The organism is Labrys okinawensis, from assembly GCF_047345005.1.
GTDB classification, from domain to species: domain Bacteria; phylum Pseudomonadota; class Alphaproteobacteria; order Rhizobiales; family Labraceae; genus Labrys; species Labrys okinawensis.
On record NZ_CP178864.1, the window covers coordinates 3176321 to 3232292 of the forward strand.

Consider the following 55972-nt stretch of genomic DNA (forward strand, 5'->3'; position numbering starts at 1 on the left):
GGAATGGACATGGCCTACACGGACCAGGACGATGGTTTCACTCTTCGCCGGCGTAATCTCGCTGGTGGTACCAAGCCTCTGAAAAACTGGGGTTTTCGCAACGAGACAGACAGGCTGACCGATGTGCTGCTGGGCTCGCCCGCCTACCTCAGGCACCTTTCCACGAGTTCCCTGTCGCGCAAGCACCTGCGCGAAGCGCCCGCAAACATCCAGGCGGCGCAGGCCCAGCACAAGGAGCTGGTCTCCGCCTATGAGCATTTCAATGTGAAGGTGCATTGGCTGGAGCCCGAGGTCGAGCTGCCGATGCAGGTCTACTCGCGCGATTCAAGCGTGATGACACCCTATGGCGCCGTCATCACCGCGATGGCGAACTGGTGGCGGCGCGGGGAGAACTACGCTGCCATCCGTGCCTATGAGAAGATGGGCATTCCGATCTACGACATGGTGACGGCTGGCACCTTCGAGGGCGGTGACTTCAACGTCATCGAAGAGGGCTGTGTCCTCATCGGCTGCGGTGGCGCCCGTACGCAGGAAGAGGGCGCACGGCAGGTCGCCGGCTGGTTCGAGAAGGAGGGTTGGGAGACCCGCATTGCCTTCATTGATGAATATTATGTCCATATCGACCTGATGGTGGTGCCGATCGCCCCCAAGCTGACCGCGGTGTGCCTGGCGTGCACCGAGCCTGGCATCGTCGACTGGCTGAAGGGCAAGGGCCATGAGATCATCGACGTGCCCTTCCAGGACACGATGGCGCTCGGTTGCAACTTCATGTCCGTGGGCAATGACCGCGTCATCGCGCCGACCGCGAGCAAGAGCCTGATCGGTCAGCTGCGGGCCCGAGGCTTCGAGGTCGCCGCCGTCGACATGAACGAGATATCGAAAACCGGCGGCGGCATCCACTGCATGGCGCAATCCCTGCGCCGCGCGGCCTGACGCCGCTCCAACCCCTGCAGGAAACCGATGGCAGAACAGGATCGCTCCCTCCCGACCGGCTTCCCCGAGGCTCTCGCCGCGATCGTCGGCGAAGCCCATCTCCGGTTGGGCGAGAGGATCCGTGAACTCGACGTCGGCGAAGATCCGGACAATCTTGGCGCCTCCGCCGTCGTGTCGCCGGCCAGCACGGCGGAGGTGGCGGCGGTAGTGGCACTGTGCGGCCGGCATGGCGTGCCGGTCGTGACGCATGGCGGGCGCACCGGCCTTGTGGGCGGTGGCATTTCCGTGCCGGGTCAGGTCGTGCTCTCGACCCGCCGGATGAACCGCATCGAGCGGCTCGATCCGGATGAGCGCGTGGCCGTGGTCGAAGCCGGCTGCGGGCTGCAGGCCTTGCAGGATGCCGCCCTCCCGCATCGCCTCGACCCCGGCATCGATCTCGCCGCCCGCGGCACGGCGACCATCGGCGGCATGGTTTCCACCAATGCCGGAGGCACCATGGCGTTCCGAAACGGCGTGATGCGCCACCGTGTGCTCGGCCTCGAGGCAGTGCTGCCGGATGGCTCCATCTATTCCGATCTCACCCGGGTGGTGAAGAATGCCGCCGGCTATGATCTCAAGCATCTGCTCATCGGGGCCGAGGGCACGCTCGGCATCGTCACCAAGGCAGCGCTGAAGCTGGAACCGCTGCCGGCGGCGCATGCCGTCGCTCTGTTCAGCTTTCCATCCGTCGCAGCAGCGCTGGCCACCCTGAGCCGGGCGCTCGCCGCCGGGGTGGGGCGGCTGCGTGCTGCCGAGGCGATGTGGGCGAGCTATTTCCACTATGTCGCCCGGCAGTTCAACTGGTCCGCGCCCGGCTTCGATATGTCCCAGGCCGCCTACGTGATTTTCTCCTTGGACGGGGCAGATGAGGAAGGCCTGCAGGGAGAGCTTGCCGAAATCCTCGAGGATCTACAGGGCGATTATCCGCAGATCACGGCGGTGCTTGCCGGTTCGCTTGCACAGGAGCAGGCAATATGGCGGCTGCGCGAAGAATCCGGCGTGATCTATCGCGACTATCCGGATTCGCCGAGCTTCGATGTCTCCGTGCCCCTCTCCGAGCTCGATGCCTATGTGAATCGCATTACGATGGAGCTTGCTGGGATCGAGGAGGGGCTGGCGCCCTTCGTGTTCGGCCATCTCGCCGACGGTAATCTTCACATCATGCTGAATCGAAGTGCCGAGGCGACGTCCGCACCGGTGCTGGCGGCAGTCGAGGGCGTGCTCTACGACAATATAAGGGCCCTCGGCGGATCCTTCTCGGCAGAGCATGGTGTCGGCTCAAAGCGCATCCATGCGCTCTATGCCACGTCCGATCCGGTCAAGCTCAAGCTGATGCAGTCGATCAAGCAGACGCTCGATCCTGCCGGCATCCTGAATCCCGGCAAGGTCGTCGATAGTGCGCGGCTGCGCGGTTGAAGGCATCCCGGCCGGCCTTGTGGCACGCCAGGAAGAGGGCGTGTTCTCGCGGCCCTGATGTTCAATCCGAGCCGGTTTCAACAGAAGTGGGCGAGTAGCGCAAACAGCCAGGTCATTCTGCCGTGTCTCTTGTGGCGAGCTGTGGTAAACGATTACGAAGGCTATAATTGCTCGGCACGGCTTCCGTTGCGTCCGTTATCTTACGCTAGGACATTATCTCCAAAGGGGAGGGGAGCGCTGTCTCGTTAGTCGAAGAGCAAGAATCCTTCGGCGATGTTTCCATTAAATCTGGCTACCTATTCCGATTAGTGCTTGCTACCTACAAAGAAAGATAGTTCACTCAATGCGGAGCTGGCGGTCGGTCTTGGCAGCCCGAGTCTCTGCGTGAGCAGAAATGCCTGCGGAGCGGGGTTACACTACGGATTTCTGGTTAAACTGCGACGATGAGAGAGAAGTATTGGCCTGCTGCTTGCGGGCTTCGTCGAAAGTAATGCGTGCGGAGCACAGAACAAACATATCTTGGAGAGGAAAATGTTCGTGATCTGGCCTGTCGTTATATCGATGACGCTAGGTGTTCTTTGTGGATCCTGGATACCACTGTTTCATTTCGTTATAGTTGCTCTCGTCGAAACGTTTGGGAGTGCGGTCGTAGTTTGGCTTTCCGGCCATGATATGCTGACTGCTATTCTCGGTCTGATCGCGGTTGGGGTGGCTCTGCAGTTTGGTTACGTGTTCGGCATACTCGGTGCATTTGCTGTCTCCCGGCTCTGGCCGAAGACCGAGATGTCCATGGTCAAGTACGCGCCGAAACATGATACGAGCCTGTCGTGACGGTGGACGTCTGTTAACGAAGGCCTAACGGTCCACAGCTTTTCACCAGATTTTTGCGGAACCGCTCCTGTGGATTATGATTAAGTTCGTCCGGCTGAAGCCGATGGCAGGCAATCTGTCCAGCCAGCCGGATCTGTCGAGCCAAGCGGTGTGGTATCGTCCACACGCACTCGATTTCCCCAAAGTCAGGCATCGCTAGACTTCCGCAGGTCGGCGGTAACATGATGCTGGTATCGTCGGACAGTTCGATCCCCGCAGCCGGCCAAACGCCTGGCTGCATTCTGGTGCTGTCCTTCAGCTCTGGGATTGCCCTCGCGCGTGACGCTTGGCGGTCTTCTCGCCAATATCGAAATGAACTTCGAGGCTCTCGCCTTCCCCGCCATAGTGGGCGCCTCGTACCGGTGCGGCGCTGAGGTAGTCGAGCCCGGCGGCGACGCGGATATGATGCACGGTGGGGCAGATTTGCAGAGAGGGATCGAAGCCGACCCAGCCCAGCCCTTCGGCATAGGTCTCCGCCCAGGTATGGCTGGCGCTGCCCGCTTCGCCGTCAGGCTGGTAGAGCAGGCCGCTGATATAGCGCGCCGGGATCTTCAATTCGCGGGCGCAGGCGATGAACAGGTGGGTGAGGTCCTGGCAGATGCCGCTGCGCCCGGCGAAGACTTCGGCGATCGGCGCCGCGGCCTGCCTGGCGTCGCGGTTCCATTCGACACGGTCGTGGATCGCCTCCATCAGCGCGTGACTGGCGACTAGCGGCCCCTCTCCTGTGGGCACGACCTGCCGGGCGAAGCCGCGGATCTGCTCGCTGGCCGTGGTCAGGTCGGTATCGCGCAAATAGAGCGAGACAGGGAAGCGCTCGATCACGCCATGCAGCACGCCGGCATGATCATGCGTCTCCACCTCGCCCTCGACGCGCACATGCAAGGTGTCGATGCTGCCGCTCGCCGTGAAGGCATGTGTGATGTTGCCGAAGGCGTCCTCTGCCACGGTGAGGCGCACATCCTGGTCGATATCGATGCGCCAGCGTGCGACATGCTGTCCATCATGGGAACGCGGCGTCAGGCGCAGCGTCTGGATGATGGACTTCGCCGGGCGTTCGTAGCGATAGGTTGTCTCGTGGGCGACGCGGATACGCATGCAAGTCTCAAAAGGTCAGGTCAGATACTGCTCGGCGATGGCCGTGCTCAGATTATTGTTATCTGTAATGAAGTCCGTGACAAAATCATGCAGGCCGGACTGGAAAACTTCGTCGATGCTCAGATTCTGCAGCCGCGACTGGGTCACGCGCACCAGGCGCTGAGCCGGTCCCTGGCGGCCATAGACCTGGGCGAGCTGGTCGAGATTGCCGCTGAGGTTCTCGTAGCAGGAGGCAAGCGAGCGCGGCATCTGTGTGTTGAGCGTCAGGAGGTCGGCCACCAGCCAGGGCTTGAGGCTCTCCTTGTAGACCCAGTGATAGGCCGTCAGGGCGGAAACTGCGCGCAGGATCGCCGTCCACTGGAAATAGTCGAGGCTGCCGCCGACGCTTTCCGACGGCGGCAAAAGCACGTGATATTTCACGTCGAGGATGCGGGCGGTATTGTCGGCGCGCTCGAGGAAAAGGCCGAGGCGCGCGAAGGCATAGGCATCGTTGCGCAGCATGGTGCGGTAGGCCGAGCCGTCGAACACCAAGGACACACCCTTCACCCATTCCAGGAAGCGCGCCACTTCCTCGCGGCTCATATGGGCGGAGTTGTAGTTCTTGAGCTGCAGCCAGGCGTCATTGATGGTCGACCACATCTCGGCTGTCAGCGCGGTGCGCACGCCGCGAGCGTTGGACCGCGCCATTTCGAAGCAATTGCGGATCGAGGACGGGTTGTCGGCCGAGAAGGCCAGAAACTCCGTCACCGTGCGCTCATTGGCTTCCTCGTGCTCGGCGAAGAAGGCGGGACCGCAGCCGGCGGTCTCCACCGCGCTCTCCCATTCGGTGGTTACGCCGCCATAAGAGGCAGGGAGGGAGGACAGGCGATAGGCCGCATCGAGGATGCGCGCCAGATATTCCGCCCGCTCCACATAGCGGGCCAGCCAGAAGAGGTTATCGGCGGTACGCGATAGCATGTCTATTCGTCCGTGGAGCGTTGAAGGCAGGAGGGCGATGCGAAGCGGACAGACATCATCGGTCGAGAATCCAAATCTTCATCTATCAAGTATCCACGTGTCCTTGGTGCCGCCGCCCTGGCTGGAATTCACCACGAGCGAACCTTCTTTCAGAGCCACGCGCGTCAGGCCGCCAGGTACGATGCGGATCTTGTCGGAGCCGGTAAGCACGAAGGGACGCAGGTCGACATGACGCGGAGCGACGCCTTCCGCCACATAGCAGGGACAGGTCGAGAGGGCCAAGGTCGGCTGGGCGATATAGCCGAAGGGATGGGCTTCGAGCTTGGTACGGAAATCGGCGAGCTGTTCCTTCGTGGCATGCGGGCCGATCAGCATGCCATAGCCCCCCGAACCCGAGACTTCCTTGACCACGAGGTCCTTCAGGTTGTCGAGCACATAGGCGAGCGACTCAGGCTCCCGGCAACGGAAAGTCGGCACATTCTGCAGAATGGGATCCTCGCCCAGAAAGAACCGCACGACGTCGGGCATATAGGAATAAACGGCCTTGTCGTCGGCAACGCCGGTGCCGACGGCGTTGGTGAGCGTGATATTGCCGGCGCGATAAGCCGTCATCAGGCCTGGCACGCCGAGCGCCGAGTCCGGGCGGAAGGCGAGGGGGTCGAGGAACTCGTCGTCGATGCGCCGGTAGATGACGTCGACGCGGCGCGGGCCCTCGGTGGTGCGCATATAGACCACTTCGTCCCGAACGAAGAGGTCGCGCCCCTCGACGATCTCGATACCGAGACGGTCGGCCAGGAAGGAATGCTCGTAATAGGCCGAGTTGTACATGCCGGGGGTCAGCAGCACCACCACCGGATCCTGCGAGGCCGACCGCGGGGCAATGGAGCGCAAGGTGGCGAGAAGCTCGTCCGTGTAATTCTCTACCGGTGCGATGCGATGGCGTGCCACCACCTCGGGGAAGAGGCGCATGGTGACTTCGCGGTTCTCCAGCATATAGGAGACGCCTGAGGGCGTGCGGGCATTATCTTCCAGCACGTAGAAGGTATCGGCATCGACCCGCACGATGTCGATACCGGCGATATGCACATAGACGTCGTGTGGCACGCTTTGGCCGGACATCTCTGGGCGGAAAGCGGGGTTATTGAAGATCAGGTCCTCAGGCACCACGCCGGCGCGCACCACTTCGCGTTTGCCGTAGACATCCTTGATGTACATGTTGAGAGCGCGCACGCGCTGTTCGAGCCCGCGTTTGAGCGTGCTCCATTCCTGAGCCGCCAGGATGCGTGGAATGATGTCGAAGGGGATCAGGCGTTCGGCGCCGTCCTTGTCGCCATAGACGGCAAAGGTAATGCCCATGCGGCGGAAGAGGAGTTCAGCCTCATTGCGCCGGTGGGTCAGAAGTTCCTTTGGGGCAGTGGAAAGCCAGTGCGCGAGATCGGCGTAGGCAGGGCGTATCGTGCCGTCGCTCAGGGTCATCTCGTCAAACGCCACCATCCACTCCTCCACAATTCCAGCCCGCAACTAGTTTTAGCGAGATCAACCGGCGCGGCAAGCGGTCAATATACGCCATACAGACTGAAAGGGAGGAGAGATCGTCTTTGCCTACCAACAGTGCAGCCTGCCTCTGCCCATAGGTTATAATGGCCTAATAAATGTTCTATGGGGACGACGGTTCCTGACGGAATCGCCCTAATTGTCGTTGCCGTCCCAGATGGGGGCACCGGTGCACCTTGCTCAGGCCGCCAGGCCGATCTCGTTGCCCATGACGCGCGAAAGGTTCGCCGCCAGGGCATCGATGGCGGCCCGCACCCTGAGGGGCAGATGGGGCGAGCGTGGCCATAGGGCGTGGACATCGAAGAGCAGCCCGGGAACGTCGGTAAGCACGCGCACGAGTTCGCCACGGCGCACCGGCCCGGCTACCAGCCAGCACGGCAGCCAGGCGATACCCATTCCGGCGACCGTTGCGTCGGCGATGACGTCGAGCGCATCGAACTGGAAGCGGCTCCTGGGCATGATTTCCAAAGGAGCACCCTCCGGGACCGGGAAGAGCCATGCACGCGGCTGGCCTGCCCTCATATACATCACGGCATCATGCTCATGCAGGGCGGCAATGGTCTGGGGTACGCCATGCTCGCGCAGATAGGCGGGCGAGGCGCATAGGGTCATGCGTTGCTGGGCAATCCGGCGGGTCGTGAGGCCGGCGTCGGATTCCAGCGCGCCGTTGCGGATGGCGAGGTCGAACCCGTCCTCGATGAGATCCACACGGCGATCGGAAAGATTGAGATTGAGTTCAAGGCGCGGATGCTGCGCGGCGAGCTTGACCAGCAGAGGCGCGACGCAATGGCGTCCGAAGAGGGCGGGCATGCTGACGCGAAGGCGCCCGGAAACCTCGCGGCGGCCGCTGTCGAGCATCGCCTCGCCGTCGCGGATCTCGGCGAGGGCGCGCAGGCAGCGCTCGTAGAAGATCTGGCCATCCTCCGTCAGGCTCTGGCTGCGCGTGGTGCGGTGGAAGAGGCGCGCGCCCAACCTTTCCTCGAGCTTGGCGACGGTCTTGCCCACGGCGGAACGAGAAAGGTTCAGCCGTTGCGCCGCCGCCGCGAAGCCACCCGCCTCGACGGCTTCGACGAACACGGCGACACCGGTCAAACGGTCAGTCATGGCTGCCTCATTGGAGAATTTTGAGAACCGATGGAGAGAAATCTTATCGCCATCGGTTCCACAAGAACAACAGTACATTTCAGCTCCTTTTGCCGACAGGCAGTCGATGGAGTTGAACATGAGTGAAACTATGAGGCGTTGGTCGATGGATGCGGTGGGACGGGACCGCCTGAAGCTGGAAACCGTCGAGAGGCCGAGGCCCGGGCCGGGCGAGGTGCTGGTGCGTGTCGCCGTGGTGTCCCTGAACTATCGCGACAAGCTGGTGATCGAGACGGGCTTCGGTCTGCCACTCACTTTTCCCTTCACGCCGGCCTCCGACTTGGCGGGCGTGGTCGAGGTCGCGGGTGATGGAGCAACACGCTTCAAGCCAGGAGATCGGGTGATTTCGGCCTTCATTCCCAATTGGATCAGTGGATTGAACAATGGCAATGCGCGCGTGCCGCCCTATCGCACGCTGGGCGGTGTCTTCCCGGGTGTGCTTTCGGAATATGTCGTCTTCCCTGAAGACTGGTTTACCGCCACGCCGGCGAGCCTTGACGATGCGCAGGCCAGCACCCTGCCGGTGGCGGGGCTGACGGCCTGGTTCGCCCTGGTGGAAAGGGGCGGGCCGCTTCCAGGCCGGACGGTGGTGATCCAGGGCACGGGCGGCGTCTCCCTGTTCGGCCTGCAACTGGCCAAGGCAGGCGGCGCGCAAGCGATCGTCACCTCCAGCAGTGCCGACAAGCTGGCGCGCGCCAGGGCGCTGGGTGCCGATCATGGCATTGACCGCAGCCGGGAGGACTGGGTCGAGGCGGTCCTCAGGCTGACCGGAGACCGCGGCGCCGATCATATCATTGAGATCGCGGGCGGCGCTGGTCTCGGCCGCTCGATCCAGGCCGCCGCCATGGGCGGGCGCATCTCTGTCGTCGGCGTGATGGAGGGCTTCGAGGTCTCCGGTCCCGTGGGGCCGATCATGCTCAAGGGCCTTACGATCCAAGGCATCGGCGTCGGCCACCGCACTGCGCAGGAAGCATTCGGCCGCGCCGTGGATGACCTGGGACTTAAGCCGGTGATCGACCGGCGCTATGCCTTCGAGGACGTGCAGGCGGCGCTCGATCACCTCGATCGCGGCGCTTTCGGCAAGATTGTCGTCGATGTGGGTGAGACGCCCGGGGGAGCGACAGCAGCTCCATAGGCACCCCTCATTCCTGAACGATCCCCGGTTGCCCGGTCGGACCACCTGCCAACGACCGGGTCAATCGACAACGCACTGTCTGGCATCCTCCTCCGCCGAAGACACGGGCGTTGGATTTCGTTGAACAAAAAAAGAACTAATCTTGATTTTTTCTCGTTCCCATGTTCTCATCCTTTCCGGAATGAAGCGTCAGCAGCTGGCGAAGGTACACCCCGGCTCCGAACCTTCCATCCACCCCGAGAGCCTATCCAGGCGATAGGCACGCGGCTGTCCTGCTTCTTTCGAAGCCGGCTTCCAGGGGGTGACCAGCGGGACAGACGGGATCGGCACCCCATGGAAGTGCCTCGCGATGGAAGAACCACGCGATCAAGATCTCTGGACGGAGCATCACGGGCAGCCGCCCGGCAATGCCTTCGTCCCTCCTCCCGCCGATGCGGTGAAGACGGCCGATGCCACCGTCCGGCCAGGACGGACGTCGCTCAGCCCCTTTGCCGGGCCGGCTGGGCCGGGTTCGGATGGTCCGTGCCATCGGCTCCCGGCTCGCCTCTGCCTTAGCAAGGCAGAAAAACAGGTGGCCTTGCGCGCCTTGTCAGCGTGTGGGGCGACCGGAACGGGGCGATGGCGTCTGGCACCGACAAGGCGGCCTGCCATCTTCCATGAATCCTGCTTTCACGGCTGCTCCGCAGCCGCCATCGCCCGGTCTCTCTTCATCAACCCAGCCGGAAAGGGCGTGGGAACGAGAGCGCTTGCGCGTGGCGTATACATATCTCGGCCCGTCGAGCCAAAGGCGCGGGAGGCCGAGATGTGGGAATTCGACAGCCCTTCGGAACAGGCGTTTCGCACCTCCCCAAACAGATGCAGCGCGGCGTATTGCAGGAGCATGATGGTCTTGCCGTCGCGGATCTCGCCGCGCGCGATCATCGCCAGCGCTTCGTCGATGGTGACCTCGAACATGTCGATATCCTCGCCCTCCGCCTCATGGCCGCCGCCCTCGCCGATGCGGTCGCCGGGCCGGTAGGTCGCAACGAAGAAGAATAGCTTCTCGGTCACCGAGCCCGGGCTCATATAAGCCTCGAACACCCGCCGCACATGCTGGATGCGAAAGCCGGTCTCCTCCTCGGTCTCGGCCTTGATGCGTTCCTCGGGACTGGCATTGTCGAGCAGGCCCGCCGGCGTCTCGATCAGGAGATCGTCGCAGCCATTGACGAAGGCAGGGTAGCGGAACTGCCGCGTGAGGATCACGGTGCGGCGGTCGGGATCGTAGAGCAGGATGGTGGCGCCGTTGCCCCTGTCATAGGTCTCGCGGCTCTGGCGCTGCCAGCTGCCGTCCCGCCGCTGATAGCTGAAGGTCGTCTTCTTCAGCAAATACCAGTCATCCGACAGCACCTTCACGGCCTCGACCCGCACGCGATCCGCCACGCTCATCCTATCCTCCTGCACGAAATGTAATGAAACTTACCGTTTGTGTTGCTAGGTGCTAAATTTCGTGTAATTTCGTGCAGAGTCAATAAATTTCGTGAAAGCGATCTGGCATGCTCACCAGTGAGCGGAAGGCGCTCATCCTCGATGTGCTGCGGCGAGACGGCCGGGTTATTGCCAAGGCGGTCAGCCGGGAACTCGATCTCTCCGAGGACACGATACGGCGGGATCTGCGCGAGCTCGCCGGCGAGGGGCTCCTGCAGCGGGTTCATGGCGGGGCACTGCCGGCTTCACCGGCAATGGCGGATCTCGCAGCGCGCCGGGAGGTCTCGCCGGAGGGCAAGATCGCCATCGGACGCGCCGCGGCCGGGCTCGTTCGGCCGGGCCAGGTCGTGCTGCTGGATGGTGGCACGACGGCGCTCCAGCTTGCGCGGCATTTGCCGCGTAGTCTGGAGGCGACGATCGTGACCCATAGCCCGACCATCGCGGTGGAACTCGCCAACCACCCAGCCATTGCAGTGGAGCTGATCGGCGGGCGGTTGTTCCGCCATTCGATGGTCGCGGTGGGTGCCGCCGCCGCGGAGGCCATCGCCCGCATCCGCGCCGATCTCTTTTTTCTGGGCGTCACCGGTATCCATCCCGAACTCGGCCTTACCACAGGCGACGCCGAGGAGGCCGCGATCAAGCGCGCGCTGAGCCGACAGGCTGCGGAAACCATTGTGCTCGCTTCGCGCGAGAAGCTTGGCGCTGCCTCGCCCTTCCAGATCGCGCCGCTGGCGGAGGTCAGCACTTTGGTGGTCGAAGCGGATGTTCCGGACGAAACAGTCGAGCCCTATCGCAGGGCCGGTGTGACGCTCATTCGGTCCTGAGCCAACGAACTGTCATACACTTGTCACATATGCCCCCGAGTTAGGTTATGCTGAAGCTTGAGGGAATCCAATGTCTGACATTTCCGCAACGTCAAGCCAGGCCGTGGTCGAGGTCGATCCGAATTCGGTGGCTCAGATCAGGAGCACGATCGATCTGGCCGACCGAGCCCAGGTCTCCAGCTTCGGTGACAAGGCGCAACGCGACGTCGTCGCCTTCGCCGACCGCGTGCTGGCGCAGACGCGCAACAAGGACATGGGCGATACCGGCAAGCTGTTGCTCGATGTGATCGAGAAGGCGCGCGGCCTCGATCCGGCCGAACTCCAGAAGACCGGTTTCTTCGAACGCCTGATCGGCTCGGCGGAAAGCCGCCTGCGGCGCTTTATCGGCAAGTTCGACGATGTCGCCGGCCAGATCGAGCGTATCACCATCGATCTCGACCGTCACAAGGATGTCCTGCGCCGCGACATCTCGCTGCTCGACGAACTCTATGACGAGACCAGGCGCTCGATCCAGTTCCTCGAAGCCCATGTCCAGGCAGGCAAGGCTTTCGTGGAGGATTTTCGGCAGGGCCACCTCACCGAACTCAAGAACAGTGCCGATCAGGCTACCGCCAGCGGCGACGGGCTGATGGCCGCGCAGAACTACAACGATGCCGTGCAGGCGCTGGACCGGCTGGAAAAGCGTGTGTTCTATCTCCAGCAGGCTCGCCAGATCGGCATTCAGCAACTGCCGCAGATTCGCATCGTGCAGGCGGGCGACGAGACGTTGATCGAGAATTTGCAGGCAACGACGCAGCTCACCATCCCCGTGTGGAAGCAGAAGATGGTGCTGCTGCTCGGCCTCACCAACCAGTCCAAGGCGCTGGAACTGCAGAAGACGGTGACCGATGCCACCAATGAGATGATGCGCCAGGCCTCCGACATGATGAAGAAGCAGGCCATCGAGATCGAGAAACAGGCCCAGCGCGGTATCATCGACATGGCGACGCTGGAAAAGACCAATCGCGACCTGATCGACACCGTCAACGGCGTTATCGACGTGCAGCGCCAGGGCCGCGCCAAGCGCTCCCAGGCCGAGGCCCGCATGGACCAGCTGACAGGCGAGCTCAAGACCGCCCTCACGCGGGCGCCCGCGTGATGGGTGTGGGCATGCGCGTGTTGGGGATCGGGGGGCGGGTCTTCAGACCCGCCAGTTCCACGCTCTTTCCTCAACGGCTGAGCAAACAAGCGGGTCTGAAGATCCGCCCGCCGGTCGCAGCGCTTCTGCTGTTGCTGTTCCTGCCTTTGCTGGCGCTCGCCGCCTGCAGCAAATCGGGCCCCGAGATCAACATCGTGGCCGGATCCGAAAACCAGCCCTTCGAACCGCTGGTGCAGGAATTCTGCAAGTCCGAGGGCGCCAAATGTACCTTCAAGTATGAAGGTTCGCTCGATATCGGCTTCGGCCTGAAATCGACGTCGGACCCCTTGCAGGCCGATGTCGTCTGGCCGGCTGCATCGATCTGGATCGACGTGTTCGACGAGAGCCGCAAGGTCAAGCACCTGCAGTCGATTTCGCAAAGCCCGGTGTTGCTCGGCGTGCGCAAGGCCAAGGCCGAGGCCCTGGGCTGGACCAAGCGCGACGTTACCACCGCCGACATCCTGCAGGCGGTAAAGGACGGCAAGCTGAAATTCCTGATGTCCTCTGCCACGCAGTCGAATTCCGGTGCGGGGGTCTATCTTGCCATGCTGAACGCCGCCGTCGGGCGGGGCGACGTGCTGACCGAGGCCGATCTCGCCGATCCCACGGTGCGCGACAAGGCCCGCACCCTGCTCAGCGGCGTCCAACGCTCCTCCGGTTCGAGCGGGTGGCTCTCCAACCTCTTCCTCGACATGGACGCGCGCGGAGAGCAGGCCGACGCCATGTGGAACTACGAGGTGACGCTGAAGGAGACCAATGAGGCGCTGGTCAAGCGCGGCAGCGATCCGCTCTGGCTGATCTATCCCAAGGACGGCGTTGCCATCTCCGACGGGCCGATGGGCTATCTGGACCGAGGCCGTGGCGCGGATGTCGAAACCTTCGTGACCGGTCTCGAAAAGTTCCTGCTCTCGGCCGATGCCCAGAAGCGCATCGCCGCCATAGGCCGCCGCGTCGGTCCGGGGAGCGGGGCTGTCGCCACGCCGGTGCCCGAATGGAACCTCGATACTTCGCGCGCCGTCACCGCTTTGCGCCCGCCGGATCCGAAGGTGATCTTCAACGCGCTCAATCTCTACCAGGAAGCCCTGCGCCGGCCCTCGCTCACCGCGCTCTGCCTCGACATATCCGGCAGCATGCAAGGTCCGGGCATCAGCCAGTTGCATGACGCAATGAGCTTCCTGTTCACGCCCGAGCAGACGCGCAATCTTCTGGTGCAGTGGACGCCTGACGATCACATCGTCGCCATTCCCTTCTCGAGCGGAGCCGGCGATCCCCAGACTGGCACGGGCGCGCCCGCAGATCAGAAGCGGCTGAAGCAGTGGGGCAACAGCCTGGAAGCCGATGGCGGCACGGATATGTATGCCTGCGTGGAGGCGGCCCTTCAGACCATGACGCCGGACCTCGACTCGGGCAAATATCTGCCGGCGATTCTCATCATGACCGATGGCAGGAGCGAGGGCGATCTGGAAGGTTTCATTGCGCAATGGAAGAGCCGGGGCCGGGGCATACCGATCTTCGGGGTGACCTTCGGCGACGCTGACACGGCGCAACTCGACAGGCTCGCAACCGCCACTGGTGGGCGCGTCTTCGACGGCCGCTCCAGTCTGGCGGAAGCTTTCCGGGCCGCGCGAGGGTATAACTGATCGATGCGCGGCGGCGGCAATCATCTGATCGCGGGTCTGGCGGCAGCCTTGGCGCTGCCAGCAGGCGTCTTCGTGCTCAACCTGCCCTTTCTCGTCGTCATCGCCATCGCGGTTGTGCTCTATGCCGGCGTTGCGCTCGTCCTGGCGCCGCGCAGTACCGCCGAACGGGTCAATCTCGGTGAAGTCGGTCGCGCGCAGGCCGAACTGGTGGGGAGCCTGGTCGAGGAGGGGGAGGCGACGGTTGCGCGCCTGACGGAAGCGGCCCGCGCGCTACGGGCGGGTTCCAGCGGCAAGACCGTTGCGCATCTCGCCGAGACCGCACAGGGCATTCTCGATCGCCTCGTCGCCGAGCCTGACAAGCTCTCCGCCGTCAGGCGTTTCCTCACCTATTATCTGCCTCGCTCAGCCGAGATCGCCGAGGGGCTCGGCGTGGTCGAAAAGCAGCGAAGCGCAGATCCTGTGCGGCAGGCGGAGATCGAGACGATCCTCGGCAAGCTCGATCAGGCCTTCAGCTTCTATGCCGACAACCTGTCCCAGGTTCAGCTCGATACGCTAGACGTCGAGCTCAAGCTGATGAGCCGAGCCCTCGCCGAAGATCTCGGCGGGGCAGCACCCCAGCCAGTCAGCATTGAGAGAAAGGGATCGTAATGGCCATCAACCGCCGTGCTTTCGGCCTTGGCCTGCTCGGTCTCAGCGTAGCCGGCACCGGGGCCATCGTCTACGGGCGCAACAGCCCGTTGCTGCGCGGCTATTTCGGCGAGGCGACCAAGCTGTTCGGCTTCATCGGCGGAGAGAAGGAGGGCTTTCTAGCCGACCCTGACGTTGTCAGCGCGCTCCGCCGCCAGGGCCTGGAGCTCGATGCCCGGCGCGCCGGTAGTGTGGAGATGTCGCGTGAGCGCGCCATTCTCGACCAGAACCCGCAATTCCTCTGGCCGTCCTCCAATGGCTTCGTGGATCTGGCCCGCCAGAACGGCGTAAGGATCCAGCGTGACCAGGTCATCCTGAACTCGCCCATCGTGGTTTATTCCTGGGACGTCATCGCCAAGGGCCTGGTATCCTCCGGCCTTGCCCAGCCGGATGGCGATGTCCGCTTCAGGCTAGACCTCGCCAAGCTCCTCACCGCCATCCTTGCCAACAAGAGCTGGGCCGATCTCGGCGTGCCCGGCCTGTTTGGCCAGGCCCGGCTGCTCTCGACCGACCCCAACCGCTCCAATTCCGGCTTCATGTTCGCTGGCCTTGCCGCGAATCTGCTGGGGGGCGAGGTCGCCACCGAACAGAGCCTCGCCAGGACCGGCGGCCAGGTTCGCGCCATTTTTGATCGCATGGGCTACAAGCCGAGCTCCTCCGGCAAGATGTTCGAGGATTATCTCGCCGGCGGACCGGGAGCCCAGCCTCTCGTGATCGGCTATGAGAACCAATTGATCGAATGGGTGCTGGCGGACGAGGAGCGCTGGAAGCGCCTGGAGGCAGCCGCGCCCGCCAAGCCGGTGATCCTCTACCCGCAGCCAACCGTCTTCTCCGCCCATCCGCTGATCGTGATCAGCGAAGCGGCCGCCCCGCTGGTGGACGCCCTGATGAGCCCGGATATCCAGCAGATCGCCTGGACCAAGCACGGCTTCCGCGGCCCGCTTGGCCTATCGGGGGAAACCGAGAACCAGTTGGTCTCGAGCCGCATCATGCCCCGGGTCGACGCCGTGCTGCCGATGCCCGACATCAGGACCATGCTGGCGCTGATCGGACAATTGGCGGTCTGACGACGACGGTTGCCGTCGACGGTCCACGAACGTTTGCTTCGCTTCGACCGTCAAAAAAGTATCAGCCGGAGGGGTGAATCGTAGTGGCGCCGACTTTCTCGGGCGCGTACCGTTCCTGCCCATGTCGAAGCCGATGCAATTCGGCGGACGGGAGCAGGGGCCGCTGAGAGGAAAAATCCGCCTCCGGCCCGGAGGGAGCGGCCATGGCACCGGACCTGGAAGTGGTTCAGATACGGCGAGGCGAATCCTTCGTGGCCTATTCGCACGGCTACCCCTTCCACACCGTGCGCTGGCATTTCCATCCCGAATATGAGCTTCATCAGGTTGTCGCCACCAATGGCCGCTACTTCGTCGGCGACTTCATCGGCGAGTTCGAGCCGGGCAACCTGGTGCTCACCGGCCCTAATCTGCCGCACAATTGGGTGAGCGACATTCCCAAAGACACCAGCGTTCCCTTGCGCTGCCGCATCATTCAGTTCGGGGAGAGCTTTGTCGACGACGCCACCAAGGTGTTTTTCGAGCTTTCCGCTCTCGGCCCCATGCTGGAATCCTCGAGGCGGGGCGTGCGGTTCAGTCGCGAGACCAGCGAGCAGGTCTGGCCGCTGATGGAGGAGATGATGGAGGCGCAGGGGCTGCGCCGCATCGAGCTCTTCATGTTGATCGCCGGCGTGCTGAGCCGGGCTCAGGGCTCGCAGATGCTCGCCAGCGCCAGCTATCTGCCCGATCCATCCGGCTACATGTCTATCGGCATCAACAAGGCGCTGGCCTATATCCGCGAGAACCTGACGCAACCTTTCAACGAGGCGGACCTGGCGGCGATCGCAGGCCAGTCGACCGGTGCGTTCTCGCGGGCCTTCCGCCGCCATACCGGCATGTCGCTGGTGCAATATGTCAAGCGCCTGCGCATCAATCTCGCCTGCCAGCTCCTGATGAGCGACGAGGAGGCTTCGGTGACCGACATCTGCTTCGAGGTCGGTTTCAACAATATCTCGAATTTCAACCGGCAGTTCCTGGCCGAGAAGGGCATGTCGCCCTCCCGCTTCCGGCGGCTGCTCGCCGACAACATCAACGCGGCGAGGGCCGCATAGAGGAGGGATAAGGACAGGCAAATCGCTGATCAGGCCAGCAACGCGGCACGCCCAAGGCGTTCCGTGACAGGAGATGTATTGCCTGAAACCAGACCAGACAGGGGGCCGGGACGCACCGGACCATCAAGCCAAGCAGCCATCGATCGTCACGCCAGGTGCGACGGTGATTGTTCAATAATCATATCGCCAAAGGGAGAAGACAAAATGACGCGTTCCTCGTTGAAATCGACCAGCCTCGCCATACTCGCTGTGTCTCTGCTCGGCAGCGCCGCTGCCCATGCGCAGAGCGCCACCGACGCCACCGTGGCCTTCCTGATGCCCGACCAGGGCTCGACCCGTTATGAGGAGCATGATCATCCCGGCTTCGTGGCCGAGATGAAGAAGCTCTGCGCGGGATGCAAGGTGGTCTACCAAAACGCCGATACCGACGCCACCAAGCAGCAGCAGCAGTTCAACTCCGTGATCTCGCAGGGCGCCAAGGTCATCGTGCTGGATCCGGTGGATTCGGCGGCGGCTGCCTCGCTTGTCAAGCAGGCTCAGGCCCAGGGCGTCAAGGTGATCGCCTATGACCGGCCTATCCCGAATGGCCAGGCCGATTTCTACGTCTCCTTCGACAACAAGGCGATCGGCAAGTCGATCGCGGAGTCGCTGGTGCAGCATTTGAAGGCGACGAATGTCTCGCCCGATGACGTTGGCGTGCTGCAGATCAACGGTTCGCCCACCGATGCGGCTGCCGGCCTGATCCGCGACGGCGTGCATGAAGGGCTGGCGAACAGCGGCTACAAGACGCTGTCCGAGTTCGACACGCCGAACTGGCTGCCCACCAATGCCCAGCAATGGGCGAGTGGCCAGATCTCGCGCTTCGGCAAGAAGATCGTCGGGGTGGTTGCCGCCAACGATGGCACGGGTGGCGGCGCCATCGCGGCCTTCAAGGCGGCTGGTGTCGATCCCGTTCCGCCGGTGACCGGCAATGACGCGACCACCGCCGCGCTGCAGCTCATCATAGCGGGCGACCAGTACAACACGATCTCCAAGCCCAGTGAGATCGTCGCTGCCGCAGCTGCGGATGTCGCCGTGCAACTGCTCTCCGGCCAGACGCCCAAGGCCGAGGTGACGCTCTATAACACGCCCTCGAAGCTGTTCGTGCCAGCCGTGGTGACCGCGGAGAACATCAAGGCGGAGATCTTCGACAAGGGCATTGCCAAGGCCTCCGATATCTGCGTCGATCGCTATGCCGACGGCTGCAAGAAGCTCGGCATTCAGTAATCGGCCGATCCCTGTCCCGGCCGTATCCTCCCGCGGCCGGGACATTTCTTTGTTCCGCATTCGTAAGGATGCCCCCATGATCGATACATCGCCCAGCCCCGACACGCGTGACGTGGTGCTCAGTCTGCGCGGCATCTCCAAGAATTTCGGCGCCGTTTCCGCCCTGACCGACATCGATCTCGACGTGCATGCGGGCGAAGTCGTGGCGCTGGTCGGCGACAATGGCGCCGGCAAGTCGACACTCGTGAAGATCCTGGCGGGCGTGCATCAGCCGAGCTCAGGTGCGATCACCTTCGCCGGCAAGCCGGTGACGATGTCCGATCCCAGTGCCGCGCTGGGCCTTGGCATCGCCACCGTATTTCAGGATCTGGCCCTGTGCGAAAATCTCGATGTCGTGGCCAATATCTTTCTTGGCCGCGAACTCAATGCGCTCCGGCTCGACGAGGTCTCGATGGAGATCAAGGCCTGGAAGCTCCTGAACGAATTGTCGGCCCGCATCCCGAGCGTGCGCGAGCCAGTCGCCTCCCTATCGGGTGGGCAGCGCCAGACCGTGGCGATCGCCCGCTCGCTGCTGCTTGAACCCAAGCTCATCCTGCTCGATGAACCCACCGCCGCTCTCGGCGTGGCGCAGACTGCCGAGGTGCTCGACCTGATCGAGCGGGTGCGCGACCGTGGCCTCGGCGTGGTGATGATCAGCCACAATATGGAGGATGTCCGCGCCGTGGCCGATCGCATCGTGGTGCTGCGGCTTGGGCGCAACAACGGTATCTTTTATCCCGACGCTTCCAACCAGGAACTGGTGAGCGCCATCACGGGTGCGGCCAACAATGCCGTCTCCCGCCGCGCCAGCCGGCGTCAGGGCGGACAAAGCCAGTCGCAGAGCCAGGAGACCCAACCATGAGCAAGGACATCGATCCCGGCGCGCCCTTGCTCGACCGGGCCGATGAGCGTCTCAAGCATGAGGCCGGTGTTGGCGGCGCCATCCGTGCCTTTCTCGACCGGGTCCGCTCCGGCGATCTCGGTTCGCTGCCGGTGGTTGTCGGCCTCATCATCATTTGTGTGGTGTTCCAGACCCTCAATCCGATTTTCCTGTCGCCCAACAACCTCGTCAATCTGCTCTTCGACTGCTCTACGGTGGGCGTGATCGCGCTTGGCATCGTCTGCATCCTGATGGTTGGCGAGATCGACTTGTCCGTCGGCTCCGTCAGTGGCCTCGCTTCGGCGCTGCTCGGCGTGTTCTGGGTGAATATGGGCTGGCCGGCGGTGCTGGCAATCCTTGCCGCGCTGGCCGTCGGGGCGCTGATCGGCTCTCTCTATGCTGCTCTGTTCAACCGTTTTGGCATGCCCAGCTTCGTCGCCACCCTGGCCGGCCTTCTCGCCGTTCTCGGTTTGCAGCTCTATCTCCTCGGCTCCACGGGCTCTATCAACCTGCCCTACGGCTCGCCTGTGGTGAGTTTTGGCCAGACGATGGTGATGCCGCACGTCGTTGCCTATGTCCTGGCCGCGCTCGCCGGGTTGGCGATGTTCGCAACCGAGTATCGAACCGCCGCGCGCCGCCGTGAGGCTGGACTGTCCTCTTCCTCGCTCGGCGGTCTGCTGCTGCGCGCCATCGTCGTCACGGTCGTGCTTGAATTCGTCGCCTTCTACCTCAATCAGGATCGCGGCGTTCCCTGGATGTTCGGCCTCTTCGTCGGCCTGGTCGTGGTGATGAATTATGCCCTGACACGCACCAAATGGGGCCGGTCCATGACGGCCGTCGGCGGCAACCGTGAAGCAGCGCGCCGGGCGGGCATCAATGTGCGACTTACCTATGCCTCGGCCTTCGTGCTGTGCTCAGTCCTCGCTTCGGCTGGCGGCATCCTGTCGGCGGCGCGGCTTGCGACCTCCAGTCAGCAGGCCGGCACCGGTGACGTCAACCTGAACGCCATCGCCTCTGCCGTGATCGGCGGTACCAGCCTGTTTGGCGGGCGGGGCAGCGCCTTTTCGGCCTTGCTCGGCATTATCGTCATCCAGTCTATCGCCAGCGGGCTGACCCTGCTCGATCTGTCTTCTTCGCTCCGCTACATGATCACCGGCGCCGTGCTGGCCATAGCCGTCATTGTCGACTCCCTGGCGCGCAGGTCCCGAGTTTCCCATGGCAGGGCGTGAACCAACCTTTCGGAAACAGGAATTTTTTAAAATGAATCAGGAGCTTACCGGCAAGGTCGCCGCCATCACCGGCGCCGCGTCCGGCATCGGCCTCGAATGCGCAAAATATCTTCTTAACGCGGATGCTCAGGTGGTGTTGATCGACCGGGCGGAAGACACGCTGAAAAACCTCTGCGCGGAACTCGGGCCGAGGGCCATTCCTCTCATGATCGATCTCACCGATCCCAAAAGCGTGGCCGCCATGATGCCGTCCATCCTGGCCAGAACCGGTCACCTCGACATCTTCCACGCCAATGCCGGCGCCTATATTGGCGGCGAGGTGCTGGGCGGAGATCCCGATGCCTGGGACCGCATGCTCGATCTCAACATCAACGCCGTGTTCCGCACGGTGCATGCGGTGTTGCCCCATATGGCGGACCGCAAGACCGGTGACATCATCATCACCAGTTCGGTTGCCGGCATGATCCCCGTCCTGTGGGAGCCGATCTATACGGCCTCCAAACATGCCATCCAGGCGTTCGTCCACACCGTACGGCGGCAGGTCGCCAAGTATGGAATCCGTGTTGGCGCGGTTCAGCCCGGCCCGGTGGTCACGGCGCTGCTCAAGGACTGGCCCCAGGCCAAGCTCGATGAAGCCTTGGCCGCCGGCAGTCTGATGGAGCCCAGGGAAGTCGCCGACGCCGTGCTCTATATGCTGACGCGCCCCCGCAACGTCACCATCCGCGATATGGTGATCCTGCCGCAAAGCCTCGACATCTGAGCGGGGGCGGCTCAAGGCTCGACCTTCGAGCAGGCCTTTGCCAACACCCCGGATCCCTCACATCAGTCCCATCGTCTTCAAGCTCACATGGCCGTTGCGGCCGATGATGAGATGGTCGTGCAACACGATGCCCAGCGGGCGGGCGATGTCGGCGATGGTGCGAGTCATGCTCACATCGGCGCTGGAGGGGGAGGGATCGCCGGAGGGGTGGTTGTGGACCATGCTTCGTGAATTTCTAAGATATTGATTTTTATAACATAAATAGACATCCATTTAGCGCTGGTGCCGTGCGTTGGGATATGTTGACAGCGCCCAATCGGGATCATCCCGCTTGATCATTATCTGTTTCGATGAGTCGTTTTGCCGCACGGCAAGTCACGATATTCTTCTGATCCCAGACATCAAGCTCGCTGGCAGGATAGAGAACAGACTTGCCGATCTTTACAAAGGCGGGGCCTATTCTCATGGATCGCCAATTTCGAAGCGTACCGAGTGAAATCGTGCCACGGTAGCGCTCGGTAACTTCCTCTGGCGTGAAATATTTCTGATCGCTCATGTTGAATAGCCTCTGATAACGGAGTGACCCGCTAACGAAAGCCCTAGTCACGATCATCAAGGAAGGCACTACGTTCCGTAGTAGGTAGAAGGGTTAGCCCCGGATATACATGGGCGGCTTTGCTGGCCAATAACATGGCTCAGTTATAGCGCATTATCGCTTTCGAGCCAGTGAAGCTTCCAGCCACGCAGCTGCTGCCAGTAGTCGTGCGTCGTCCTTTCGTCGACCAATCAGCTGCACCCCAACGGGAAGACCTCCCGGTCCCATGCCGGCTGGTATGGTTACGCAAGGCAAGTGCAGGAAGGACCAGATTTGGTTGAAGCTTGCATTTCCGGTTGCGTTCAAACCTTCGGGTGCCTCACCGGTCGCAGGAGGGGTGAGTAGCACGTCGTATTCGCCGAAAAGGTCATCGATTCGAGCACGAATTTTAAAAGCCTCGGCCTCTGCCACGTCGAAAATTGCCGCAGAAGCTCTTGCCGCAATGGCTTCAAAGTCGGCGCGGGAACGTGGAGAGATGCGATCGGGGATGGTCACACGCTCATATGCAAGCGCGGTTGTCATTTCCCATTCCTTCATCCGCCTGTACAAGTCTAGCAATCCGTCAAATCCCTTGGCTTGCCGTACTTCTCCGATGTCACCGCCGAGCGCCTCAATCGCGCGATCAAGCGCAATCTGTGCTTCAGGAAGTGCATTTGGCCACGCTTCCGATCGATACAACCCTATGCGCGACATCGACGGGGCGTTACCTGGCTCCAGTTCAGGCCGAAGTGTTACATGGGCAGTGTAGAAAGCAGCGTCCCGGACATCGCAAGCGATTACCCCAACCGTGTCGAAGCTTACGGCGAGAGGCTTCACGCCAGTTTTGTCGATCAGATCATAGGTGGGCTTATATCCGACCACGCCGCAGTACGCGGCCGGCCGTATGATTGAGCCGCCGGTTTGCGTTCCGAGCGCAATCGGTACCATTCCTGCTGCCACGGCAGCAGCAGAGCCGCTCGATGAACCGCCGGGTGTATGTGCCGGGTTGTGCGGATTCCGCGTCTTACCAGGTGTACCGTAAGCGAACTCAGTGGTCACGGTCTTGCCTACCACAAGCGCCCCTGCCTGTCGCGCGAGTGCTACGCAAGCGGCATCATATGCAGGCCGATAGCCATCGTAAGCGGCCGAACCGAACGTAGTAGGCATATCAGCAGTACACATAAGGTCCTTCACGCCTAGCAACGCGCCTTTCATCGCACCGACCGACGGGGAACGATCAAGTGCTCTGGCTGCTTCAATAACCGCAGCAGGGTCGACATACTGCCACGCACCGAGAGACGGCTCGACTTCCGCGATATGCTCGAGGTAGGCACGGGCAACCGTTTCGACGGACCATAGGTCATTTGCGACGCCTGCAACGGCGGCGCGGGCGGTGGTAGTTTCAAAATAGCTCATCACGCTTCTCGTAAGTGCTTGGTATGCGATTTCACATGTGCCGCCATCGCGGACGTGGGGCGAGCGTGACAGTCGATGCTCGCCAGCCACTACATCAGCCAAGCAATTTTCGTGTTTCGGTTGCCATGCGATCGAGCCCCGCGGCGGGCTCGACGCGGTGAGTAACAACGTCGTGCGAGACGTCCGCCATCATGTCGGCGATCTTTACGGTGTTGTCACTCGGGAACGAGAATTGATCGCCGGTTATCGCGAGACGTTCTACGATCGAACGATGATGCGGGTTGATCTTGAAATATGCGTCAACAAACGCCTGGTCTTTAAGAGCCAACAGGTTGATCGGCATATATCCGGTGTTATTGGCAAGGATCAGTTGGCCCTTTTGCGTAGTGGCGAACTTCATGAACTCCCAAACGACCTTTTGCTTGGCGGGGTCTTTGGTGAACATGAACATGCCGTGGCCTGCACCTGCAAGGCGTCCATTTGGGCTTGAAACTGGAAACTGTCCGACTGCAAGTTCAAAGCGCCCCGCTGCCGCCTTCGCGGTTGATGTCGTCCCGCTGGCGGACTGAACGTGCATCGCGGTCGCGCCGGCCTTAAACGCTTGGCGGGCTTGCTCTTTGGTCATGTCTGTCTTTGTGATCTCACCAAAACGCTCAAGCGTCCGCAGTGCTTGGAGCCCTTCCGATCCGGCAAAGGTAATTTCCGTCCCAGCATCGTTCATCATCCGGCCGCCATACGAGGTAAGCAAATTCTGGAACATCCACGCGTTTGTCCCTGAGTATTCGAGATAACCGCCGTTGACGTTGCCGCCTTTAGCCAAAACCTTAGAGCCAATCTCATGGATTTCATCCCACGTGCTTGGTGGCTGCGCTTGTGACCATCCCGCGTTCCGTAGAAGGTCCATATTGCAATAGACTACGGGAACCGTGGTCCCGTATGGAAGGCAATAGACGCTGCCTGCGACCGTTGTGGCTTCAATTATCGCCTTGGATAGCCCCATAGCCTCGAGATTCTTCGTGTCATTGCCGAAGAACTGATTTAAAGGCTGGGCGATTTTTCTATTCGCCAGGATGCCGGCGTAGGTTAAGGCTTGCCAAGAACCGTCGGGCAACGAGTTCACTATGGAGGCCCGGATCGTGTTGTTCAGGAGGGGATCCCAGTTGTCACCGTCGGCGACGAACTTGATAGCCATGGAGGGGTTGTCGTTTCCGAATTGCGTTGTCAGTTCCGAGAGCAGCGCCTGGTAGGTCGGGTTGCCATGAGAGATCGTGACTGTTGTCTTTTGCGCGGCTCTGAGTACGGCTGGCGTTACAAGCACGGCAGACGAGATCACTCCATTAACAAGAAGCTTTCTGCGCGTAATAATCATATGATTTCTCCGTCAAGGTTCGATTGATTTCGGCATCGGTCATCGTTGCTCCGCAAACCCGGGGCCATAGATTTTCAATGGTTGCCTGTTGGGCCAACCAGCTGCGGGAGCGATCTACGGGTCCACAGGTACCGCAAGTTTGAAAAGGCCATCCCCGATCTCGGTTGCCACCTCCACCCGACCGCAGAGTACAAACCCGGGTTCGGTGAAATAGACAGGGATGGGCTTGGACCAGGGCATTTCGATCGAATGCAGAAGACCGGCTAGTTGATCTTTCACGACATTGTCTCCGACCTTAACCCGTGGCTCAAACAAACCGCCCACCGGCGAGAGAACGGTGGAACTGACCGGCAGTCGGCGCATGAAGGCAACGTCTGGAGCGGCCTCCATAGAGGCGCTACGGAGAACGCCGACGTGATGCAGCAGGCGGGTGAGGCCTCTGTGTGCTTGATCGAGAGTCGATACCTCTACAGTTCCACCACCAATCTCGGCTGAAATATTCATGACCCCGGCACGGTCGCATGCCCCGAGCAGGCTCGAAGAGGTGTAGTCCTCCTCGTCAACGAAGAACGCTACTGGAAGCCCAAGGACCTTGGTGAGTTCGACAACGCGGCGACGCTTGTCGCCACGAATGGCCTCGGAAATCATTGCTGAGGAGAAATAGTTGACGTGCCGGCCACCGCCGTGGATGTCTACGACGAGTTCCGCGCGCGGCATCAGCACCGTTTCGATGAAGTGCGCGATGCGCTCCGTTGCGGTCCCGTTTTCCTTGCCAGGAAATACGGCATTGAGGTTTCCATTGTCAGCGGGGGAAAATCGCCGCCCCACCCTTACCGCTTCCGGATTCGCGGCAGGAAGTACGATCAGTTGCCCGCGGAGGTTTTCGATCTCGACAGTGTCGAGCAATCGTCTTGCGAGGAATTGTCCGTCATACTCGTCGCCATGGCAGCCACCTATAACCACTACACAGGGGCCATCCCCGTTGCGCATGGATATGATCGGTACCATAGAACATCCGAACGGCGATAACTCAGTGGTCCTCTTTACGGTGAGATAGCCCTCGTGACAGCCATCAACATCCAGATCAATGCTCAATCTAAACGATTGGTTCATAAGCTTAAAAACCTTTCGGTATGAAGATAGTTCGAATGTGTAAAGCGGCGTTCCTCACAGCGTCGAGGCGCTGCAAGCGCCGGGTTAATCGTAGGCACCCCCAAGTTTGGCCATTTGCTTGGTCAGCCATTGATAAATATAGCTGGCCACTTCGTCTGAATTTCCATCGCTCATGGGGCAATGGCTGTTGCCAACGATGCCCAGCTTGGGGAGATCGAGCCAGTCCGCGTCCACGCCTGTCTTGAGCAGGGCCTCAAATTCCTGCCCGAGGCGAGCCTGATAGATGGACCAGAATTTGTCCTGCCCCAGATAGTCCCCTGTCACCAACAGGATGGGGCATGATCGCGGAACGGCATCTTCCAAAATCGCTGGGCCAGGCAAGGAGGAAGGCTCTATCGCAACAACGCCCTTGATGAGATCGGGCCGCTTCGCCGCCGTTCTGAAAATGGGGCCGGATGCTGAACTGTGGGCGAACACGATGCAGGGGCCGATGTTCTCAATTAGGTCCTGACTTGCCCGCTGCAGGCTGTCCATGTCGTCGTCCCAGCGCGGGACGACGGCCTTTGCGAATTGGTCGAAAGCAGCGATCGGGAACGCGGTTTCCGCATGGGCCCGAGGCTCAGGCCCCTCGTAAGAGCCCCTTGGTCCGATCCGGAAATGCTCCCACATTTCTCTCTTGCTACGCAAAACGGGATCTGCTCCCTGCGCGGCCTGATGAAGAAACGATGACCGTCCAAGTCCCAGCCTGTCGGTGATACACCCGTCAAAGCCGCGTCGCAGAAAGTGACTGAGCCACCCTTCGCCGCCATCAGGCCGTCCTTCCCAGAGGGCTCCTGTCAACCCACCGCCGTGACAAAACAGGATTGGCCAACGCCATTGCGGTGCGCTCAAGCGGTACAGGCAGGCGTATGTCTGCTTGGCTTGATGCTCGCCATTTGGATCGATCTGGTGCGGGACACCCATGTCCTGCGGAATAGTCGATAAGATCGGCTGCCCTACTACATCTATCCGATCGCCACCAGTATAAAAGCCTCTTATCGATGAAAGAGCAAAGGATGGGCGCGGGGAATGGTCTGGGTCGTTTGTGTAACCGCTCGTCGGATGTGGGTCGCTCTTCATATACTGACATCCCTTCTTGCTAGTATTGGCCACGCATAGCTGATTTCAGGAAATAATTGCTTTGGTCGGCGCGTTTGACCTGAAGACGATCATTGTCAAACGCTCCAAGGCTGGTGTGGACGAGCCTTGGATCGAGTAGGTGGACGCAATCCCGCGGATCGCAGCCCATCGCCTGTATGCAAGCCCGAACTCGTTGGAAGTTACTTCTTGGGAAGGAGCCGGCTCACGTCACGGACCATTTCCGGCATCACCTCCTCAGGAGTGCGTTTCAGGGTCACGACGCTCTGAAGATAGTCTCTGATGACCGTCGTGATCTTCGGCCCGTTCTCGCCTGGATAGATGTTCATGGGCTTGATTCTCGGCAATTCGTCGACTGCCACGATGTAATTCGGCTTGGCCTTGTAGAAGTCGCCCAGAAACTGGGCCGAACTTATTGCCGTGGAGTTCACGGGCGTGAAGCCCGCCTTTGTAACCATGACGGTTTGGGCCTCAGGTCCAACGGCAAACTTCATGAACTCCCATGCGGCCCTCTGCTTGTCCGCGTCTTTGGTCGCCATCACGAACCCACCGCCACCGGATGGAAGCTTGCCGTCCGGAGCCGAATGCGGATACTGCTCCGTGCGCATGTCGAAGTTGTTGGCAGCTCCCTTCGTGAAAATGTTGAGTAGGGAGCTCGATGCGACATAGATCGCAATTTTTCCGGCGACGAATGACTGGCGGGCCTGTTCGGAGGTAATATCGGTCATGCCGGCCTTGCCAAGGCGCTGCAAGATCTCAAGAGCCTGCTTGCCTGCCGCGCTGTCGAAAGCGATCTTGCCATTCTTGTCGAAGACGTCACCGCCGAAATTGTAAATCAATCCGTTGAAAGACCAGTTGTAGCTGTCCGGATAGTATTCCATGAAGATCGGCATGGAGTCCTTGTCCCGGCTGCCGACATTGTTCGCCAGCTGCAAAATGCCGTCCCATGTCGTAGGGAGTTCTTTCAGAACGGGGTCGGCCTTCTGAACGAGTGCCATGTTGAAGTACACGATCAACGACGAAATATTCTCGGGCAGGGCGATGACCGAGCCCTTCCATTTGACGGTGTTCATCGCCGCAGGCGTTAGTCCTACCTCGCTCCACGACTTGTCGTTCGAAATGAAAGTGTCGATCGGAACGGCAACTCCGCGATCGGCGAGAACCTGCATGTCCGGATAACACACCGAGGCAATCACATCCGGAAGGTCGTTCGTTATAGCCGAACGCAAAGTCTGTTGAAGAAGTGTCGGGCAATCAGTCGCGTTGGATTCAAGCTTGATCTTGATGTCGGGATGAATACGCATGAATTCGTTGGCAACCTGTTCTCTCCAGGCTGCGTCGCGGTAAGCGAACGCGTATCCCACGCGAAGGGAAACCGGTTCCGCGCTGGCTGAGACTGCGCTGCCGAATGTGAGTATCGAGGCGATAAGAATTGAAGGGATCTTGCGCACGGTGTTCTCCGAAATCTGCGGTTTGAATTCACTTGACCGCCCCGCCAGTGAGGCCTTCGACGAACCAGCGCTGGGCGGAGAGGAAGGCGACGATGAGGGGGGCGACGACGATGGTGGATGCGGCCATGAGCGGCCCGTAATCATTGCCGGCTTCTTCATTCTTGAAGGCCATGATGCCGAGCGGCGGCGGCATGAGCGACTGGTCACGCACCGCAATCAGCGGCCAGAACAGGCTGTTCCAGTGTCCGACTACGGAGAAGATGGAAAAGGCGATGATGGCGGGCAGCGCCATCGGTACCATGATCTTCCAGACGATGGACAGTTCCGACAGACCGTCCAGACGCGCGGCATGAATGACGTCGTCGGGGATCGTCTTGAAGAACTGCCGGAGCAGGAAGATGCCGAAGGGCGAGACGATGTAAGGGAAGATCAATGCCGCATAGGTGTTGAGGATGCCGATCTGGTAGCCGAGGATGAACAGCGGCAGGGAGAGTACCTCATGCGGCAGGATCAGCGCGATCAACACCATGGCGAAGAGCAGGTTCTTGCCTGGGAAGTCGAGCTTGGCGAGCGCGTAAGCCGCCGGCGCGCAGACGGCAATCTGCAGCACGACGATCATTGTGCAGACGATGATGCCGTTCAGCATGTATTGAGGCAGCGGTGCCTCGGTCAGCGCCTTGGTGTAGTTCTCGATGCCGTAGAACTGCTGCGGCCAGAACGAGAAGGAGGCGCGGAAGATCTCGCCCGGCGGCTTGATCGACAAGGACACCATCCAGACGAAGGGGATGAGGATTAGCGCGCCGGTGGCAAGCAGCGTCGCATGGCGCAGGATGGCCGAAGGTGGCGAGAGACGATGCGTGCTCATTGGTAGTGGACCTTTTTGTCCATGACGCGAGCCTGGATCAGCGTCAGCGCGACAACGATGAAAAGAAAAACGACGGCGACGGCAGCGCCATACCCAGTGCGCAGATACTGGAAGCTTTCCCGGTAGAGCGTGTAGAGCAGCATCTCCGACGCGTGGCCCGGTCCGCCCTGGGTCAGGATCTGCACGGTGTCGAAGGTCTCGAAGGCCTTCAGTGCGACGACGATGAAGACGAACATGGTGACGGGCCCGAGCATCGGCAGGGTGACGGTGCGCAGCCGGTCGAGCCACAGGTCCGCGCCGTCGATATCGGCGGCATCGTAGAGGTCCTGCGGGATCGATTTGAGCCCGGCGAGGAACAACACCATGGCGTAGCCGAGGTTCTGCCAGATGCCGATGATGGCGAGCACGGGCAGAACGGTGTTCTCGTCGCGCAGCCAGTTGGCGGTCGGCAAGCCGAGCATGGCGAGCGTCTGGTTGACCAGACCGATGGTGGGATGCAGCAGCGCTTCCCAGGCAATCGCCATGGCGGTCAGCGTGGCCATGAATGGCAGGAAGTGGATGGCGCGATAGAACGCGCGGCAAGACTTACCGCTTTCGATCAGCAGCGCAATCGCAAGCCCGAGGATGATCGTACCGGGCACGACGATCAGGACATAGAGAATGGTGTTGGCGAAGGAGGCACGGAAGCCCACGTCGGCGAAGACTTCCCTGAAATTGCCGAAACCGACGAAGGACAGAGTGCTGGCGCCGAACTGCCAGTCGGTAAGCGCGATCAGGAAGACCGCAAAGACCGGCAGGAAGAACAGGCAGACGAGCAGCAGCAGAGCCGGTCCGGCCAGAGACCAGGCGGCAAGCGTCTCGGTGATACGCTGCTTGCGCAGCGCCTTGCGGGCACCGGCGGCGTCAAGTGAAGAACCAGTCGAATTGAGCAGAGCTGAAGGCGCGTGGCTCATAGCGCCCATTCCTTCATGCGTAGCACCTTTGCCGAGCCATGGCCGTGCGGCCGCAGACGCCCACCATCGGCGGCAAACAGCAGCACCCGCTCCGGCTTGACGCCCAGATGCAGGGTCTGGCCCGACACGATATGTGGCGCGCGTTCGGCGAGCAGCCGGGCGACAATCGGATGATCGGTTCCGGGCACGTCGAGATGCACGAACAGGTCGGAGCCCATGTGTTCGACCAACCGCACCGAACCGGTTAGCACATCCAGGCCGGCGGCATCGACGAGATGGAAGGCTTCTGGTCGGATGCCAAGCGTCAAGGTCGAACCCAGGGCCTGATCCAGCACGACTTCAGCCGCAACCGAAAAGCTGGTGCCGGCAGCATCGGCCAGTGACCCGTCCAGCAGCTTCGCTTCCAGCATGTTGATCTTGGGCGAACCGATGAACTCTGCCACACGCCTGTCGTCGGGATCGGCATAGATCTCCTGCGGCGGGGCGACCTGCAAGAGCTCGCCGTCGAGCATGACCGCCACCCGATCCGACATGGTCATGGCTTCGGATTGGTCGTGGGTGACGTAGACGAAGGTGACGCCGAGGCGGTCATGCAATTCCTTGATCTCGGCGCGCATCTGCACGCGCAGCTTGGCGTCGAGATTGGAGAGCGGCTCGTCCATCAGGAAGACGGCGGGCTGGCGCACCATGGCGCGCCCCACTGCAACCCGCTGGCGCTGGCCTCCCGATAATTGACCCGGCTTGCGGGCAAGCAGGTGGCCGATGCCAAGCGCCTTGGCGGTGCGCATCACCTCCTTGTCGATCTCTTCGACCGTCTGCCTGGTTCCCGGCAGCCACCGGCCGAGCACCGGCAATCGCTGCCAGGCCGACAGCCGCCGCATGCGCAAGGGCAGCCCCATGTTCTGGGCCACCGTCATATGCGGATAGAGCGCATAGGACTGGAACACCATCGCCACGTCGCGCTTCTTCGGCCGGACGCCATCGACAACGCGGTCACCGATGGAAATCGAGCCGCTGGTCTGCACCTCGAGACCGGCCAGAATCCGCAACAGCGTCGACTTCCCGCAGCCTGATGGCCCCAACAGCGTCAGAAACTCGCCATCCGCGATGTCCAGCGACACGTCACGTAAAACTGATGTCGTGCCAAAGGATTTCGCGACTTTATTGATAGTGATACTACTCATTCTGATGATCCCAGGGTGGTTTGGTGTCTCGTCTGAGCGAAACAAGCATTCCCGGATTGTCGCATCCACACTGGAGCGATGGCGATTTTCCGACCGCCTCGCAATGGTGGCGGTCGGAGCTTTCGCGACTTGCGGTCTGACTTAAACGAACGAGATGGACATCTGATCGCGCTCGGCGATCTTTGCCAAAACGTCACGAAGCTTCTCTTTTACTTCCGAGAACTCTTCCTCACTAAGGAAGTGCGACTCAATCATCTGACGATCTAGTGTCCAGATCGAATCCTCGGGGAGCGGATCGGTGCCGTATCGGGGAACGATGTTCCAGTGAACATGAGCGAACGCGTTGCCAAAGAAAGCCACGTTCATTTTTTTGGCACCGAAGGCTAACTGGACTGCCTCCGTGACCATTGCCATTTCCAGAAGGTGCTTGGTGCGAATATCAATCGGCAGATCGTGCAGTTCACGGGCCTTCCGCTTCGCGGAAAAGAAACAGTAGCCTTTGAAATACTGGCGATTGCGGCTGAGCGTAACAATTCCTGCCTCGAGTTCGGCTACGAAATGGCGCTCGTCTGAATCGTCGATTAATTGGAGGATTTCAGCGCGCGAGTAGGTTTCTTGAACCATGGTCTATGTCTTTCTCTATGAAGGTTGCCAGGCCGTCCTCGCGCCGGGGAGGGGGGAGGACAGCCAATCGTCGATATTCAGGATTTCGGCAGAAGGCTTGTCACGTCGCGAACCATGGCCGGCATGGCTTCTTCAGGCGTCTGTTTGAGCGTCACCACGCCTTGCAGGTAGTCACGGATGACGGTGGTAATCCGCTGGGCATTCGGTTCGGGATAGGTGTTTTGAACCTTGACACGCGGCAATTCCCTGATGGCGGAGAGCGTGTTCGGATTTTCCTTGTAGTAGTCGCCGAGATAGGCGGGATCGTTCACCGCGACCGTATTGACCGGAACGAAACCGGTGGCCTTGACGATCAATGTCTGGGCCTCCGGCCCGGAGGCGAATTTGAGGAATTTCCAGGCGGCCGCGATCTTTGCGGGGTCTCTGGTCGTGATGGCCATGCCGCCCCCGCCGGACGCCAGCTTGCCGTCCTTGGCAGACTGCGGGAACACGCCGGTGCGGATGTCCATCGATGGTCCCGCATTCGCCGTCAGCGTCTTCAATCGCGAGGTAGACGCGAAATAGATACCGATCTTGCCGGATGCGAATGCCTGGCGAGCCTGCTCTGCGGTCATGTCGAGCATGCCCGCTGCGCCGAACCGCTGCATCAGTTTCATGGCGTCTCGTCCAGCCTGTGAATCGAAGCCGATCTTTCCATCTTCGGTGAACACGTCGCCGCCATGGCTGGAGACCAGGCTGTTGAATGACCAATTGCTGGCGTCCGCATAATATTCAAAAAACAGCGGCATCACGTCGGGCTCGGCTTTCCGTAAGTCCGTCGCAATCGAGAGAATGTCATTAAACGACAGATCAAAGTTCGTCAGTTCAGGCCGAACCTTCTTGATGAGGCTCACGTTGAAATAGACAATGCTGGCCGAGATCGACTGTGGGATCGCCACAACATGCCCTTTTACCGTCGTCGGGCCGAGCGAACTCTGCTGGATGCCGACATTTTTCCAGTCGGGATCGCTGGACATGAGCTCGTCGAGCGGTGTCAGGATATTGCGCGCTGTCAGTACCGGCATGTCACCGTAGCAGACCGAGGAGACCATATCGGGCAACGCACCGGTCACGGCGTCTCGGAGCAACTGCTGTAGTAGTGCGGGGCAGTCGGTGGCATTGGCTTCCAAAACGATCTTGATGTCGGGGTTCTGCATCATGAATCGGTCAGCGATCGGTTTCAGGAAGACCGCGTCTCGGCTCGGAAAGGCATGAGTCAAGTGAAGTGTAATTGGTTCGGCGTATGAAGTAGATGCACATGCGACCAAGCCGATGGCGCCCATAATCGACAATAGTGTTCTTTTCATCCTTGAACTCCTCATTGGATAGCTTTGACTCGGAAGCGCCACCGGACATCCTGCGCTTCGAATTTGGAGGAGGCGCGAGAATGCAGCACGTTTTCGTATGACAGGGTGCTTAGGCCGCTCGCATGAAGGAGATCTGACAGGTTCGGACCAAGTGGGCCACTTGTACCTGACTCTCCAAGGAAACGTTCCGGTAAGTCGTTGGGGGGTAGCGGCGAATGATGGGAATTGGCGCAGTGTCCTGGTCTCAATAATGACCGACATCTGAAATATTACTTCGCTTATGCGCTGTCGGAAGCTTGCTTTATTCGTATTCTTTGCAGGCGAGGAGCATGCAACTACCAATGCGGTGTTCTAGCCTCGTCGCTGATATGCGGGCGATTTGCGATTGTTTCAGTGTGAGCGGGTCGCCGGGACATTTCAGGGCAACCGTCTACCAGTCACCTTTCCGTACGTGAAGAAAGTGACGTTGACGGTGCAATGATGTTCAACGTGCGCTATTTGAATTTGACGATCAATTCCATGTATTGTGGTAATATTCGCTGCCTCGACCAGACAATTGGCTGGCCGTCAACGTCAATATTGATGTTCGTCAGGATGGTGACAGGTTGCCCGCGAGATTTCCCGAAAAGCCTTGCGTCAGCGCTGGAAAGTGCAGCGGAGGTGATCGTGGTTTCGAGACGCTGATATCGCGTGACGCCATATTGTTTCCATGCAGAAGTGAAGCTGCCGCTCTCCCTGATGAACTCTTCTATTCCTTCGAAACGCGGAAGAGGAAAGTAGCTTGAGGTCGCAGATATTATAGTGCCCTCGACTACTGTAATCGTGTCTATTTTCTGGGCGAAGTGATGAAGGGTCAAGCGAAGGTTTCTGGCAAGGTCCTTATCCAGGCGAACGCGATCCGAGCCGGCATATTGTCGTTCTCCCACACGATGAATGCTCTCGAGTGTTGCGCTCATCCGTGACGTCGCCCCGATGGTATGCACGACAAGGCGTTCCTTTACGAACGCCCCTTTGCCTTGTTCGACTCTGATGATGTTGCGCTCACGAAGGACCGAGAGCGCACGACGAACTGTATTTCTGTGAACGTCGAACCGAGCGGCGAGCTCGAACTCGCTCGGCAATCGCGCACTCGGCGGCCATCTGCCCTCGTGGATTTCGGCTTCGAGAGCGCGCGCGACAATGCGCCAGAGTGTGGTGGATCCGCGTCGTTCTGACAAACTTGGGCGATCGGGTAATTTCATCGGTCGGCTTCCGCGTTTTGCTCGATGCGTACTCCCATAGCGTACGAGACCCGCTCCGAATTTAACGTTGTAGGTACAAGTTGGATAGATGTCCAAGCATTGTCATCGCTCCGTCTCCTAAGCAGCCGCCGTCACTGTTAAGACCCCGTTAGTTGAAAACAGAGCGGGGCTCCAACCCATGACAGTTATCGAGGTCTGGCCTGACCAGGATCGCCTAAGCGAAAGCGGACATGCCGAAACAATATTAACGAATGCTAGGATCGTCACCGGTTCGGAGTGCTTTAGCGGAACCGTCAGGATCAAGAACGGCATCATCGCCGACATCTCCCGCGGCACGACGGCTGCCGCCAACGCAGTGGATTTCGCCGGCGATTTCCTGATCCCCGGCATCATGGATGTCCACACCGATCATCTGGAAAAACATGTCCTGCCACGGCCTGGGATGACGTGGAACCCGGTGAGCGCGGCAATTGCCTACGATGCTCAGATCATAGCTGCCGGTACGACGACCGTGTTCGACTCCCTGACCGTAGGCGCCGGCGCAAATCCCGAACGGCAGCGTCTCTTGCCGCTTATGCTGGATGGAATTCGAGAAGCACGGGCGCACGGGGCGCTGAGGGGCGAGCATTTTCTTCACCTTCGATGCGATGCGGAGGAACCCGACCTGCTCGGCATCGTGCCGCAATACCTTGATCGCCCGGATGTTCGATTTGTGACGATCATGGATGACGGCCCCCACCGCAACCTTGAGCGCTTCCGCAGCATTCACACCCACAAGGGCCGAAGTGCTGCCGAGATTGAAACCATGATTGCGGCAAAGGGTGCCTCCTCCGATTGCAACCATGTCAACAGGACGCGGCTCCTCGAAATGTGTCGCGAGCGAAACATCGCTTGTGCAAGTCACGACGACACGACCGCAACCCATATCGAGGATGCTGTCGCGGCCGGGTCTAGCATCGCGGAGTTTCCCATTACCATGGAGGCGGCGCGAGCGGCTCGCGCGGCCGGCATGACCGCCATTGTCGGCGCACCAAATATCGTCGCGGGACGATCGCACATCGGCAATGTCTCCGTGCGCGAACTCGCAGAGCATCGCCTCTTCGACATTATTTGCTCCGACTACATCCCGGCAAGCCTGCTGCGAGCGATCTGGTATCTCCCGACGATGCCGAACGGACCGTCGCTTCCTGAAGCGGTGGCCATGGGGACCCTCAATCCGGCACAAACCTTCGGCTTCTCCGACCGAGGCGAAATCGCAATCGGCAAGCGCGCCGATCTCGTACGGGTCTCCGACATTGACGGTCCCATCGTCCGTTCGGTGTGGCGTCGCGGCCAGCGGGTGCTCTGAAGCCATGTCTGTCACGGAAAAACACGACTTTGACCCATCAATGAACCGTAGCCGCGAGGCTTGGCTGACGACGTTCGCCAAAGCGCCGCTTTCGGAAATCGAACGTCATTGGGCAACGATCTCTCCTCCCAAATTCGAATGGGTCCGCCGCCCCGAAGTGGGAATGATCATGCTGAGGGGGCGGATCGCAAAGAGAAATGCGCCGTTCAATGTTGGCGAAGCAACGATCGCCAGATGCACGGTGCAGATTGAGAGCGGGGAAATCGGCGTCGCCTATGTGCTCGGAAGGAGCAAAAGGCATGCGGCGTTGGCGGCATTGCTTGATGCGCTCATGCAGAGGGAAACGCTGAATGGGGCCGCGACGGTCACGTCGATCGTGGACGCCCTCGATGAACGCATCCGGAAAACGGAAGCCCAGGTCGAGAGCGAGACCTACTCTAGCAAGGTCGATTTCTTCATGTACGGACAGGGGGGCTGACCACGAATGACTATGCGATCTTTAGCACGACAATTCGAAGACCCCATCCATGACGCCCAACTGGCGTTCCGTCAGCTTCTGACGGCGCTTTCCCGCCCTGGGACAGCCGTGTTGCTCCGTCAGCCGGCAGGCTCGCCCGTTCCATTGAACGGCACGATGACGGCGATCGCCTTGACCCTTGTCGACGGGGACTGCCCGTCATGGCTGAGCCGATCGATCGCGACCGACGATGTGCGCGATTACCTCCATCTTCACACCAATGCTCTGCTGACAGCCGAGCCGGAGGCCGCGAACCTGGCCTTCGTCGGGGATCCGGTGGACCTTCCGCCGCTCTCGCGCTTCAACCCCGGCGAAGCCGCGTCACCAGATAAGGCAACGACTGTGGTCATCCGCCTGCCTTCGCTGACGGGCGGCCGGACAGTAACGTTGAGCGGGCCGGGGATAGAGACAAGCGCGGCTATTGCGCCAGCCGGCCTGCCCGACTGGTTTTGGCCGGACTGGGAGAAGAACGCTGCCAGGTATCCGCTTGGCGTGGACGTCTTCCTGACCGATGACACGCATGTCATCGGACTTCCCAGATCAACAAGGGCTGAATGGTGATGATGATTACCTCCATCAAGGGCGGTGAGGCGGCGATCGCCGCTTCACACAAGCTCATTTCGAAACGCCGGCGCGGCGATGCGACGGTTGCCGAACTCACTGTTGAGCAGATCAGCCAGCAGATGTCCTTGGCCGTCGATCGCGTGATGAGCGAGGGCTCGCTTTACGATACGACCCTGGCGGCGCTGGCGATCAAGCAATCCGAAGGCGACATCATCGAAGCTATCGCGCTTGTCCGATCGTTCCGCACCACACTGAACCGATTTGGGTATGCCGAACCCGTCGACACCTCAAAGATGTTGGTCCGCAGAAGGATCGCCACGACCCACAAGGACGTTCCGGGTGGTCAGTTCCTCGGGCCCACATACGATTATACGCACCGTATCCTCGACTTCTCCCTCTTGAATGGGGCAAGCGAAGCGCCGACCGGCCCCACCATGAGCACCGAAGAGGAACTCTCCAGTCTGCGCGCGTTGGACGAGGAGGGAGGCATCCTCGCACGGTCGGACATTATCGAAGGCGTCGAGAAAACCGCGTCCCACAATGTCAATGACGTAACGAGGGAACCGATCGCCTTTCCGTCGAAGAGGGACGAACGTTTGCAGACGCTGACCCGTGGTGACGAAGGGTTTCTCGTCGCACTCTGCTATTCGAGCATGCGCGGGTACGGACGAAACCATCCTTTTGTAGCAGAGCTGCGCTACGGCGATGCCGAAGTGTGTTTCGATATCCCTGAAATCGGTTTGACGGTCGGGGTCGGCACGGTGCGTCTGTCGGAATGCCAGACCATCCATTTGACACCCGGCGACGGTTCCCGTGTTCCGCAGTTCACGCGCGGCTACGGGCTCGTATTGGGTCAGGGCGAGCGGAAGGCGATCGCCATGGCTATTCTCGATCGCTCGCTCAGAAGTGACGAGTTTGGCGAGGACGCCGAATACCCTGCGCAGAACGAAGAGTTCGTTTTGTCCCATGCCGACAGTGTCGCGAGCTCAGGTCTGGTCCAGCATCTGAAGCTGCCGCACTACGTCGATTTTCAGGCGACCATGCAACTTCTCGACCAGATGCGCGACGAACACGCGAAAAGGCAGCCGCAGAGCTTTGTCAACGCTGGCCTCAACGAGGAGAACGACTTTGCAGACTGATATTATCCTCGACGAAGACGATGGCTACAACTTCGCTTATCTCGACGAGTCTACCAAACGGATGATCCGGCGGGCAATCCTCAAGGCGGTCGCCGTTCCCGGCTATCAGGTGCCCTTCGGCAGCCGTGAGATGCCGCTGCCGCCCGGTTGGGGAACTGGAGGGATGCAGGTTACCGCGAGCATCATCGGTTCGGATGATCGGCTAAAGGTGATCGATCAGGGCGCCGATGACACTGCGAATGCCGTGTCTATCCGCCAATTCTTCAGCCAGGTTTCCGACGTCGTCACGACAGAGCGGACGACGGAGGCCACCGTCATCCAGACCCGACATCGAATTCCGGAGGATTCGCTCACCGAAGATCAGATCATCGTTTTTCAGGTGCCGAACCCTGATCCTCTCCGGCGGCTGGTGGCCCAGGAAGCTGTGACGAAGAAAATGCATACCTTCGCGCGTTACGGGGCCATGTATGTGCAGCTTTACGAGGACATCGCTCGCCATGGCGGGGTGTCGATCGTCACCGACTACCCGGTGATGGTCAACGGTCGCTACCTGGCGTCCCCTTCGCCAATCCCGAAATTCGACAATCCAAAGCTCAATCGAAGCCGAGCGTTGGCGCTGTTCGGAGCGGGGCGCGAGCGAAGAATCCATGCCATACCGCCTTTTACGGATGTGAAGAGCCTGGATTTTGCCGACCACCCGTTCACCGTCCAGCGGTGGAGTGAATGTTGCTCGCTCTGTGGAGCGGCGGGCAGCTACCTCGACGAAGTCTTGCTGGATGACAACGGCACACGCGCTTTTGTCTGTTCCGACACGTCCTATTGCACGGACAGGCGCGAAAGGAATGAGCAATGAAGCAGCGATCTACACAGGTCCTGAAAGTGGACTCGGTTCGCAAGGACTACGGAGCCATGACGGCCTGCTGCGACGTTTCACTGTCGCTTCGCAGAGGCGAGGTGCTCGGGGTTGTCGGCGAGAGTGGCTCCGGAAAATCCACCCTTCTCAAGTGTTTGGCCGGCGCTGAGCGACCGAGTTCCGGTACCATCCATATTTCCAGCGAGGGCGAGATGGTCGACCTGTGGGCCATGGACGAGGCGCTGCGCGAACAGTTTCTCCCGTCTGCTATTTCGCTCATCCACCAGAACCCGAGAGACGGCATCCGGCTTAACGTCAGTGCCGGCGGCAACATTGCGGAACCATTGTTGGTAAATGGCGAACGATATTACGGCACCCTGCGCGACACCTCTCTTGAATGGCTGGAGCGGGTCAACATCGATGCCGACCGTATCGAGGACCTACCGAGGACTTTTTCCGGCGGGATGCAGCAACGTCTTCAGATCGCCCGGGGATTGGCGACGCATCCGCGGCTGGTCTTGATGGACGAGCCGACGGGCGGGCTCGACGTCTCGGTCCAGGCAAAGCTTTTAGATCTCATTCGCAAGCTGGTGCGCGAAATGGGCATCGCCGCGATCGTGGTGACACACGATATCGGCGTGGCGCGGCTTCTGGCGGATCGCCTGATGGTCATGCAAAGGGGCCGTGTGATCGAGGAGGGGCTGACCGACCAGGTCCTCGACGATCCCCATCATCCCTATACGCAGCTTCTCGTCTCATCCGTCCTGCAAGCCTGAAAGGAGAACCAAACAATGGCTACACGCATCAGCGCGCGCGGATTGTCGAAGACCTTCACACTTCATACCCAGGGCGGAACCGTGCTTCCGGTGTTCGCTGATATCTCTCTGGATGTCGGAGCGGGAGAATGCGTTTGCCTGCATGGCTCGTCCGGCGCGGGCAAGTCGACGCTTCTGCGTTCACTCTACGCCAACTACAAGCTCGATTCCGGCGAAATCATCCTTCACCACGATGGTGGATCAGTCGATTTGGCCAAGGCGGAGCCATGGGAAGTAATCGAACTAAGGCGCTCCACCGTCGGCTATGTCAGCCAGTTCCTCCGGGTTATCCCACGCGTGCCCACCCTGGATGTCGTCGCTGAGCCGGCGATCGCAATCGGCATGTGTGTCGAGGAGGCGCATGGCAAAGCTGCTGGCCTGCTGACCCGCCTGCGCATACCAGAACGCCTCTGGTCTCTTGCGCCGGCGACCTTCTCAGGCGGTGAGCAGCAGCGTGTCAACATCGCGCGCGGCTTTGTCGTCGACTATCCGATTTTGCTGCTGGACGAGCCGACAGCATCGCTTGACGCCGCAAACCGAGCAACCGTCATCGCGCTGATCGATGAGGCCAAGGCGCGCGGCTCCGCAGTGGTGGGGATTTTCCACGATGAGGAAGTCCGTGAAGCGGTTGCCGACGTGCTGTTCGAGGTCGGGAAAGCACCGGTGAGCGACGCGCTGCCTCAGTGGATGGAGCGGAAGGTCGCTGTCTGATGCCGGAAACACTCACTTCCCGCTATGCGATCTATTATACGCCGGCGCCAGAACACCCATTGACGGTGGCGGCTAGGACGTGGCTCGGGCGGGATGCTTTCGCGCCGGGAACCAGCACAGCCGCCGCCAATGAGGCCGCATTCATATCCGAACCGCGTCGATATGGGTTCCACGCGACCATCAAAGCACCGTTTCGCCTCAAGGAAGGAGCTTCCGTCGAAGCTCTCGAGAGGGCCTTGCGTGGCTTTGCTGCAAAGACGCAAGCCTGCCCGATCGGGCCGATGCGGATTGACCTCATCGGCGGCTTCTTCGCTCTCGTTCCGGCCCACCCTTTGCCCACCCTACGGGGTTTTGCTTCCCGCCTCGTCGAGGAGTTCGACCACTTCCGCGCACCGATGGACGGAGACGATCTCAAGCGGCGGATGAACAGTGAACTCGACGAGGTCGAGATGACCAACCTCGTTACATGGGGCTACCCTTACGTCTCGGACCGGTTCCGCTTCCATATGACCTTGACCAACCGCATCCCGGAAGAAGGGCGAGCAGCAATGCGGGGCCGCCTTGAATCGATCTTCCAGCCGTATCTGTCCGAAGACTATCATATCGATGCCCTGTCTTTGTTCGTGCAGGAGCATCGCAATGCCGATTTCGTCGTCCGATCGCAGTTCGCGCTGAAGACCGGCGCGATCCTCAAGGCGGCGGTGTGATCTCATGGAAGTTTGCGGCCGGCTCGTCCTCGTCGTAGGCCCCAGTGGCGTGGGGAAGGACACCCTGATCGACTATGCGCGCGACCGGCTTCGGGCTGATCCGCGCTTTCATTTCGTGCGTCGTATCATCAGCCGGCCGGCAGGTGCCGGCGAGGACCACGAACCCGTCGACCGGCTCGAGTTCGATCAACGTGCTCTCGAAGGTCGATTTGCCCTTCAATGGCAGGCGCATGGCCTCTCCTACGGCATCCGTTCCGAGATCGATGGCTGGCTGGAACGCGGCGACGTCGTGGTGGCCAACGGCTCGCGCGCCGTTCTGTCGGACGCCCGGCGGCGCTATCCGCAGCTGCTCGTGGTCAACGTCACCGCGCCAATGGAGGTGTTGGCGAAGCGCCTGGTCGAACGCGGACGCGAAAGCCTGGAAAGTGTCCGGCAGCGTTTGCTCCGAGGCGATCAACACCCGGTCGACGGTCCCGATGTCGTCCATATCGACAATTCTGGCCTGCCGGAGATTGCGGCAGAACGCTTTCTTGCCGTGCTCACCGCGCAAGTCGGCGAGAACGCATGAGGTGCGCCCGTGGCCAAGGCGCATCGCTCTTCTATCGAATTTCGTCATCTGCGCTATTTCCTGGCCGCGGCGGAGCAGGGAAGCTTTCGCAAGGCGGGGCGTGCGCTGGGCGTTCAGGTATCGACCATCAGCCGACGCATCGGTGATCTTGAGGACAATCTCGGCGCATCGCTGTTTCACAGGCACAGCGCCGGCGCCCGTCTGACCTTCGCCGGACAAAGGTTCCTCCAGCGCGCCCGCGAGATTGACCGTCAGATCGGCGAGAGTGGCGACGATATCGCAATGATCGGCCGGGCGGAAATGGGCGTGGTGAGGATCGGGATCTTCTCCTCGCTCTCGTCAGGGTTTTTGCCGGATTTGCTGCGCCAATATGACCAGTCCCATGCCGCGGTGCAGATGGAGCTCGTTGACGGCAATCCGGCCGATCATGTTTCCGCGATCCGCCAGCTCGAACTCGATATCGCCTTCGTGACCGGAACCCGGGACTGGCCCGATTGCGACAGCGAGCATTTCTGGTCGGAACGGGTCTTCGCGGTGCTCCCGGAAGCCCATCCACTATCGAGGAAAACAGCACTGACCTGGCACGACCTTGCCGGTGAGATGTTTATCGTCAGTGACGTCCCGCCCGGTCAGGAAATTCATGACTATCTGGTCCAGCGGCTTGCGACGCTTGGCCACCACCCGAATATCCAATCGCAACAAGTCGACCGTCACAATCTCCTGTCGCTCGTTGCAATAGGGCGTGGTCTGACCGTGACCAGCGAAGCGACGATTGCCACGCAGGTTCCGGATATCTGCTACCGCCCGATCAAGGGTGAAGTGCTGCCGTTCAGCGCGGTCTGGTCACCGAAGAACGACAATCCAGCACTGCGCCGACTGCTCAGTCTTGCGAAAACGCTGGCGAGAGCATCACCGCCATAAACGTTAGCCTGGTTGGCACGGCTCGATCCTGCCAGGTTTTGCCCGGCGGGCTTTGGCAAAGCCCCGATCGGTCGCGACGAATCGCTCCAGCATCGGCACGATCAGCCGCACCGGCTCAATGGGAGCCGTGCCTGGGTCGGCCAATAGCTCGCCATAAATCTTGAGGTCCGTGTGAAGGGACGCCGGAAGCTCCAGAGTCACTTTCACGGGCTTTTCGTCGGCGATCGGGCCGAGCTTCAGCTTGGTCATTGCGTCGCTCCATATTTTTCGAGGACGAGATCGCGCGTGACAATCACACGCACCGGGAAACCGGGCCGGATCGTCAGCGTCGGCGCGATGTTGAGTTGTCGCCGAACAATTTGCTGGCCGGCATCGTTGGTCGTGTCCTGCGCGCCATTGCGGATGGCGTTGATCAGGCGATCATTGTTATCGGCGGCAAGCTCGGCGCCGACGCTGAGCAGTGTCGAGAGGCCGGCGGCTTTGGCGAGATCCCACCAGTGGTAGTCGACACCGTCCTCCACACCGGCATAGCCTTCGGCATCGGCGCCAGGCTGGCGCTCGAGCACGATGGAGCGCCCGTTCGGGAAGATCAGCCTGTTCCAGACGAGCAGGATCCGGCGCTGCCCGAAGCCGACATCATTGCTGTACTGGCCGATGATGCGCGTGCCCTGGGGCACGAGCAGGAAGCGGCCGGTCGGACTGTCATAGAGGTTTTCGGTGACCTGCGCCGTGATCTGGCCCGGAAGGTCGGATCGAATGCCGGTGATGAGGGCGGCCGAGATGATCGCGCCTGCCTGCAGCACATAGGGCGAAGCGGGCGCCGCGACACGGTCGGGCGACACCGTGCGCTTGTCTGGCGCCGCATTGAGGAAGGCGTTGTGCCTCTCGACAGCTGTCGGCGTCGATGGCTGAACGCCGAGGCCGAGCGCGGCGAGATCCGGCACGGGTTGAGCTGCGGGCGCTGTCTGCGCAGCGGCGGGCGTACCGCTCGTCGCTGGCCGCGTTTCCGTTGGGGCAAAGAGCTTCGCCGTGCGCGCGGATTCGAGCTCCTGCAGGCGGCGTTGCTCCTCGGCGCTCAAGCCCGGATTGGGTGTCGCGATCCCAGGTGGTGGGAGAGCATTCTGGGCATTGAGGATGGGGCGGCCGAGATCGCCGGGCAGGGGCGGGCCGAGGACCGGGCCGGTGTAGTCCTTCGGCAAGCCGGCGAGGCCGTCCGCCGTGGCGCGGTTGTCGGTCGAGATTAGCTCCTCGGGCTTGCCGGCGTCGCGCGTCTGCAAGGCATAGATCAGAGCGCCGCCGAGACCGATGCCGGCGACCAGGCCAAGCCCAGTGAGCACCTTGCGCGACAACCGCGTGACACGGGGCGGCTCGGGGCGAAGCCGCATCGCGGGTTCGCCGGTGAGCGGCAGAGCGCCGTCTTCGGACGCGTTCTTCTCCTTTCCGGCATCACTCCCGCTCATGACGCTGGCCTTCCGTCGGTGCGGACGATGCGCACGCGCTTCTGGCGGTCACTGGAGCCGAAGCGCAGCTCGGCCGCGGCGAAGAGCCGGTCGACGATCATGTGATGGCCGCGCACACGATAGTTCACGAGTTCGGAGGTTTTACCCTCGGGGCCAACCACGAAGAGTGGCGGCATTTCGCCCTGGCCGATGCCGCGCGGGAATTCGATAAATACCTGGCGTCCGTCGTCGAAGGCGCGTAGCGGCCGCCACGGCGCGCGATCACCGTCGATTGCATAGCGGAAATTGACATTGGCGAGGTCGACGCCGGATGAGACGGGCTGAACGGCCTCAGCCTGCGCGTTCTGGCGGCGCAGCGCGATGAGCTGATCCTGCGGATACTGCCAGGAGACCGAGGCCATGTAGGTGCGCTCCGTCGAGCGCAGCTCCATGTAATAGGTGCGGACGTTCGTATTGATGACGAGATTGGTTGTGAGTTCCGGCCGTGTCGGCTTCACCAGGATGTGGATCTGCTTCGTCGCGCCGGTGCCGCTCTCGGTGTCGCCGATGATCCAGCGTACCGTGTCACCCGCCGCGACCGGGCCGGAGCCGACAAGCTGCTCGCCGGGCTGGAGCGCGATGTCGGTGATCTGCCCGACTGCGGTATAGACCTGATAGAGCGCCCCTTGCGTGAAGGGATAGACCTGCATCGAGTTGATGAAACCGTTGCGCACAGGCTGCACACGCGCGGCGGCATTGGCCTGATTGACGCGGGCGGCGGGATCGTTGGCCTCCGCTGCCTGACGGGATCGCTCGACTGGCTTCATCTGACCCGGTAGCGGCAGCGGTTTCGGCAGCTCAACGACGCGCACTGGCATCGGCGGATCGATGGTCTGCACGGCCGGTGCCGCATTGTCGTATTCGATGTCCGGCGGCGGGTTCGTCGTCGCGCAGCCTGCCAATGCCGAGGTGGCAAGCAGGAGAAGCGGAAATGAGGCTTTGCGGAAAACCGCCTTTGCGGCGATCCGTGAATGTACAATCTCGATGAAACGGTTCGCCGGGTTTCCGGCGGTCAGGCTAGACGGCCGGATCATTGACCAAGCTCCTTCGACCAGTTGATGGCGTTGACGTAGATTCCGAGCGGATTGGCGCGGAGTTTTTCGGCGTCGCGCGGGACCTGCACGACGACGGTGAGAATGGCGGTCCAGCGCGAGGTCTCGGCCAGCGAGCCGTCCTGATAGCGCCGTTCCGTCCAGGCGACGCGGAAGCTCGTCGGCGAGGCACGGATGACGCTGGAGACATCGACGGCGATCTGCTGCTTGCCGACCGTCGCGAAGGGATCGTTGGCGCGGGCATAGTCGTTGAGCGCCATGGCGCCAGCCGCCGTCGTGAACTCGTAGGCGCGCAGCCAGTTCTGCCGGACGATGATCGCGTCGGCGGGGATCGCGCGGACCTGTTCGATGAAGCGGGCGAGATGCCAGGCGACCTGCGGATCGGTCGGCTGGTAATCGGCGACGGCAGGTGCGATCGCTTGCGCTTGTCCGAGCCGATCGATCTGCACGACCCAGGGAACGACGGTGCCGCGCGCCGATTGCCAGACGAGGGCGGAAGCGAAGCCGGCAGACAGGATCAGGCTGCCGAAGGCCATATAGCGCCAGTTCTTCGCCTGCACGCGGGCCGAGCCGATCCGCTCGTCCCAGGCCTGGGCGGCGCGCTGATAAGGTGTCTCCGGTTCGGGCGTCTTGCCGTAATGGGTTGTCGGTCGTCGAAAGATGTTCATGGGTCAGTTCCCCTCTGAAAGTTTGATGGAAGAGCCGCCGCCATGGCTGTCGCCGGAGCGAACGGCATGGGCGGCTGTCTGGACGCCGTGAGAGACGCGCAGGGAGCGCTGCATCCGCTTGGCCCAATCGGGCGGGCTGCCGGCGGCGCGGCCGGAGGCGGCAGATCCTGAGAAGGAAGCGTCGTTCGCGGCTTCGGTAGAGCCGCCGACCGTGCCCATGGTCGATGAGCCGCCGGTGACCTCGAAGGCGGACTTCGCCCCGGCATCAGTGCTCGACTTCATGGAGTGGTCAGCGCGCGAAGCGGCGCGCCTCAACGGAGAGGCGACAGCGGAACCACCGGCGCGAGCGACACCGCCAAGTCCGGATGCGATGCCGGCCTTACCGGACTGACCGGCCGATCCCAGCGTGTAGGCGGTCGATGCGCCTCCCACCATGGAAGCGCCGCCGCGCGCCGCGGTAGCCGTACCGGAAAGGGCGGCTGCGCCACCACGGGCGGCGAGACTAGCAGCGCCTCCGGCAGCCATCATAGCGCCGCCGGCGGCAAGCCCCGTGCCGACCGCAGCGCCCGCACCAAGCTGCGGTCCGCCCGAGACCAGGCCATTGGCGATGCCGGGGCCGAAGATGCCGAGACCGAGGAGCGAGAGCGCCGCAAGCACGATCGCCATCGCCTGGTCGATCGTCGGATTCTGACCGCCGAAGCCCGCCGTGAACTGCGAAAACAGGGTCGAGCCGATGCCGATGATGACGGCGAGCACCAGCACCTTGATGCCGGAGGAAATGACATTGCCCAGCACGCGCTCGGCCATGAAGGCGGACTTGCCGAAGAGGCCGAAGGGGATCAGCACGAAACCGGCGAGCGTTGACAGCTTGAACTCGATCAACGTGACGAAGAGCTGCACCGCGAGGATGAAGAAGGCGAGCAGGACGAGCGCCCAGGCAAAGAGCAGGCAGGCGATCTGAATGAAGTTCTCGAAGAACGAGATCCAGCCCATCAGGCCGGAGATGGATTCGAGCAGGGGACGGCCGGCATCGAGCCCGGTCTGTGCGACCTTGCCGGGGCGGAGCAGATCCTGAACGGTGAAGCCGGTTCCGCTCGCCTTCAGGCCGAGGCCCGAAAAACTCTCGAAGACGATGCGGGCGAGGTTGTTCCAGTTGGAGATGAGATAGGCGAAGACGCCGACGAACAGCGTCTTCTTCACCAGCCGGGCGAGAATGTCGTCATCGCCGCCCCAGCTCCAGAACAGGGCGGCCAGCGTCACGTCGATGACGATGAGCGTCGTGGCGATGAACGCGACCTCGCCACTGAGAAGGCCGAAGCCTGAATCGATGTAGCGGGTGAAGGTCGCGAGAAACTGATCGATGACGCCGGTATTGCCCATGGTCACTGCGCCTCCGGTGTGAGCGGCGTCTCGGTGGCGGGCTGGGGTGCGGCAGGCGGCGCAGGCTTGAGGCCGAGGAAGCGGTCGCGCTCACCGGCCCAGAGCGCCAGGCATTCGCGGTCGCGCAGCGCTGCTTCGCCGAGCCCCTGGCAACGGCGAAGACCCTCGCGCAGCGGGTTTGGTGTAACGGGCGAAAGCGTCGGGGGCGCTGCGCTAACCGGGTTGTCGTCCTTCCGGTTCATCTCGACCATGGCGGCCGTGACGGCGACCGCGATGAAGACGACGGCTCCGATACGCGCGAGGGTCTTGCCATCCATGATCGAAGCCCTCAGCGGTTGAACATTTTCGCGTCGCCCGGCTGGTAGCCGGAGCCAGGCGTGAGAAAGCGGCGGCGCTGCTCACGGCCTTGTTCGGCGGCGGCAGTGCGCTCCGCCTCGGTCAGCGCAGTGGCGCGACCGTTGGCGGCGACGACAGCAGTGAGGTCGGCGAGCTGCTGGGCTTGAAGAGCGAGGAGCTGGTTGCCGGCCTGCGTCGCCTGCAGCGCGCCCGTAGCGCCCTGGCTCTGCCCGACGATGGCCGACATCTGCGCGCGGTTGGTCTCGATATTGCCGACAACGCCGGCCTGGACGCGCATGGCATCCTGCAAACCACCCACCGTGTTCTGCCAGCGCGAGCGGGCATCGGTGACGAGCTGCTGGTCGGAGGTCGACAGCGAAATATTCTTGTAGGACTGTTGAAACACCTGATCGATTTTCTGCACGTCGAAGGCGATGTTCTGCGCCTGTTGCAACAGTTGCTGGGTCTTTTGAACGGATTGCTGGATCTGCTGCAGGGCCGAGAAGGGGAGGTTGGCGAGGTTGCGCGCCTGGTTGATCAGCATCTGCGCTTCGTTCTGAAGCGAGGTGATCTGGTGTGTGATCTGCTCAAGCGAACGCGCGGCGGTCAGCACATTCTGCGCGTAGTTCGAGGGGTCGAACACGATGAGGGCATGCGCGGGCGTGATCATGATCGATGTCGCCGCGATCGGAGCGGCGAACATCGTGACGGCCACAAGGGCGGAGCGCAGGGAGGGGCGATGACGGTTCCTCATAGGGAAATCTCCTGTTCAATGAGGGGTGGGATGCCGGGCGGTTGGGTATCGGCCGGCGCGACATTGGTGAGGTTCGGAATAAGGTCGGCTGCCCAGTCGAGGCCGTGGGCGCGCAGCCATTCGGCGAGGAAGCCTTCGGTCCCCACGCGGGCATGGACCTGGCTGATCAGCGCCTGGTCCTGTTTGGAGGACGCTGCGCAGACGGCGAGCGCGACGTCGGACAGGCCGAGCTCGAACAGCCGATTGCCCTGCCGCGACTGGCAGTAGTAGTCGCGCTTCGGCGTGGCGCGGGCGAGGATCTCGATCTGCCGGTCGTTGAGGCCGAAGCGGCGGTAGATCGCGGTGATCTGCGGCTCGATCGCGCGTTCGTTGGGCAGCAACAGTCGCGTCTGGCAGCTTTCGATGATCGCCGGCGCGATCGCCGAACCATCGATGTCGGAGAGCGATTGGGTGGCGAAGATGACGCTCGCGTTCTTTTTGCGCAGTGTCTTCAGCCATTCGCGGATCTGGCCGGAGAAGCCGTCGTCGTCGAGTGCGAGCCAACCTTCATCGATGATGATCAGTGTGGGCGACCCGTCGAGCCGGTCCTCGATGCGATGAAAGAGATAGGCGAGCACCGCGGGAGCAGCGTCGGTGCCGACCAGACCCTCGGTTTCGAAGGCTTGCACCGAGGCCGAACCGAGACGTTCGGATTCCGCGTCGAGCAAGCGGCCATAGGCACCGCCGACGCAATAGGGCCGCAGCGCCTGCTTCAGCTCGTTGGCCTGGAGCAGGACCGTGAGGCCGGTAATGGTGCGTTCGTGAACCGGCGCTGACGCCAGCGACGTCAATGCCGACCAGAGATGTTCCTTGACCTCCGGCGTGATCGGCACGCTCTCGCGGCTGAGGATGGAGACGATCCAGTCGGCAGCCCAGGCGCGTTCCGGCACATGATGGATACGCGCGAGCGGCTGGAGCTGGACCGGCTCGCTGATGTCGCCGCTTAGGCCTCCGCCGAGATCGTGCCAGTCGCCGCCCATGACGAGGGTCGCGGCGCGGATCGAGCCACCGAAGTCGAAGGCGAAGACCTGGGCTTGGGCGTAGCGGCGGAACTGGAGCGCCATCAGCGCCAAGAGCACGGACTTGCCGGCGCCGGTCGGTCCGACGATCAGCGTATGACCGACATCGCCGACATGGATCGAAAGCCGGAACGGGGTCGAGCCTTCGGTTTTGCCGAACAGCAGAGGGGGAGCTGCGAAATGCTCGTCCCGTTCCGGCCCCGCCCACACCGCTGAAAGCGGGATCATGTGGGCGAGATTGATGGTGGAGACCGGCGGTTGCCGGACATTGGCGTAGACATGGCCCGGCAAGGAGCCGAGCCAGGCGTCGACAGCGTTGATGGTTTCGACCATCGAGGTGAAGTCGCGGCCCTGGATGACCTTTTCGGCAAGGCGCAGCTTCTCGTCGGCAATGCGCGGGTCGGTATCCCAGACGGTCAGCGTCGCGGTGACATAGGCTTGCCCGGCGAAGTCGGCGCCGAGCTCCTGCAGCGCGAGGTCGGCATCGGCCGCCTTGTTCGCCGCATCGGTGTCGACGAGCACTGAGGCCTCGTTGGTCATCACCTCTTTTAAGATCGCCGCGATCGACTTGCGTTTGGCGAACCACTGACGGCGGATCTTGGTGAGCAGCCGTGTGGCGTCGACCTTGTCGAGGAGGATCGCGCGCGTCGACCAGCGATAGGGAAAAGCGAGCCGGTTGAGCTCGTCGAGAATGCCGGGCGTGGTCGCGCTCGGAAACCCGACGATCGTGAGAATGCGCAAATGTTGGTCGCCGAGGCGTGGCTCCAACCCGCCGGTGAGCGACTGATCGGCAAGTAGGGCGTCGAGATGCATTGGCGTCTCGGGAACGCGGACGCGATGGCGCTTGGTCGAGACGCAGGCGTGGAGATAGGTCAGCGTTTCCGCATCGGTCAGCCAATCGCATTCGGGCATGAAGCCCTCGACCAGCTGGAGCACGCGATCGGTGCGGTCGACAAAACCGCTGGCGATCTCGCGCGGATCGACGCCGGCCTCAGGCTTGCCTTCGTAGAGCCAGCTTTCAGCGCGGGCGGCATCCTCGGCGGGCGGCAGATAGGTGAAGGTGAGGAAATAGCTGGACTCGTAACGTGCGCCGGCTTCCTCGAAATCGGCCTTACGCTCGGCGTCGATCAGGGCGGAGGCCGCGTCGGCAAAGGTGCTGTCCGGATAGGGGCCAGCAGCATGGCGTTGCGCTTCCACGAAGATCGCCCAGCCTGAGCCGAGGCGACGGAAGGCATTGTTGAGGCGGCTGGCGACGGCAACTAGCTCGGCTGCCACGGCGCTATCGAGATCGGGCCCACGAAAACGGGCCGTGCGCTGCAGGCTGCCATCCTTGTTGAGGACGACGCCGTCTCGCACGAGAGCGGCCCAAGGCAGGAAGTCCGAGAGCCGGGCATTGCGGTTGCGGTATTCGGCAAGGTTCATCATCGCGACCACCTCACGCCCTGAGATGGCCGGGGATGCGCAGATGCCTGCGCACCACGTCGACGAACATCGGGTCGCGCTTTGCGGCCCAGACGGCCGCAAGATGTCCGACGAGGCCGAGCGCGATCCCCACGAGCCACAGCCGCAGCCCGAGGCCGAGCGCGGCGGCGAGCGTGCCGTTGAGGATCGCGATCGCGCGCGGCGCGCCGCCGAGCAGGATGTGCTCGGTCAGTGCGCGGTGAACTGGGGCGGTGAAACCCGGGACTGGCTCATCCATCAGACGAGCGCTCCGCCGCCGAAGGAGAAGAAGGAGAGGAAGAAGCTCGACGCGGCGAAGGCAATCGAAAGGCCGAACACGATCTGGATCAGGCGCCGGAAACCGCCCGAAGTGTCACCGAACGCCAGTGTGAGGCCGGTCACGATGATGATGATCACCGCGATGATCTTGGCGACCGGACCTTCGACCGATTGCAGGATCTGCTGCAGCGGCTGCTCCCACGGCATCGAGGAGCCGGAGGCATGCGCGGCCGGGGCCAGCGCGAGCGAGATGAGGGCGACCGAGCAGACGGCCGGGATGCGGCGAGCTGCTCGGGAGAGGGACAGGGTCATGCGATGGCTCCTTCGTTGCCGGTGGTGATCGGGGTGATGCGGTAGTCGCCGTCCGAGCCGAGGCCCTCGACGCGCGCGAGTTCGGCGAGCCGTCGTTGCGATCCGCGGCCGGCGAGGACGGCGACGAGATCAATCGTCTCGGCGATCAGCGCGCGCGGGACGGTGACGACGGCTTCCTGGATGAGCTGTTCGAGGCGGCGCAGCGCGCCGATGCCGGTGCCGGCGTGGATGGTGCCGATGCCGCCGGGATGGCCGGTGCCCCAGGCTTTGAGGAGGTCGAGCGCTTCGGCGCCGCGCACTTCGCCGACGGGAATGCGGTCCGGGCGTAGGCGAAGGCTGGACCGGACGAGATCGGAAAGAGAGACAACACCGTCCTTGGTTCGCAGCGCGACCAGATTGGGCGCTGCGCATTGCAGTTCGCGGGTATCCTCGATCAGGACGACGCGATCGGAGGTCTTGGCGACCTCGGCGAGAAGCGCGTTAGTGAGGGTGGTCTTGCCGGTCGAAGTGCCGCCGGCGACCAGGATGTTGGCGCGGGCGGCGACGGCTCCACGCAGGGCCTTGGCTTGGGCTTTGACCATGATGCCGGCTGCGACATAGTCGTCGAGCGTGAACACCGCGACGGCAGGCTTGCGGATGGCGAAAGCCGGGGCGGTAACCACGGGAGGCAGCAGCCCCTCGAAGCGCTCTCCCGTTTCGGGGAGCTCGGCCGAGACGCGCGGACTGCCGGGATGGACCTCGGCGCCGACATGGTGCGCAACGAGGCGCACAATCCGCTCGCCGTCTGCCGCAGAAAGCGCGTGGCCAGTGTCTTCAAGCCCGCCGGAAAGCCGGTCGATCCAGAGCCGCCCGTCTGGGTTCAGCATCACTTCGACGATGGTCGGGTCTTCCAGGAAACCGGCAATGGCCGGGCCGAGTGCCGTGCGCAGCATGCGCGCACCACGCAAAGTCGCTTCGGAAATTCCTTGAGAAGTCGCCACGTCGTCCCCGTTCTCCTGCGGGTTGCGCGACGCGCGGCTCCCGATCGGGGATGATTAAAAGAGCCATATATTGGGCGGCTTCAATAGATTTGAGTGGCCGTCGTAGCGTAGCGTACAAATACAGGCGAACGGCGGAGCAGCATTCAAAGACGATGAAACAGCTTCGTATGTTGTCGTGGCGTCCTATTTCCGAGAGCGCGAATTGTCGAAGAAGTCCGCGTAATTCTTCAGCTTCGCGATCAATCATTTCGACGGCCTGGCCTGAATGCGCTGCTAAGAGCGACCATCGTGGATCGTCGCTGCAAAAATGCGAGGGCCAAAGTTTCTATAGGCTGTTCTAGACTAACCGATCCGGGCAATATGGACTAGCCCAGATTATGATGCTACGCGCTGTTGGATCTTTTGCGGAGTATCATGATGAGCAATGTCATAACGCGGGTCACAGCGACACCCGTACTCGTCCCCGTCATCGTGGGAGAGGCCGCTCGCTGGGTTCGACGAGAACATCTCGACCGGACCATCGTGGAGATCGAAACTGCCGACGGGATCGTGGGCCTGGGTGAGGCTCGCGGTCTGTGGCCGGCGAAAACCATCTCGAAACGCTTCGCGCCTCTGCTAATAGGTGCCAAGGCGGACGATCATGACGAGCTACGTAGACGTTGCCTAAGGCCCTTGGACTTCGGCTTTCCGGAGCGCCATTGCGACACCCTTGCATATGCGGCGATCGACCTCGCCCTGTGGGATATCGCGGGAAAGACGCAGGGCAAGCCGCTGTACGAGCTCCTTGGTGGTGCGGTTCGCGAGCGGGCGCAATTCGCAGCCTTCGGTTATCCGCCAGATCCAGAGGAAGGTTTCAGCGAGAAGGACGTGCCGAGGGTGCTTGCGGAACAGGCTGAAAAGGCGGTCGAGGATCGAGGGGCCACGTATTTCGAGTTCAAGATCGCCCGCTATCGATCGCACGTAGATATCCCTACAATTAGGGCCGTCCGGAAGGCCGTAGGAGATGACTTTCCGATCGCTGTCGATGCCAACCAGACCTATGACGAGGAGACCGCCGCCGAAGTTCTGAAGCAGGTGGCGGACCAGCGGCTCGACAATTTTGAGGAGCCAGTGAGGTCGCTGGCCGGGATAGACCGACTGGCCAAGGCCTTTGGAGTGAACGTTTCCTCGCACTGCGTCGACGTGGACGTCCTCCGGGCTTTCCCGAACATCGGAGCCTCGGTGCCCGATATCTGCATCTTCGGCAGCCTCTCCACGCTCATGCGCCACATGAACGATATGTCTCGAATGGGCCGGGGCACCTGGCTTCGTGCGATGTGGGAGCTTGGCATTAGCTGGGCCGCAATGTGCCATGTCGGCATCTCTTCCTCTGCCATCTCGCGACCTTCGCAGTCACTGATCGACTACGCGGAAAACGACCTCATCATCGGCGAACCCTGGAGTGTCCATGACGGCGGGGTAAGGGTGCCGGCTCGGCCGGGGCTCGGCATCGAACTAGATAGACCGGCGCTCGAAAAATATCGGGCCGATGTCTGAGCGAACTTGCACGCGTCACAATCCTGCAACATAACTGGGCTAGTCCAGATGGTGGATCAACTATCTAGTGAGGGCTCAGAAGTGAAGACAAATTGGATCGCATCAATAGGGATTGCGCTGGTCGCGGCGCTCTCTCCTTATCATTCCGCCACGGCGCAAACCGCGACGAGCGATGCTGTGGAAGAGATCGTGAAACGCGGCGAACTGATCGTCGCAGTACAGACGCAGGGACCTCCCGTCAGCTTCGTCAACAAGAACGGCGAACGCGTCGGTTTCGTCATCGACATGCTGAAGTTGATGGCCGCCGATATGGGCGTCAAGCTCGTGATGAAGGACTACGACTTTCGCGGCCTCATCCCGGCTGCCGTCTCTGGTAAAGTCGACTTCGTAGCCGCCGACATGGCACCGACGCCGCAGCGCGCTTTGCAGATGACGTTCACAGACACGTTCTACGAAGAGCCCGCGATCCTTTACGCAAAAACATCCAAGGGCTTCCAGAAGGCCGTGGAACTCAATAAGGCGGGTCTGCGCATCGGCGTTGCCCAAGGGTCGAGCAACAAGCAGATCCTGCAGCACCAGTTCCCGAACGCCTCCATCGTGGAGCTGGCCGGCGCGGGCCCCGCGCTCGCCCAGGCTGCCGATTCCGACCGTGTCGACGCGGTCATCAACGTTCGTTCTGCCGCACGCTCCAACCTCTTGTCCTACGGCGACACTTTCAAGATCCTCGAAGGCGATCTCTACCAGTGGCCGGAAGCCTTTGCCGTCACCCCGGAGAAAACGCATCTGATCGCCTGGATCAACAACTGGCTCTATTGGGCCAAGCGTGACGGCAAGATCGAGAAATGGGCCGACTACTGGCGTCGATCCGACGATTGGCGGAAGGATAACCTTTAATCGTCATGAACTGGCTGATCGGTTTCTATAACTATCGAGTCGTGGCGGAAAGCCTGCCTCAACTCGCGGCCGGTCTGGCTGTTACGATCGAGGTATCGGGGGCGGCATTCGTGCTCGCCCTCGTACTTGGTATCGCCCTGGCGTCGGCTCGGACGTTCGGCGGCATCTTAGTGAAGCGTGCCGTCGTGGCTTATGTCGAGGCGGTCCGTAGCACGCCGCTCCTGATACAACTCTACGTCCTCTACTTCGCGCTGGGGCCGCTTCCATTGATCGGAAGGCTGACGGCGTTCGAGGCAGGGGTAATTGCCTTAGGTTTCAATGGGGCGGCATACTTCGGCGAAATCCTCCGCGCTGGCTTGGAATCCGTATCCCGACAACAGAGCGAGGCCGCGCGCGCTCTGGGAATGAGCGCCTGGCAGACCTTTCGCCTCGTCATCCTGCCGCAGGCGATCCGACATGTCGTTCCGCCTTTGATCGGACAAACGGCGATGCTGATCAAGGACTCGTCGATCGTCAGCTTCGTTGGAATAGTCGATCTCACCGGAGCCGGCACCGCGACTATGAACGACCGTCTACTCCCGAATGAAGGATTCCTGACGATCGCAGCCTGCTATCTGGTCATTTATCTGATGTCTCTCGGCTTGGTCGCCATCGTAACCAAGCGGAAGTCGCAGAAGAGAGCGGAGCCTCGGAAATGGTAACGCTTCTACACGCCTTCCCTCAGCTCCTCTCCGGGCTCGCTGCGACCATTGCCCTCTCGCTGGTCACGCTGTTCATTGGAACCGTCCTCGGCTTCTTTTTCGGTATCGCGCGAGCTTTGCGCATCCGAATTCTCGCAGAAGCAATCGGTCTTCTCATTCACGTCGTCCGGGGTACGCCCTTCCTTGTGCAACTCTACATCGTTTATTTCGTCCTGCCCCGCACTGGGCTCAGCATTTTCGACATGAGCGCAGCAACGGCCGCCGTCATCGCCCTTTCGATTTACACCTCGACCTACGCCGCGGAAATCACGCGCAGCGCGATGGAGGCGGTTCCGCTAGGGCAGATAGAGGCTGCGAAGGCACTAGGTCTTACGCTGCGACAACGTCTGTCGCTTGTCGTGCTG

The 55972-nt window shown here is 61.5% G+C and carries 55 protein-coding genes and 2 pseudogenes (1 of these 57 only partly in view); 28 read left to right on the forward strand and 29 right to left on the reverse strand.

The features are described 5' to 3' along the window. Positions 1-9: 9 nt before the first annotated feature. The 3 genes from ACMDCR_RS14820 to ACMDCR_RS14830 all read left to right on the forward strand — a co-directional run bounded on the left by ACMDCR_RS14820 (position 10) and on the right by ACMDCR_RS14830 (position 3219). Positions 10-933, forward strand: coding sequence for a dimethylarginine dimethylaminohydrolase family protein (locus tag ACMDCR_RS14820; RefSeq protein WP_413993240.1), 924 nt, complete (start codon positions 10-12; stop codon positions 931-933). 27 nt (positions 934-960) lie between these two features. Further along, positions 961-2388: an FAD-binding oxidoreductase gene (locus ACMDCR_RS14825; protein ID WP_413993241.1), complete on the forward strand. Its 1428-nt coding sequence runs from the start codon at positions 961-963 to the stop codon at positions 2386-2388. Between the two features lie 531 nt (positions 2389-2919). Continuing rightward, complete coding sequence (locus ACMDCR_RS14830) at positions 2920-3219, forward strand: hypothetical protein (RefSeq protein ID WP_413993242.1); 300 nt, start codon at positions 2920-2922, stop codon at positions 3217-3219. A 294-nt stretch (positions 3220-3513) separates the two neighbouring features. On the opposite strand, the gene ACMDCR_RS14835 is transcribed toward ACMDCR_RS14830, so the two are convergent. The 4 genes from ACMDCR_RS14835 to ACMDCR_RS14850 form a co-directional block, all read right to left on the reverse strand. Beyond that, positions 3514-4353, reverse strand: coding sequence for a transglutaminase family protein (locus ACMDCR_RS14835; RefSeq protein ID WP_413993243.1), 840 nt, complete (start codon positions 4351-4353; stop codon positions 3514-3516). A gap of 15 nt (positions 4354-4368) precedes the next feature. After that, complete coding sequence (locus ACMDCR_RS14840; protein ID WP_413993244.1) at positions 4369-5310, reverse strand: alpha-E domain-containing protein; 942 nt, start codon at positions 5308-5310, stop codon at positions 4369-4371. Positions 5311-5388: 78 nt separating this feature from the next. After that, the gene (locus ACMDCR_RS14845; protein ID WP_413993245.1) at positions 5389-6804 is read right to left on the reverse strand and encodes a circularly permuted type 2 ATP-grasp protein; all 1416 of its coding nucleotides are present in this window, start codon (positions 6802-6804) and stop codon (positions 5389-5391) included. A gap of 240 nt (positions 6805-7044) precedes the next feature. Continuing rightward, positions 7045-7968, reverse strand: a complete 924-nt coding sequence (locus ACMDCR_RS14850) for a LysR family transcriptional regulator (RefSeq protein WP_413993246.1) — start codon at positions 7966-7968, stop codon at positions 7045-7047. A gap of 118 nt (positions 7969-8086) precedes the next feature. Here ACMDCR_RS14850 and ACMDCR_RS14855 point away from each other — a divergent pair, with 118 nt between their 5' ends. Continuing rightward, a complete protein-coding gene (locus ACMDCR_RS14855) occupies positions 8087-9142 on the forward strand; it encodes a zinc-dependent alcohol dehydrogenase family protein (RefSeq protein ID WP_413993247.1) in 1056 nt (351 codons plus the stop codon). 849 nt (positions 9143-9991) lie between these two features. On the opposite strand, the pseudogene ACMDCR_RS14860 reads toward ACMDCR_RS14855, so the two are convergent. Beyond that, positions 9992-10567, reverse strand: a pseudogene (locus ACMDCR_RS14860) (NUDIX domain-containing protein); the annotation flags it as partial. 107 nt (positions 10568-10674) lie between these two features. Between ACMDCR_RS14860 and ACMDCR_RS14865 the strand changes: the two are divergent. The 10 genes from ACMDCR_RS14865 to ACMDCR_RS14910 all read left to right on the forward strand — a co-directional run bounded on the left by ACMDCR_RS14865 (position 10675) and on the right by ACMDCR_RS14910 (position 21263). Then, positions 10675-11430 (forward strand): DeoR/GlpR family DNA-binding transcription regulator, encoded by a 756-nt coding sequence (locus ACMDCR_RS14865; RefSeq protein ID WP_413993248.1) that lies wholly within the window; start codon positions 10675-10677, stop codon positions 11428-11430. A gap of 70 nt (positions 11431-11500) precedes the next feature. Next, entirely contained in the window at positions 11501-12568 is a 1068-nt protein-coding gene (locus tag ACMDCR_RS14870) for a toxic anion resistance protein (RefSeq protein WP_413993249.1), read from the forward strand. A gap of 11 nt (positions 12569-12579) precedes the next feature. Beyond that, positions 12580-14247, forward strand: coding sequence for a substrate-binding domain-containing protein (locus ACMDCR_RS14875; protein WP_413993250.1), 1668 nt, complete (start codon positions 12580-12582; stop codon positions 14245-14247). A 3-nt stretch (positions 14248-14250) separates the two neighbouring features. Continuing rightward, positions 14251-14895, forward strand: a complete 645-nt coding sequence (locus tag ACMDCR_RS14880) for a 5-bromo-4-chloroindolyl phosphate hydrolysis family protein (protein WP_413993251.1) — start codon at positions 14251-14253, stop codon at positions 14893-14895. Continuing rightward, a complete protein-coding gene (locus ACMDCR_RS14885; protein ID WP_413993252.1) occupies positions 14895-16001 on the forward strand; it encodes a hypothetical protein in 1107 nt (368 codons plus the stop codon). Before ACMDCR_RS14880 ends, ACMDCR_RS14885 begins: the two co-directional genes overlap by 1 nt. Before the next feature lie 203 nt (positions 16002-16204). After that, positions 16205-17089 (forward strand): helix-turn-helix domain-containing protein, encoded by an 885-nt coding sequence (locus ACMDCR_RS14890; protein WP_413993253.1) that lies wholly within the window; start codon positions 16205-16207, stop codon positions 17087-17089. A gap of 204 nt (positions 17090-17293) precedes the next feature. After that, a complete protein-coding gene (locus ACMDCR_RS14895) occupies positions 17294-18355 on the forward strand; it encodes a sugar ABC transporter substrate-binding protein (RefSeq protein WP_413993254.1) in 1062 nt (353 codons plus the stop codon). 76 nt (positions 18356-18431) lie between these two features. Next, on the forward strand, positions 18432-19256 hold the full coding sequence (locus ACMDCR_RS14900) for an ATP-binding cassette domain-containing protein (protein WP_413993255.1): 825 nt from the start codon (positions 18432-18434) through the stop codon (positions 19254-19256). After that, positions 19253-20503 (forward strand): sugar ABC transporter permease, encoded by a 1251-nt coding sequence (locus tag ACMDCR_RS14905; RefSeq protein WP_413993256.1) that lies wholly within the window; start codon positions 19253-19255, stop codon positions 20501-20503. Before ACMDCR_RS14900 ends, ACMDCR_RS14905 begins: the two co-directional genes overlap by 4 nt. A gap of 31 nt (positions 20504-20534) precedes the next feature. Then, on the forward strand, positions 20535-21263 hold the full coding sequence (locus ACMDCR_RS14910) for an SDR family oxidoreductase (RefSeq protein WP_413993257.1): 729 nt from the start codon (positions 20535-20537) through the stop codon (positions 21261-21263). Positions 21264-21320: 57 nt separating this feature from the next. On the opposite strand, the pseudogene ACMDCR_RS14915 reads toward ACMDCR_RS14910, so the two are convergent. The 13 genes and pseudogenes from ACMDCR_RS14915 to ACMDCR_RS14975 form a co-directional block, all read right to left on the reverse strand. After that, positions 21321-21485: pseudogene (locus ACMDCR_RS14915) on the reverse strand (JAB domain-containing protein); the annotation flags it as partial. A 100-nt stretch (positions 21486-21585) separates the two neighbouring features. Then, on the reverse strand, positions 21586-21819 hold the full coding sequence (locus ACMDCR_RS14920; protein WP_413993258.1) for a helix-turn-helix domain-containing protein: 234 nt from the start codon (positions 21817-21819) through the stop codon (positions 21586-21588). A gap of 153 nt (positions 21820-21972) precedes the next feature. Then, complete coding sequence (locus ACMDCR_RS14925; RefSeq protein WP_413993259.1) at positions 21973-23253, reverse strand: amidase; 1281 nt, start codon at positions 23251-23253, stop codon at positions 21973-21975. Between the two features lie 94 nt (positions 23254-23347). After that, positions 23348-24622: an extracellular solute-binding protein gene (locus ACMDCR_RS14930; protein ID WP_413993260.1), complete on the reverse strand. Its 1275-nt coding sequence runs from the start codon at positions 24620-24622 to the stop codon at positions 23348-23350. 114 nt (positions 24623-24736) lie between these two features. After that, entirely contained in the window at positions 24737-25630 is an 894-nt protein-coding gene (locus ACMDCR_RS14935) for a succinylglutamate desuccinylase/aspartoacylase family protein (protein WP_413993261.1), read from the reverse strand. Between the two features lie 189 nt (positions 25631-25819). Continuing rightward, positions 25820-26854: an alpha/beta fold hydrolase gene (locus ACMDCR_RS14940; RefSeq protein ID WP_413993262.1), complete on the reverse strand. Its 1035-nt coding sequence runs from the start codon at positions 26852-26854 to the stop codon at positions 25820-25822. Positions 26855-27054: 200 nt separating this feature from the next. Beyond that, a complete protein-coding gene (locus ACMDCR_RS14945; protein ID WP_413993263.1) occupies positions 27055-28323 on the reverse strand; it encodes an extracellular solute-binding protein in 1269 nt (422 codons plus the stop codon). 28 nt (positions 28324-28351) lie between these two features. Continuing rightward, entirely contained in the window at positions 28352-29188 is an 837-nt protein-coding gene (locus ACMDCR_RS14950) for a carbohydrate ABC transporter permease (protein ID WP_413993264.1), read from the reverse strand. Further along, complete coding sequence (locus tag ACMDCR_RS14955) at positions 29185-30150, reverse strand: carbohydrate ABC transporter permease (protein WP_413993265.1); 966 nt, start codon at positions 30148-30150, stop codon at positions 29185-29187. The genes ACMDCR_RS14950 and ACMDCR_RS14955 overlap by 4 nt, the downstream gene beginning before the upstream one ends. Next, a complete protein-coding gene (locus ACMDCR_RS14960; protein WP_413993266.1) occupies positions 30138-31325 on the reverse strand; it encodes an ABC transporter ATP-binding protein in 1188 nt (395 codons plus the stop codon). The genes ACMDCR_RS14955 and ACMDCR_RS14960 overlap by 13 nt, the downstream gene beginning before the upstream one ends. A 141-nt stretch (positions 31326-31466) precedes the next feature. Beyond that, a complete protein-coding gene (locus tag ACMDCR_RS14965) occupies positions 31467-31949 on the reverse strand; it encodes an HIT family protein (protein WP_413993267.1) in 483 nt (160 codons plus the stop codon). Positions 31950-32026: 77 nt separating this feature from the next. After that, positions 32027-33295: an extracellular solute-binding protein gene (locus ACMDCR_RS14970; RefSeq protein WP_413993268.1), complete on the reverse strand. Its 1269-nt coding sequence runs from the start codon at positions 33293-33295 to the stop codon at positions 32027-32029. 494 nt (positions 33296-33789) lie between these two features. Further along, the gene (locus ACMDCR_RS14975) at positions 33790-34536 is read right to left on the reverse strand and encodes a GntR family transcriptional regulator (protein WP_413993269.1); all 747 of its coding nucleotides are present in this window, start codon (positions 34534-34536) and stop codon (positions 33790-33792) included. Between the two features lie 178 nt (positions 34537-34714). On the opposite strand from ACMDCR_RS14975, the gene ACMDCR_RS14980 reads away from it, so the two are divergent. The 10 genes from ACMDCR_RS14980 to ACMDCR_RS15025 all read left to right on the forward strand — a co-directional run bounded on the left by ACMDCR_RS14980 (position 34715) and on the right by ACMDCR_RS15025 (position 42679). After that, a complete protein-coding gene (locus tag ACMDCR_RS14980) occupies positions 34715-35884 on the forward strand; it encodes an alpha-D-ribose 1-methylphosphonate 5-triphosphate diphosphatase (protein WP_413993270.1) in 1170 nt (389 codons plus the stop codon). 4 nt (positions 35885-35888) lie between these two features. Next, complete coding sequence (phnG, locus tag ACMDCR_RS14985; protein WP_413993271.1) at positions 35889-36362, forward strand: phosphonate C-P lyase system protein PhnG; 474 nt, start codon at positions 35889-35891, stop codon at positions 36360-36362. 12 nt (positions 36363-36374) lie between these two features. Next, the gene (gene phnH / locus ACMDCR_RS14990) at positions 36375-36962 is read left to right on the forward strand and encodes a phosphonate C-P lyase system protein PhnH (RefSeq protein ID WP_413993626.1); all 588 of its coding nucleotides are present in this window, start codon (positions 36375-36377) and stop codon (positions 36960-36962) included. A 2-nt stretch (positions 36963-36964) separates the two neighbouring features. Further along, a complete protein-coding gene (locus ACMDCR_RS14995; RefSeq protein ID WP_413993627.1) occupies positions 36965-38104 on the forward strand; it encodes a carbon-phosphorus lyase complex subunit PhnI in 1140 nt (379 codons plus the stop codon). A gap of 61 nt (positions 38105-38165) precedes the next feature. Next, positions 38166-38957, forward strand: a complete 792-nt coding sequence (locus ACMDCR_RS15000) for an alpha-D-ribose 1-methylphosphonate 5-phosphate C-P-lyase PhnJ (RefSeq protein ID WP_413993628.1) — start codon at positions 38166-38168, stop codon at positions 38955-38957. Continuing rightward, a complete protein-coding gene (phnK, locus tag ACMDCR_RS15005) occupies positions 38954-39733 on the forward strand; it encodes a phosphonate C-P lyase system protein PhnK (RefSeq protein ID WP_413993272.1) in 780 nt (259 codons plus the stop codon). Before ACMDCR_RS15000 ends, phnK begins: the two co-directional genes overlap by 4 nt. Before the next feature lie 15 nt (positions 39734-39748). Further along, positions 39749-40483: a phosphonate C-P lyase system protein PhnL gene (gene phnL / locus ACMDCR_RS15010; RefSeq protein ID WP_413993273.1), complete on the forward strand. Its 735-nt coding sequence runs from the start codon at positions 39749-39751 to the stop codon at positions 40481-40483. Next, the gene (locus tag ACMDCR_RS15015; RefSeq protein ID WP_413993274.1) at positions 40456-41190 is read left to right on the forward strand and encodes a DUF1045 domain-containing protein; all 735 of its coding nucleotides are present in this window, start codon (positions 40456-40458) and stop codon (positions 41188-41190) included. The genes phnL and ACMDCR_RS15015 overlap by 28 nt, the downstream gene beginning before the upstream one ends. A 4-nt stretch (positions 41191-41194) precedes the next feature. Beyond that, positions 41195-41758 (forward strand): phosphonate metabolism protein/1,5-bisphosphokinase (PRPP-forming) PhnN, encoded by a 564-nt coding sequence (gene phnN / locus ACMDCR_RS15020; protein ID WP_413993275.1) that lies wholly within the window; start codon positions 41195-41197, stop codon positions 41756-41758. A 9-nt stretch (positions 41759-41767) separates the two neighbouring features. Further along, entirely contained in the window at positions 41768-42679 is a 912-nt protein-coding gene (locus ACMDCR_RS15025; RefSeq protein ID WP_413993276.1) for a LysR family transcriptional regulator, read from the forward strand. Between the two features lie 3 nt (positions 42680-42682). On the opposite strand, the gene ACMDCR_RS15030 is transcribed toward ACMDCR_RS15025, so the two are convergent. The 11 genes from ACMDCR_RS15030 to trbB are packed head-to-tail and all read right to left on the reverse strand — an operon-like array spanning position 42683 to position 52389. Beyond that, positions 42683-42928 carry a DUF2274 domain-containing protein gene (locus tag ACMDCR_RS15030; protein ID WP_413993277.1) on the reverse strand — a complete coding sequence of 82 codons (246 nt, stop codon included), beginning with the start codon at positions 42926-42928 and terminating at the stop codon, positions 42683-42685. Next, positions 42925-44139: a TrbI/VirB10 family protein gene (locus ACMDCR_RS15035; protein WP_413993278.1), complete on the reverse strand. Its 1215-nt coding sequence runs from the start codon at positions 44137-44139 to the stop codon at positions 42925-42927. Before ACMDCR_RS15035 ends, ACMDCR_RS15030 begins: the two co-directional genes overlap by 4 nt. Then, a complete protein-coding gene (gene trbG / locus ACMDCR_RS15040) occupies positions 44136-45212 on the reverse strand; it encodes a P-type conjugative transfer protein TrbG (protein ID WP_413993279.1) in 1077 nt (358 codons plus the stop codon). The genes ACMDCR_RS15035 and trbG overlap by 4 nt, the downstream gene beginning before the upstream one ends. Then, complete coding sequence (trbF, locus tag ACMDCR_RS15045) at positions 45209-45898, reverse strand: conjugal transfer protein TrbF (RefSeq protein ID WP_413993280.1); 690 nt, start codon at positions 45896-45898, stop codon at positions 45209-45211. Before trbF ends, trbG begins: the two co-directional genes overlap by 4 nt. 3 nt (positions 45899-45901) lie before the next feature. Continuing rightward, entirely contained in the window at positions 45902-47278 is a 1377-nt protein-coding gene (gene trbL / locus ACMDCR_RS15050; RefSeq protein WP_413993629.1) for a P-type conjugative transfer protein TrbL, read from the reverse strand. 2 nt (positions 47279-47280) lie between these two features. Beyond that, positions 47281-47595, reverse strand: a complete 315-nt coding sequence (trbK-alt, locus tag ACMDCR_RS15055; RefSeq protein WP_413993281.1) for a putative entry exclusion protein TrbK-alt — start codon at positions 47593-47595, stop codon at positions 47281-47283. A gap of 11 nt (positions 47596-47606) precedes the next feature. Continuing rightward, on the reverse strand, positions 47607-48368 hold the full coding sequence (trbJ, locus tag ACMDCR_RS15060) for a P-type conjugative transfer protein TrbJ (RefSeq protein WP_413993282.1): 762 nt from the start codon (positions 48366-48368) through the stop codon (positions 47607-47609). Continuing rightward, positions 48365-50851, reverse strand: a complete 2487-nt coding sequence (gene trbE / locus ACMDCR_RS15065) for a conjugal transfer protein TrbE (RefSeq protein WP_413993283.1) — start codon at positions 50849-50851, stop codon at positions 48365-48367. The genes trbJ and trbE overlap by 4 nt, the downstream gene beginning before the upstream one ends. 10 nt (positions 50852-50861) lie before the next feature. Next, positions 50862-51125 (reverse strand): VirB3 family type IV secretion system protein, encoded by a 264-nt coding sequence (locus ACMDCR_RS15070; RefSeq protein WP_413993284.1) that lies wholly within the window; start codon positions 51123-51125, stop codon positions 50862-50864. Next, the gene (locus tag ACMDCR_RS15075) at positions 51125-51457 is read right to left on the reverse strand and encodes a TrbC/VirB2 family protein (protein WP_413993285.1); all 333 of its coding nucleotides are present in this window, start codon (positions 51455-51457) and stop codon (positions 51125-51127) included. The genes ACMDCR_RS15070 and ACMDCR_RS15075 overlap by 1 nt, the downstream gene beginning before the upstream one ends. Further along, a complete protein-coding gene (trbB, locus tag ACMDCR_RS15080) occupies positions 51454-52389 on the reverse strand; it encodes a P-type conjugative transfer ATPase TrbB (protein ID WP_413993630.1) in 936 nt (311 codons plus the stop codon). Before trbB ends, ACMDCR_RS15075 begins: the two co-directional genes overlap by 4 nt. A gap of 462 nt (positions 52390-52851) precedes the next feature. Here trbB and ACMDCR_RS15085 point away from each other — a divergent pair, with 462 nt between their 5' ends. The 4 genes in view from ACMDCR_RS15085 to ACMDCR_RS15100 are tightly spaced (at most 48 nt apart) and all read left to right on the forward strand, a layout consistent with a single transcriptional unit that may run on beyond the window. Beyond that, complete coding sequence (locus tag ACMDCR_RS15085; protein WP_413993286.1) at positions 52852-53973, forward strand: mandelate racemase/muconate lactonizing enzyme family protein; 1122 nt, start codon at positions 52852-52854, stop codon at positions 53971-53973. Between the two features lie 48 nt (positions 53974-54021). Beyond that, positions 54022-54867: an ABC transporter substrate-binding protein gene (locus ACMDCR_RS15090; RefSeq protein WP_413993287.1), complete on the forward strand. Its 846-nt coding sequence runs from the start codon at positions 54022-54024 to the stop codon at positions 54865-54867. Between the two features lie 5 nt (positions 54868-54872). After that, complete coding sequence (locus ACMDCR_RS15095; protein ID WP_413993288.1) at positions 54873-55568, forward strand: amino acid ABC transporter permease; 696 nt, start codon at positions 54873-54875, stop codon at positions 55566-55568. Then, positions 55562-55972, forward strand: partial view of an amino acid ABC transporter permease gene (locus ACMDCR_RS15100; protein WP_413993289.1) — the 5' portion only. Its footprint extends 255 nt past the window's final position; the window shows 411 of its 666 coding nt (coding positions 1-411); the start codon lies at positions 55562-55564; its stop codon lies off the right edge, out of view. Before ACMDCR_RS15095 ends, ACMDCR_RS15100 begins: the two co-directional genes overlap by 7 nt.

Coding starts and splice junctions, on each gene's coding strand:
- ACMDCR_RS14820 (WP_413993240.1), top strand. CDS start 10: ATGGCCTACACGGACCAGGACGATGGTTTCACTCTTCGCCGGCGTAAT.
- ACMDCR_RS14825 (WP_413993241.1), top strand. CDS start 961: ATGGCAGAACAGGATCGCTCCCTCCCGACCGGCTTCCCCGAGGCTCTC.
- ACMDCR_RS14830 (WP_413993242.1), top strand. CDS start 2,920: ATGTTCGTGATCTGGCCTGTCGTTATATCGATGACGCTAGGTGTTCTT.
- ACMDCR_RS14835 (WP_413993243.1), bottom strand. CDS start 4,353: ATGCGTATCCGCGTCGCCCACGAGACAACCTATCGCTACGAACGCCCG.
- ACMDCR_RS14840 (WP_413993244.1), bottom strand. CDS start 5,310: ATGCTATCGCGTACCGCCGATAACCTCTTCTGGCTGGCCCGCTATGTG.
- ACMDCR_RS14845 (WP_413993245.1), bottom strand. CDS start 6,804: ATGGTGGCGTTTGACGAGATGACCCTGAGCGACGGCACGATACGCCCT.
- ACMDCR_RS14850 (WP_413993246.1), bottom strand. CDS start 7,968: ATGACTGACCGTTTGACCGGTGTCGCCGTGTTCGTCGAAGCCGTCGAG.
- ACMDCR_RS14855 (WP_413993247.1), top strand. CDS start 8,087: ATGAGTGAAACTATGAGGCGTTGGTCGATGGATGCGGTGGGACGGGAC.
- ACMDCR_RS14865 (WP_413993248.1), top strand. CDS start 10,675: ATGCTCACCAGTGAGCGGAAGGCGCTCATCCTCGATGTGCTGCGGCGA.
- ACMDCR_RS14870 (WP_413993249.1), top strand. CDS start 11,501: ATGTCTGACATTTCCGCAACGTCAAGCCAGGCCGTGGTCGAGGTCGAT.
- ACMDCR_RS14875 (WP_413993250.1), top strand. CDS start 12,580: ATGCGCGTGTTGGGGATCGGGGGGCGGGTCTTCAGACCCGCCAGTTCC.
- ACMDCR_RS14880 (WP_413993251.1), top strand. CDS start 14,251: ATGCGCGGCGGCGGCAATCATCTGATCGCGGGTCTGGCGGCAGCCTTG.
- ACMDCR_RS14885 (WP_413993252.1), top strand. CDS start 14,895: ATGGCCATCAACCGCCGTGCTTTCGGCCTTGGCCTGCTCGGTCTCAGC.
- ACMDCR_RS14890 (WP_413993253.1), top strand. CDS start 16,205: ATGGCACCGGACCTGGAAGTGGTTCAGATACGGCGAGGCGAATCCTTC.
- ACMDCR_RS14895 (WP_413993254.1), top strand. CDS start 17,294: ATGACGCGTTCCTCGTTGAAATCGACCAGCCTCGCCATACTCGCTGTG.
- ACMDCR_RS14900 (WP_413993255.1), top strand. CDS start 18,432: ATGATCGATACATCGCCCAGCCCCGACACGCGTGACGTGGTGCTCAGT.
- ACMDCR_RS14905 (WP_413993256.1), top strand. CDS start 19,253: ATGAGCAAGGACATCGATCCCGGCGCGCCCTTGCTCGACCGGGCCGAT.
- ACMDCR_RS14910 (WP_413993257.1), top strand. CDS start 20,535: ATGAATCAGGAGCTTACCGGCAAGGTCGCCGCCATCACCGGCGCCGCG.
- ACMDCR_RS14920 (WP_413993258.1), bottom strand. CDS start 21,819: ATGAGCGATCAGAAATATTTCACGCCAGAGGAAGTTACCGAGCGCTAC.
- ACMDCR_RS14925 (WP_413993259.1), bottom strand. CDS start 23,253: ATGAGCTATTTTGAAACTACCACCGCCCGCGCCGCCGTTGCAGGCGTC.
- ACMDCR_RS14930 (WP_413993260.1), bottom strand. CDS start 24,622: ATGATTATTACGCGCAGAAAGCTTCTTGTTAATGGAGTGATCTCGTCT.
- ACMDCR_RS14935 (WP_413993261.1), bottom strand. CDS start 25,630: ATGGTACCGATCATATCCATGCGCAACGGGGATGGCCCCTGTGTAGTG.
- ACMDCR_RS14940 (WP_413993262.1), bottom strand. CDS start 26,854: ATGAAGAGCGACCCACATCCGACGAGCGGTTACACAAACGACCCAGAC.
- ACMDCR_RS14950 (WP_413993264.1), bottom strand. CDS start 29,188: ATGAGCACGCATCGTCTCTCGCCACCTTCGGCCATCCTGCGCCATGCG.
- ACMDCR_RS14955 (WP_413993265.1), bottom strand. CDS start 30,150: ATGGGCGCTATGAGCCACGCGCCTTCAGCTCTGCTCAATTCGACTGGT.
- ACMDCR_RS14960 (WP_413993266.1), bottom strand. CDS start 31,325: ATGAGTAGTATCACTATCAATAAAGTCGCGAAATCCTTTGGCACGACA.
- ACMDCR_RS14965 (WP_413993267.1), bottom strand. CDS start 31,949: ATGGTTCAAGAAACCTACTCGCGCGCTGAAATCCTCCAATTAATCGAC.
- ACMDCR_RS14970 (WP_413993268.1), bottom strand. CDS start 33,295: ATGAAAAGAACACTATTGTCGATTATGGGCGCCATCGGCTTGGTCGCA.
- ACMDCR_RS14975 (WP_413993269.1), bottom strand. CDS start 34,536: ATGAAATTACCCGATCGCCCAAGTTTGTCAGAACGACGCGGATCCACC.
- ACMDCR_RS14980 (WP_413993270.1), top strand. CDS start 34,715: ATGACAGTTATCGAGGTCTGGCCTGACCAGGATCGCCTAAGCGAAAGC.
- phnG (WP_413993271.1), top strand. CDS start 35,889: ATGTCTGTCACGGAAAAACACGACTTTGACCCATCAATGAACCGTAGC.
- phnH (WP_413993626.1), top strand. CDS start 36,375: ATGCGATCTTTAGCACGACAATTCGAAGACCCCATCCATGACGCCCAA.
- ACMDCR_RS14995 (WP_413993627.1), top strand. CDS start 36,965: ATGATTACCTCCATCAAGGGCGGTGAGGCGGCGATCGCCGCTTCACAC.
- ACMDCR_RS15000 (WP_413993628.1), top strand. CDS start 38,166: ATGATCCGGCGGGCAATCCTCAAGGCGGTCGCCGTTCCCGGCTATCAG.
- phnK (WP_413993272.1), top strand. CDS start 38,954: ATGAAGCAGCGATCTACACAGGTCCTGAAAGTGGACTCGGTTCGCAAG.
- phnL (WP_413993273.1), top strand. CDS start 39,749: ATGGCTACACGCATCAGCGCGCGCGGATTGTCGAAGACCTTCACACTT.
- phnN (WP_413993275.1), top strand. CDS start 41,195: ATGGAAGTTTGCGGCCGGCTCGTCCTCGTCGTAGGCCCCAGTGGCGTG.
- ACMDCR_RS15030 (WP_413993277.1), bottom strand. CDS start 42,928: ATGACCAAGCTGAAGCTCGGCCCGATCGCCGACGAAAAGCCCGTGAAA.
- ACMDCR_RS15035 (WP_413993278.1), bottom strand. CDS start 44,139: ATGAGCGGGAGTGATGCCGGAAAGGAGAAGAACGCGTCCGAAGACGGC.
- trbG (WP_413993279.1), bottom strand. CDS start 45,212: ATGATCCGGCCGTCTAGCCTGACCGCCGGAAACCCGGCGAACCGTTTC.
- trbF (WP_413993280.1), bottom strand. CDS start 45,898: ATGAACATCTTTCGACGACCGACAACCCATTACGGCAAGACGCCCGAA.
- trbL (WP_413993629.1), bottom strand. CDS start 47,278: ATGGGCAATACCGGCGTCATCGATCAGTTTCTCGCGACCTTCACCCGC.
- trbK-alt (WP_413993281.1), bottom strand. CDS start 47,595: ATGGATGGCAAGACCCTCGCGCGTATCGGAGCCGTCGTCTTCATCGCG.
- trbJ (WP_413993282.1), bottom strand. CDS start 48,368: ATGAGGAACCGTCATCGCCCCTCCCTGCGCTCCGCCCTTGTGGCCGTC.
- trbE (WP_413993283.1), bottom strand. CDS start 50,851: ATGATGAACCTTGCCGAATACCGCAACCGCAATGCCCGGCTCTCGGAC.
- ACMDCR_RS15070 (WP_413993284.1), bottom strand. CDS start 51,125: ATGGATGAGCCAGTCCCGGGTTTCACCGCCCCAGTTCACCGCGCACTG.
- ACMDCR_RS15075 (WP_413993285.1), bottom strand. CDS start 51,457: ATGACCCTGTCCCTCTCCCGAGCAGCTCGCCGCATCCCGGCCGTCTGC.
- trbB (WP_413993630.1), bottom strand. CDS start 52,389: ATGCTGCGCACGGCACTCGGCCCGGCCATTGCCGGTTTCCTGGAAGAC.
- ACMDCR_RS15085 (WP_413993286.1), top strand. CDS start 52,852: ATGATGAGCAATGTCATAACGCGGGTCACAGCGACACCCGTACTCGTC.
- ACMDCR_RS15090 (WP_413993287.1), top strand. CDS start 54,022: ATGGTGGATCAACTATCTAGTGAGGGCTCAGAAGTGAAGACAAATTGG.
- ACMDCR_RS15095 (WP_413993288.1), top strand. CDS start 54,873: ATGAACTGGCTGATCGGTTTCTATAACTATCGAGTCGTGGCGGAAAGC.